This window comes from Aquimarina discodermiae (assembly GCF_040786235.1).
Taxonomy (GTDB): Bacteria; Bacteroidota; Bacteroidia; order Flavobacteriales; family Flavobacteriaceae; genus Aquimarina.
Genome location: NZ_JBFMKP010000037.1, coordinates 1 through 48,281, shown reverse-complemented (window position 1 = coordinate 48,281; position 48,281 = coordinate 1). Strand labels below are relative to the sequence as shown.

Sequence of the window (48,281 nt, the reverse complement as noted above, 5' to 3'; positions counted from 1 at the left end):
TAGATTTAACCGAAGAAATCACAGAGTATCAATACTCGATAAAATAGTAGAGCGATGTGTAATGCATCAGCCTGTTACTATCAAACAAGTAAAAACCATTGCGAACTAAATGGGTAACCCTAAAAAATAATAAAAAATAACACAATTATTATTGGTTGTTAGGTAAATAATTCGTTAATTTGCACCCTGTTTTGAAATAACACCAAAATTAAGAAGAGATGTCAAGAGTTTGCGAGCTTACAGGTAAAAAAGCAATGGTGGGGAATAATGTTTCTCATGCAATGAATAAAACAAAACGTAAATTCAATGCGAATTTAATTAAAAAACGTTTTTATATTCCAGAAGAAGATCGTTGGGTAACACTTAAAGTGTCTACATCTGCGTTAAAAAATATAAATAAAAACGGAATCTCTGCTGTTTTAAAAGAAGCAAGAGCAAAAGGTTTTTTAAGTAAATAATCTCCTTTTAAAAGATACATAATAATGGCAAAGAAAGGCAACAGAGTACAGGTAATATTAGAATGTACAGAGCATAAAGCTTCTGGTAAACCGGGTACATCAAGATATATTACAACAAAGAACAAAAAGAATACTCCGGATAGAATAGAGATTAAGAAATTTAATCCTATTCTTAAGAAGATGACTGTTCATAAAGAAATAAAATAATTAGACATGGCAAAGAAATCAGTAGCATCGTTACAGACAGGATCAAAAAGATTAACAAAAGCCATCAAAATGGTTAAATCTCCAAAAACAGGAGCATATACTTTTGTTGAATCTATTATGGCACCAGAAGCAGTAAACGACTTTTTAAAGAAAAAGTAGTTTTTCTTATATAAAATTTAAAAAGTAGCCGTTTCAATTCTATTGGAATGGCTCTTTCTTTTTATATTTAACCAATACAATTTCTGTTGTAAGTTTTTTAATTTTTTAGTATATCGAATAATACAGATGGGGATTTTTAAAAAAATATTTTCTTCAGAGAAAAAAGAAACACTTGATAAAGGGTTAGAGAAGTCTAAGGCAAGTTTCTTTACAAAATTAAGTAAAGCAGTAGCCGGTAAGTCTAAAGTAGATGACAATGTACTTGATGACCTGGAAGAAATATTGGTTACCAGTGATGTTGGAGTGAAAACAACAATTCGAATTATAGAGCGAATTGAAAATCGAGTAGCAAAAGACAAATATCTTGGTACAGATGAGCTAAATCAAATCTTACGAGAAGAAATAGCAGGATTACTTTCAGAAACAAATACAGGTGAAGCTACAGACTTTGAGGTGCCTTCAAGCAAAAAACCGTATGTTTTGATGGTAGTAGGAGTGAATGGGGTTGGTAAGACCACTACCATAGGTAAATTAGCTCATCAATTTAAGAATAAAGGATTAAAAGTGGTATTGGGAGCTGCTGATACTTTTAGAGCTGCAGCGATTGATCAATTACAGGTTTGGGCGGATAGAGTAGATGTTCCTATTGTAAAACAGGATATGGGAAGTGACCCAGCTTCTGTAGCATTCGATACTTTGCAATCTGGAGTTAATCAGGATGCCGATGTTATTATTATTGATACGGCAGGTAGGTTGCATAATAAAGTTAATTTGATGAACGAATTAACCAAAGTAAAGCGGGTTATGCAAAAAGTAATTCCTGATGCTCCTCATGATGTATTGTTAGTTTTGGATGGTTCTACGGGTCAAAATGCTTTTGAACAAGCTAAACAATTTACCGCTGCAACAGAGGTTACCTCTTTGGCAGTTACAAAGTTAGATGGTACTGCAAAAGGCGGTGTGGTTATCGGAATTAGTGATCAATTTAAGATTCCTGTAAAATATATAGGTGTAGGAGAAGGAATAGAGGATTTACAAGTATTTAATAAATACGAGTTTGTAGATTCCTTCTTTAAATAAGATACCAGTAAGGATCAAAAGTTCATTACTGAACTTCTTATTATTGTTTGTTATATCTTTCAAAGTTTATTCTAGAGTTATTTTTTAACTTTTCTTATAAATAGAAGAGTATTATATCTATACTTAGGTTAATCCTTGTATCTTTGCACACCCTTATCCAAAAGATATGAGAACAAAGACATTAAAGAAGAATAAAATCAATGTTGTTACATTAGGTTGTAGCAAAAATGTATATGATAGTGAAGTCCTCATGGGACAATTACGTGCCAATAACAAAGAGGTAGTTCATGAAGAAGAAGGGAACATCGTTGTTATAAATACATGTGGTTTTATTGCTAATGCTAAAGAAGAATCTGTAAATACTATCTTAGAGTATGTGCATAAGAAAGAAGAAGGAGAAGTAGATAAGGTTTTTGTTACCGGTTGCTTATCAGAACGATACAAGCCTGATTTGGAAGAAGAAATTCCTGATGTGGATCAGTATTTCGGAACGACCGAGTTGCCAGGTCTTTTAAAAGCGTTGGGAGCAGATTATAAGCATGAATTGATAGGAGAAAGATTAACAACCACTCCCAAAAATTATGCATATCTTAAAATAGCCGAAGGATGTGATCGGCCATGTTCCTTTTGTGCAATACCTTTAATGAGGGGAAAACATAAGTCTACCCCGATAGAAGAATTAGTCGTCGAAGCAGAAAAATTAGCAGCGGATGGAGTTAAAGAGCTGGTTTTGATAGCACAAGATCTTACCTATTATGGCTTAGACCTCTATAAAGAAAGAAAACTTGCCGATTTGCTTAAGGAATTGGTTAAAGTAGAAGGAATAGAATGGATTCGATTACACTACGCGTTTCCTACTGGTTTTCCTATGGAAGTGCTTAAGGTAATGAAAGAAGAGCCTAAAGTATGTAATTATATTGATATCCCATTACAACATATTGCAGACCCTGTATTAAAATCGATGCGTCGGGGAACTACCAAAGCAAAAACTACAAAGCTTTTAAAAGAGTTTAGAGAGGCGGTTCCCGAAATGGCCATTAGAACAACCTTAATAGTAGGATACCCAGGAGAAACACAAGAAGATTTTGAGACTTTAAGAGATTGGGTCAAAGAAATGCGCTTCGAACGTTTAGGGTGCTTTACATATTCTCATGAAGAAAATACACATGCCTTTAGCCTAGAAGACGATGTTCCTGAAGAAGTAAAGATGGAACGCGCTAATAAGATTATGGAAATTCAATCACAAATTTCATGGGAGTTAAATCAGCAAAAAATAGGGCAAGAATTTAGAATTGTTGTAGACCGTAAAGAAGGAAATTATTTTATTGGCCGTACAGAGTTTGATTCTCCAGATGTAGATAATGAAGTTCTAATAGATGCTTCTAAATATTATCTAAAAACAGGAGATTTTGCAACCGTAAAGATTTATGAGGCAGAAGATTTTGATTTGTATGGTGAAGTGATTTAGCAATTTTTTACTCAATTGGTGGACAGTTGAATTATTGTTCTTAAAAATCATCACAGAATTTTTAAGTTTTTTTTGTAAAAAACATCTAGGCACTTCTTTTAGATGCTTTATTGCTAAAGATTAATGTATTCGAACAAGTTTTTAGAATCGAAAGCTAATTCATTTGTTTTTTTAGGAATACTTGGTTTACATTTGCTACAGAAAAAAGTAAGTAATTTTAGGTTAGTATCTAGTATGTTACATTAAGATATTTCCTATAAAACACACCCTAAAATAATATAGTAATGAAAAAAATGCTTTTGCTAATAATTGTAGCTATTGCTTGTATTTCTTGTAGTAAAGAAGATGAAATAAAGAATCCAGACCCTTTTATTGATGGTATGAACCTTAATCTTTCGAGTTCTGGTTTTGTTGAAGAAGCATTAGCTTATAAATTAGATCTTTATAAGTCTAAAGAAGATTGGCAAAGTAAAAAAAATGTACTGTTTAGTAAAACAATTAAGTTTGGAGAGAATGTAAAGATACCAGCTGGTGTTATTGATGGAGAAAAAAGATATTTTATAGAATTGGAGAGCCAGGATGGAAGGTTTACGAATTGGTCTCCTGATAATGTAGAGTTACCAGCGTATTTTGAAGATCCTCAAAATAGAACCACCATAAATGAATTACCAGGATTGTATGTAGAAGTTGTTATGTTTGAAAAAATATATACAATGATGCCTGGGGTTTATGAATTTGTGAGTGCGACACCTATATTTGATGAGAATGTCGAAAAAGCCTGGGAGGGAATAGAACCAATGACAATCGAGTTTAAACGGGATTTCACTGTTGTAATCACAGATATGGTAAATGGAAAGCAAGAAATAGAACAAACCAGTATGCTGAAATATGAAGAGTTACCAGAAACTTTTAAAGATGAGAAGTATTCGATACCTTCAAGCCATATTTTTAAAGATAAAGATATTTTTAACCCTGTAGGAGGAGGATTAGGATATTTTGGTTCATTTTTGCAAGGTAATTTTTATGTAGATAGAGGGTTGCGACAAATAGATTATAAGTTGAAACAAGATTAACTAGATAAGAGAATCATAAAAACACTTTAGGATATTTAGTTGAAACTAATTATAAAAAGCCGTAAGGTGGGTTTAAATAACAAAAGCTCCAAAATCAAACTTGATTTTGGAGCTTTTTTTTAAAATTTAAGAGTTTTATTGGATTATGAAACGTTTGCTATGATTTTTGGTTTGTAAGGTATATATACCTGATTCTAAATTTTTAAGATTAATTTGGATAGTAAATGTTCCTTGCTGAATAGTTTGTCCAAGCGTGTTAATAATTGTATATCTTTTGATTTCTAGTGTGTTTGTTTGTATGTTTAGATAGCCATTGGTAACTGGGTTTGGATGTATGATCAAGCGATTTTCTTCAGGAAGTTGTTTTTCACTTTGTGTTGCAAAAAGAGAATTTCTTGAGTTGGTACCACACGCACCTAGATTCGTCCAACCGGTAGCAGTTCTTTCATATAGATTTCCTTGATAGGTTACTTTGTCGCCAGTTTGATACGTTTGTGAAGAACTCCACGCTGCTATACCTTCACAAATATCATTTGTTCCTGTGCCACCCGCTTGTATGGTTACCGTATAATCTTCTACCTCTCCAAAATTGAATGATCCACAAGGAGATGGTGCTGTATTGTAACGCATAATGACTCTCATTCTGGTAGCTCCATTAGTTGCTGTATTGGGGACTGTAAATGATCCGCTTACCGATGCGTTTTGAGTACGAGACTGTGTCCATACTTGTTCTCCGGCATCTTCAAAATCACCATTCTGATTGTAATCTATCCATGCACCATATGCTTCATTGAACGTTGAACCGGTCCAGGTTGGAGTAACGGTAATAGTATTGGATACCCCTTTAGATAAGCTGGTAGAGATAGAGGTATGGTCGGTATAGCCATTTCCAACTACAGAAGAATTATTTATTGACCCTAATTGAACCCTGCCAATATACTCTTCAGATGCGTCGTTACCTTGAGCTGAACAATAGTTTAATTGAGTGGTTGTAGTGGTAAAGTTGATAGAGTTACTATAGTTAGAAGTACTGCCATCAGAACATTTACTTCTTACTTGTGCCTCATAGACTGTAGCAGCTGTTAATCCTGTGATTGTACTCGATGTATTATTTACAGAAATTGTAGTCCAATTACTGGTTCCTGTTTGGCGATATCTAAGATCATAGGTGGCTTCAGATACATTATCCCAGATTATATTGGCAGAACTGGTGTTTACTCCAGAAGGTGTTATTCCGGTAGGTACAGTAGCAGTACATATCGAAGTATTGTTTGTCACACCGGTTACGATCAAAGAAAATTTTTGACTACCTCCTGTTAAAGTTCCTTTGTGAGTAACAGTAATGGTATAGGTTCCTGATGCATTTATAACATCAATTCTTTCAAATGGATCGACGTTATTGTCGCCAGTACCATTTGTCGTAATGCTAGTCAGTTTGTGTGGTTGATACGTTGTATTTCCTTTAGTTATTCTAAGGTCAAGGTCATTTACAAGTATAGAGTTTTTTGAGTTTAAAGCAGTTACTACGGTTCCAGGCCTGTCTGTCCATGAAATAGAGGCTAGTAACGGAGAGGTTCCATCAGAATCAACAGTAATAATATAGTTTTGGTTATTGTTAAGGGTTAACTCTTCAATTTTTGAAGAATTGTCTTTGTTGGTTATGGTTTCGGCTGCGAATTTACCATTCAATAGCCCCCATCCGGTGGCAGCATCTGGTCCCGGGGTTTCCATATCATCAGCAGTGTGAAGAGCTAAGCCTTTTAGTGTAGCCGCCTTCATGAAATTTCCATTTAAGTTATTGTAATGTTGCTGTAATAATAATAGGGTTCCAGCTACGTTGGGAGAAGCCATAGATGTACCCGACATATAGATGTAATTGTCGTCACTTGTTTCTCCTGTTGAGAGTAGAATTGCACCATTACCAGCAATATCTGGTTTAATGCGATATTCATCTGAAGGACCTCGACTACTTCCTTTCCAGATAGAAACAGAATTTAATGACCCATCATTATCGATTGTTGCATCTAAGGCATTAGCCACAACCAAATTATTTTTGACAAGAGCTTTTCCTTTTAGTTGATCATAGGATGAGTTTCCATCTAGTGGTTGTGCATTATACGTAGTGATTTGTCCGTCGTTCCCAGCACCAACTACCATGAGATAAAATGGGGCATTAAACATAATCTCATCCCATTTTTTCGACTCTTCAATATAGGCACCGAACCATTGATCTGGTATTCGACTACCGGCAAGGCTATAGGAGTGATTAGAGATTAACATTCCATTGGCAGCCTCAGCGGCTACTTCGGCAATATCATCTGTCCATTTATACCCTTTGACTCTTGCTTGGGGAGCCATTCCTTTTGCGCTAGGATTAACACCAGATGCAGCGATGATTCCAGAAACATGAGCGGCATGGTCGTTTAATTGTATTCCTCCCGTTTCTGTATTAGCGTCTTCTATACTTACTCTATTGGTTGCTCCAGGCCCATCGTATTCTTGATGTGTTATTCTGGCATGTCCAGCATCCCATACATGAGCTATCATGTTTTGCCCATTTAAATTTAGTCCCAAAGCCCCTCCCGAATGAAGGTAATTAGTTCTTGTTGATTTGGCGGCATCGGTATTAAGTGTAGTAAAATAAATGGGTTCTTTATTTGGACCTAATCTTTGAAGTTCAGAATATCCTCCATTAGAAGATTTAATTTTAATTTTCCATCCGTTTTTTTTTGCTGCGTCAAATGCTTCTTTTCTTTGAATTTGGGATTTTTCATAGCTTTCTTTTTGCAACTTTATAAGTTTTGCTTGTTTATTTTGAAGTATGATTCTTGATTTTTGAACTGGTGTTTGCCCAAAAGTGAGAAAATGAAAAAATAAAAGTAAAAAAAGAACAAAAGAGTTTGAATTCTGTAGGTTGCTTAACAGCTTACCCGATAGTAATATCAGGGGCGCATAATTGTTTTTCATAATTGTTGAGTTGAGTTTGTATTAAATTTTGATTATCAGTTAAATAATCATTGATAAAGTTGTTTAAATAATCTCGATTATCCTTTAAGAAAACGTTAAAGAAATTTGTTTTAACAAAACCATAATAAAATAATCGATTAAAAGCATGGTTTGTTGTATTTAATCTGATAACCTAAGTTTGGTTGCTACACATTTGTAGGACAACTAATCACATTTTACGATTAGGTCCAGCTAATACTTAGATTAACCTAAATACATACCTCTTAACTTGACCTGTCCTAAGTTTATCGAAGGGCTTGAGGAGACAGACAAAGAGCGAATTAAAAACTGTGAATTTTTTTAATAGCAAATCTCTTTGCACTACTTGCGGAATAATCCTCACATCAATAATTGGCTTTACATCATTTGTGGAACAATTTTCATGTCAACAATTACAACAATTTTTCGCTAGATTGATGGTAGCTATTGTTCTGTTTTATAAAGAAAATATATAGTATAAAAAGAATGTGATTATATGCGAAATTTTTATTTGAAAATTGTATACTATAAAAGTTAGTACTCAAAACTTGTTTTAAAATAACTTCAACTCATCTAAATTTAACTCTAATTAACCGGAAAACCTTTATCCTTCATTAAAGCTTCAATTTTAGCATCACGTCCTCTAAATTTTTGATAGGCTTCTGCAGGATCCATAGCATTACGTGGTGCAAAGAGGTATTTTACTAATTTTGCAGATACATCTTTATCATAAAACCCGTCAGGCGCTTCTGCAAATGCTTCAGCAGCGTCAGAAGTAAGCACATCTGCCCACATATATCCATAATATGCTGTAGCATAACCTTCGCCAGAGAACACGTGTCCAAAATGAGGTGTACGATGCCTCATTACTAATTCTCTAGGCATTTTTAAAGAATCAAGTGTTTCTTTTTCAAAAGTATCCATATTGATGTTTGCTGGATCTGCCAGGTGTAGTTTCATATCTATTAATGCCGAAGCAAGGTATTCTGTAGTAGCAAATCCCTGATTAAAAGTAGCAGCTTTTTTTATTTTTTCGACAAGTTCCTTTGGTATCGGTTTTCCTGTTTTATAATGAACCAAATAATTGTTGATAACCTTGTCTGTAGAGAGCCAACGTTCTAATAGTTGTGATTGAAATTCGGTATAATCACGTACACCGCCATTAAGAGTAGGGTACCTTACTTCTGAAGAAAGGAAATGTAACGCATGGCCAAATTCATGAAAAAATGTGGTAGCGTCATCCCATGAAATAAGAGTTGCTTCTCCTGGAGCTGGTTTTACAAAATTAGAATTGTTGGATGCCAACACCGTTTTTTTACCATCAAATGTTGTGTGACCTCTATAGGTGTTTGCCCAAGCTCCTGATCGTTTTCCCGTTCTGGAAAATGGATCCAGATACCACAAGCCGATATGCTCGGCAGTAGTTTTGTGTGTTACTTCCCAAACTTTTACATCTTCGTGAAATACGGGTACAGTACCTTGTTTGATTGGAGTAAAAGCATAATCAAATAATTCTCCAGCAACAAAGAACATAGCTTCTCTCAACTTGTCTAATTGTAAGTAGTTTTTAACTTCGTCAGAGTCCAAATCGTATTTTTGTTTTCGTACTTTTTCTGCATAGTATCGATAATCCCATGGCTCAATGGTTAGGTTATCTCCATTGGTGTTTGCAATATTTTGCATGTCTGTTACCTCTTCTTTCACGCGTGCAATAGCGGCAGGCCATACTGCATTCATTAACTTTAGAGCGTTTTCTGGGTTTTTGGCCATACGATTTTGTAAACGCCAATTAGCAAAATTATCATACCCTAGCAACGAGACACGTTCTTTTCTTAATTTTAAAATTTCTATAATAATTTGATTATTATCCTTATCATCTCCGTTATCACCTCTTGAATAATAGGTAGTCCATACTTTTTTACGCAATTCTCGTTCATCAGAATAAGTTAAAAAAGGATTCATTGAAGATCTTGTATTAGTGATGGCATATTTTCCTTCTTGCCCTCTTTCTTTTGCAGCTGTGGCATATGCTTTTATTAATGATTCTGATAAACCGCTTAATTGCTCCTTGGTAAGGTAAGTGACGTATTCTTCTTCATCTGCCAAAACATTGTTAGAGAAACGAGTGTAAAGTTCTGATAATTCTTTATTTATTTTGGCGTAACGTTTCTTTTTCTCAGAGTTTAGTTCTGCACCATTCATAGCAAAAGATTCATATGTTAATAGGGTAACACGTTGTTGATCTGGTGCTAGAGGAGTTGTTAATGAGTTGTTGTATACTGTTTTTATACGTTGAAAAAGTTGTTCGTTTTGAGATATTTTAGAAGTAAACTCTGATATTTTAGGAGCCATTTCTTTTTGAATTTCTCTAAACTCTGGTGAGGACATATTACTGCTTAGAATCCCGTAGTAAGCAAAAACTCTATTTAAATCTTTTCCTGATTTTTCTAGTGCAACCATTGTGTTTTCAAAAGTAGGAGATGCCGAGTTACTTGTAATCTCATCTATTTCAGCAAGTTTGAGTTTCATTCCTTTTTCTAATGCGGGTTTTACATCAGAAATACTCATCTTATCAAAAGCAGGAATACCACCATAAGGCCCCGTCCATTCTAATAATAAAATATTGGAGGTCTTGAGTGGCTCTGTATTGGTTTTCACGATTTCTTTTTTTTGATTGCAACTAATATAAAGTAGAACAACGGATAAAGTTATCACTTTAAAAATTAGTTTTGGTTGTGAGTGAATCATGATCATTAATTTTTTAATTTCTAAATATTGTTGTTGGTTAGAAATATAGCGTTTACAAAGAATAGTTTTCCATTCTCCCAAAAGGACCTAAAAAGCGGATTGTCTACCATATAAATTACACTTCCATTCCCCATGTTTACTTCACCAAATACGAGTGAATTGTTTAAGCCTTTTAATGCATTTTTTCCAGCAAAACCGGATACATTCTGTTGTTTCTCGATATATGCTATATTGTACCCATGTGTCAAAAATTTAAAAGAATCATTTCCTAGTTTTAGACTAAAATAAGTATCCTTATAGCCGAAAGCCATAGGATGAGAAGCATCAATTTTGGTTTTAAATATACTTCCGGTTATAAGATCTTTTACGCTTTCGCGTTCCCTTTGATCATAAGGAATAAGGTTGCCAATAGAATCATTTTCCTTCGTTTCAACAGTGTTTTTACTAAGATCGAATCCTTTTTTATCAAGAAAAGTATTAACAGCATTCGAGATAGCAATTATTTTTCCTCCATTACGAATCCATTTTTGTAATGATCTTAAAGTTTCTTCATCAATGTAGTTTGTGTAATCTCCATTAGGAAGAATAAGTACATCAAAATTAGTAAGATCAGTTCTTTTAAAGTAGTCAGTGTCTATGGATACAATTGGGAATTTAAGTTGTTGTTCAAAAAAGTGCCATATTTCACCATAACTTAATGAAGATGTATAGTTACCTTTTAGTACAGCAATTCTCTTATTTTGTATCAATTTTACTTCTGGAGACCCAAAATCGATTCCGTTGTTAGAAAAACTTGTAGTAGCGATATGTAATTTTCTATGATGTTTATTGGCAATATCCACAACTGTTTTGTTGTAACTAGGGTCGTTTCGATTATCACTTTTGGTAATGATTAAGCTACCTTTTTTAAAAAGCTTAGAATTGTTGCTAAAATCCTTTTCACTATATCGAACTTTGATTTTGTGTTTTAAGAGGTCAGCCATAAATGCCGCATCATTTATACTAGTCCATTTGGCAATATATCCTGCTCCTTCTGGATTAGTCTCGTTTTCTAATAAAACAGCTTCTTTTTTATAGTCATAAGGAACCAATGAAGTTGACGCAATAGCGTCTAAACCATAAGTATGTGGAATTCCCCAAGCAGTAATATCATAAGTAAGAGGATCGGTTAATTTGGTGTTGGGTTCAAAAAGAACTTTTACCATATTGCCTTTGGGTTGGTTGGTGTTTACAACAAGTGCGCCGTATGAATTAATACTCCCCTGTTTATTTGTTTTAAAATTAAAACCTGATATTTTTTGAGTTTTTGTAAAACCATACTCTATACCATGTAAGTCTAATAGGTTAGCTAGCGCATTAATTTTGTCGGCTTCCCCATTAAGAACATAACTTTTATATTTTAGATTTGGGTTGATAAAGAACTTTTTAAATTCAGAATTTAATTTCTTAGCATTTTTTGAAGATATTTCGACAGTAGAAAGGCCTGTGGTGGTATGATGTAAAACACGATCTTTTAAAGTTAATACAAAACCTTCATTAGTTTTGATACCTAGTCCGGCTCTGCCATGTCCTGCTTGCTCGTAAGTCATTCCGATAGCTCCCATAAATGTAGGGTATGTATCTCCATAACTTGGGTATAGTAGATCAAAGCGTTCTCTGGTAAAAAACAACCATCCTTCTTTATCAAAATAACGAGCATGATTTTTGCCTATTTGTGTTTGGAATTCTCGTTGCCACGAAGTGATAATTTCATGAAATGGCTCTGCTGCAGGAGCAAAATAATAAGGTTCATTAATGCCTTGTTCATGAAAATCAACATGGATATGAGGCATCCAGTGATTATAAATTTTAATACGTTCTCTGGATTCGACCTGGGTTGCCCATGCCCAATCGCGATTCAGGTCAAATAAATAATGATTAGGCCTTCCTCCTGGCCATGGTTCGTGATGCTCTGTTGCAGATGGAATAACTTGAAAAGGAGTTGCCTTAACCTGGTTGTACCAATTTGCATACCGATCCCTACCATCTGGATTCATACAAGGATCAATAATCACAATAGTATTGGTAAGCCACTCTTTTTTTTGGGTTATTAACTCATAAATTGTTTGCATGGCAGCCTCTGTACTAGAAGCTTCATTACCATGTACATTATAGCTTAGCCATACAATAGCAGTTTCGGGAGAAGCAATACCTTCTTCTATTCCGATGTTTTTTAAATTGTTTAACCGTATGGTTTCGATATTCTTTATATTATCTTCAGAAGATACAATAGCATAGGTTAGGGGTCTTCGTTCATTTGTTTTTCCATAGGTTTGATAAGTAACCATGTTAGAATTTTTAGCTACATGATTAAAATACTCTACCACATCGGCATGTCTTGTGTATTGCTCTCCAATATCATATCCTAAAAATTCTGAAGGCGAGCGAAGTTTATTTTGAGAAAAGCTTAAAAATGTGGTAATTAAAAAAAGTAACGATAAATGTTTTTTCATAGAATGAAGCAAGGATTGAAATTTAATAACGACTCATTTTTATATATTTTGAAAATGAGCAGACGTAAAATACCGAGTTAAATTTAGGATATTATCTGTATTAACTAAAATTTAGGATTTTGAATTGCAATCTGCCGTATATTTATCGATCAAAAAAAGATACTATATGCCTACTGACCGTATTCAGTTTAGAGATACAAATTACTTTTCACCTCTTATCTGTGATTATTTAGATCAAAAGAATGAACTACAATCTTTTTATAACCGATTTCCGACGTTAGAGAACTTTTTTGATCAAATCGAAGAAAAAAAAGCATCATTTTCAAAAGAACATAGAAACATACTTTTTGAAGCATTAATAAATCAATATAATGATTGTGCACTTTCTGAAGCTACAGGTACTCATATCGAACTTTTAAAAGATGAGAATACGTTTACGATCGTTACAGGGCATCAGTTAAACCTTTTTGCAGGGCCCTTATATTTTTTATATAAAATTATATCAACGATCAATCTTACAAAGACTTTAAAAGAAAAATATCCCGAATATAATTTTGTTCCTGTTTATTGGATGGCAACAGAAGATCATGATTTTGATGAGATTAATTATTTTAATCTTTATGGTAAAAAAGTACAGTGGAATCGTGTTGACGGTGGTGCTGTTGGAAAATTTGATACCAATGGTCTTGATAAAGTATTTGAAGCGTTTGCGTCTGAAATTGGGAATGGAAAAAATGCAGACCAACTGAAACAATTGTTTAGAGAATGCTATATTGAAAGCGCAAATTTGGCCTCTGCGACCAGAAAACTTGCTAATAAATTATTTGGAGAATATGGTTTGGTGATTGTTGATGGGGATGATCCTATGTTAAAAAAGCTATTTATTCCTTTCGCAGAAAAAGAATTGCGAGAGAAAGTATCGTATAATCAAGTAATAAAAACTTCTAAACAAATAGAGGAAGCCGGATATAAGGTTCAGGTAAATCCAAGAGAAATAAATTTGTTTTATATAACAGAGGGTGTACGAGAGCGGATTATAGAAAAAGAAGGAAGCTATTTTGTTAATAATACAGAAATAGTATGGAGTCAAAATGAAATCATGTCGTATTTGGCAGAAGCTCCAGAAAGATTTAGCCCTAATGTAATGATGCGTCCTTTGTACCAAGAAGTGATATTGCCAAACTTGTGTTATATAGGAGGTGGAGGAGAACTGGCATATTGGTTAGAGTTAAAAAAATATTTTGAGGAGGTAGAAGTGCCTTTTCCAATGTTGTTATTGCGCAACTCTGTATTGATTCAGACTCAGAAACAAACCGAAAAAATAAAAAAACTGAATATTACCAATAAAGAGTTGTTTTTAAAACAGCATGAGCTAATTAATAGAAAAGTACGTAAGATCTCGAATATTAATATTGATTTTGGTTTACAAAAAAAACATCTTAAAGAGCAATTTGAGGCAATGTATGAGTTGGCAAAACAAACCGATGAAACATTTTTTAATGCGGTAAAGGCTCAAGAGGTTAAACAGCTTAAAGGACTTGGTAATTTAGAAAAACGACTACTAAAAGCTCAAAAACGAAAACTAAAAGATCATGTACAGCGAGTAACTACTATTCAAAATGAATTATTTCCAAATTACAGTTTACAAGAGCGAAATAAGAATTTTTCAGAATTTTATTTAGAATACGGAGAAAACTTAATACCGATATTGTTAGAGTGTCTTGACCCATTGAAAGGAATGTTTCTAATATTGAAAACATAACAGGAACATCGGTTTTAAATATGAATGTAGCCTAAATATTTTTACTTATACCAATTCTTTTTTTATCCAATTCGGATCTTTAATCCATTTGGTGCTTTTTATCCAGCTTCCTTTAGCTTCATATTTTCTTTTGTAAGGATCGGTATGGTTCTTAATAAAATCGATAATAGATATTGTTAACCCTTCTTCCTTTTTTATTAAGGAGGTATCGGTAGAGTCTTGAAGAAAAATATGCAGAGGTTTTTTTTGTGTTGTATCGGTTAAGTGTATTCTCACAGGTTGAATTTTGTATTCTGTATTACTTGCAAAACATTGTATGTTAGAAATAAGGGCTATAACGAGTACGGTTTTAAGAATAGAATTTTTCATGATATGTTGGTTTTAAGAGGTTTATGGTGTAAAATTACAGTGATTGTATTGGTAAGAAGGATTTTTGTCGACGAAACGCAAAAAAGTATCGATTAGTTGTTAATTGCTTAAGATAGAGTGTTTTGTGTTTTTGTGAATAAGCAATTAGAGAAGTTTGTTATAGAAGAGATTAAAATGAAAATCACTCGATTGATATTTTAGAAAAAGAAGTAAAGCTTTTTAATTATAAATAGGATGTAAATAAATAAGTAAAAATTATCTCTTTTTAGATTTCAGGGTTATCAATTTAATTTTATTTTTGCCTATGCAAAACAACGTACTTATTTTAGATTTTGGGTCACAGTATACCCAGCTTATTGCAAGAAGAGTTAGAGAGCTAAATACCTATTGCGAAATACACCCGTATAATAAATTACCAGAAAACATATCAGACTTTAAAGCTGTTATCCTTTCGGGGTCTCCATTTTCTGTAAGAGCAGAAGATGCACCGCATCCTGATTTGTCAGAGATAAGAGGTAAAAAGCCACTTTTGGCAGTTTGTTATGGAGCACAATATCTGGCACATTTTAGTGGGGGAGAAGTAGCTCCATCGAATACGAGAGAATATGGTCGTGCAAATTTATCCTTTGTAAAAGAAGGAGAGCTGTTTTTTGATACGATATCAAAAGACTCACAAGTATGGATGAGTCATAGTGATACAATTAAGAAATTACCAACAGGTGCCATTAGATTGGCAAGTACAGGTGATGTTGAAAATGCAGCATATAAAATAGAAGATGAAGAGACTTATGCAATTCAATTTCATCCAGAAGTATATCACTCTACGGACGGAAAGAAATTATTAGAAAATTTTCTAATTAAAATTGCAGGAATTCAACCAGATTGGACTCCAGATTCTTTTGTAGATGCAACTGTAGCAGATCTTAAAGGAAAGCTAGGAGATGATAAAGTAGTATTAGGACTAAGTGGAGGAGTTGACTCTACTGTGGCTGCTATATTACTTCATAAGGCTATCGGGAAGAATTTGTACTGTATTTTTGTAAACAATGGATTACTTCGTAAAGATGAGTTTTCTTCTGTGCTAAAACAATATGAGGGCATGGGGCTTAATGTTAAGGGAGTAGATGCTTCGGCACGCTTTTTGGACGCTCTTGCAGGAGAAAGTGATCCAGAAGGAAAACGAAAAATTATTGGAAAAATATTTATCGAGGTATTTGATGATGAAGCTAATAAAATTGAAGGCGTAAAATGGTTAGGACAAGGTACAATTTATCCAGATGTGATAGAATCTATATCTGTAAACGGGCCTTCTGTAACTATTAAGTCACATCACAATGTTGGAGGGTTGCCGGATTTTATGAAATTAGAAGTAGTAGAACCATTACGAATGTTGTTTAAAGATGAGGTGCGTAGAGTAGGAGCTTCTATGGGGATTGACCCAGAATTATTAGGAAGACATCCTTTTCCTGGCCCAGGACTAGCTATTAGAATTTTAGGGGATATTACTCGTGAGAAAGTAGCTGTTTTGCAGGAAGTAGATGCTATATTTATTAATGGGTTAAAAGAAGCTGGACTTTATAACAAGGTGTGGCAAGCAGGGGCGATCCTATTGCCAGTACAAAGTGTTGGTGTAATGGGTGATGAACGTACTTATGAAAATTGTGTGGCACTTAGAGCAGTAGAAAGTACCGATGGAATGACCGCAGATTGGGTAAATCTCCCTTATGAGTTTCTGCAAAAAACCTCGAATGCAATAATAAATAGGGTAAAAGGCGTTAATAGAGTAGTATATGATATTAGTTCTAAGCCTCCTGCAACAATAGAATGGGAATAAATTAAAACACTTATTTTTTGTAGATAGGTAGTAAAAAATAAACCAAAGAAGTAAATGAAAAAGTTATTGTTAGTCTTTCTGATATTCTTCACTGCAAGTGTGACTTTTGCTCAACAGTATAAAAGTCATAAGGTGGTGAAAGGTGAAAATGTATATAGAATTGCTAAACGGTATAATACTACCGTAGAAGCTATATATAAAATTAATCCTACAGCAAAGGATGGTGTTTCTGAAGGAGAAATATTAGCAATACCTATAGTAAATAATCAGGAGTATAATACCCATATAGTAGAAAAAGGAGATACGGTTTATAGTCTTTCAAAGAAATATAATGTTACTACAGAGACAATTTACCTTCTTAATCCTGAGGCAGAAAAAGGACTTAACATAGGTCAAGTTCTTAATGTTGGGAAAATAAGGCAAAAAGATCAAGTTGCTATCGATGAAACTACTGATGCTGGAAAGGATAAGGTACTTGAAGATTTAAAAGTAGTACCTAAAGAACCTAAGATTATTCGTTTTATTTCTCATAAGGTAAAAAGAAAGGAAACATTGTATGGGATATCAAAGTTTTATAAAATTACGGTAGAGGATATCAAAAGAAATAATAAGAGATTGTACTCAGAGCAGATTAAAAAGAAGGATATTATTAGGATACCAGTGTATGCCGATGAACCTGTGGAAACTGTTACTGTTATAAAAGATAGCGTGGATTCGAGATTATCAACCACTACCAAGTATATTATAAAACCCAAAGACACCAAATATGGTATTGCCAGAAGACACGGTATTACTACTACAGAGTTAGAGCAACTCAATCCTAATATGAATCCTAATTTTCCTATAGGTAGTGAGATTGTTGTTCCAACCACTGTTTTTGTTTCGTTCGAAGAAGCTATTAAGCCTGGATTCGAATTGTATGAAGTTAAGCCCAAGGAAACTATTTTTCGTATTTTAAATCGTACTGGTATTTCTTCGGATTCATTATTTAAAATGAATCCTTATTTAAGAGATGGTTTAAAAGCGGGAATGGTGATTACTATTCCAAAAGATACTTTGGGGATACCATCAGAACTAAGTAAAGGGAAGTATGTTGATTTAAGAAAGAGTCTTTATAATTTCACTCCAAAAAAGATAGCGGTAATGTTACCATTTTGTTTAGATACTTTAAAGGTTGAAGCAATAAAGGAAACAGGAGAATATCTTAAAAATAAGAAAAACCTTAGGATTGTTTTAGATTTGTATAGTGGGATTTTAATTGCTGTAGATTCTGCAAAAGCAAATGGAGTAACAACAGATCTTACCGTTTACGATACGCAAAAGAGTAATAATAAAGAGTATATAACAGAATTGATAAACGAAAACAATTTTGACGAGACGGATGTTGTAATAGGTCCACTGTATCAAACGAATGCAGAAGTAGTTGCGGCAGAATTAAAAAAATATAATACGGCAGTATTTTCGCCAGCATCAAGAAGAGAGTTAAGTATGTATGATAACTTTTTTCAAACGAACCCTTCTAATGAAATGCTTCAAGAAAAAATAATATCCTTTGTAGAAAAAGATTCTACAGATAAGAATATTGTGATTATTGTGCAAAAAGGGAAAAAGCATGAGAAGATAAAGGAAAAATTAATAACCAAATTTCCTGAGGCCAAGATAGCTAAAATTGAAGAAGGTAATTATGTGTATGAAGTGAGATTAGCAAAGGTTTTAGATAAAAATAAACCAAATTGGGTTTTTCTTGAATCTGATGATGTAGCTATGATCGCTAATGTAATCCCTTTGCTTAATGCCAAGGCAGAGAGCCATAAGATTACTTTATTTACTACAGATAAAAATGGTGCTTTTGATGATGATAATATAAAAAATAATCACTTATCAAAATTACATTTACACTATCCATCGGTAGATAAGGAGTTTGATGCCGAAGAAGATGAAGATGGTAATAGTATAGTGAATGAAGAAACAAGTGCATTTGAAAAGAAGTATAAAAAAGAGTATGGTATATATCCAAATAATTGGGCTGTAAGAGGGTTCGATATTACGTACGATATTTTAATGCGATTGGGGACTGCCGATGACATATATCACGGTTCTTCTTTTGAAAGAACGACAGAGTATGTTGGAAACAAATTTAATTATTCGAAAAAAGAGCTTGGGGGTTATTATAATAAAGCAACTTATTTGATAAAATTCGAAGACGATTTAAAATTAACAGTAATCGAGGATTAAAGTTTTTTGAGACTGTTAATGAAGGTTTTGTAATTAGGTAAGACTATTTTTTTAAAATTTAAAGTGATTTTTATAGTTTTTTTCAAAAAGATGTAAATATTATAGATATCAATCAATTAAAAAAGATAAAATTTGTATATATTTGGATTTGTAATATTTTTCTCATTTTTTATAAGTTGATATTTTTTCTTGGCATTATAATTGAAGTAGAGAAAATACGAGGAAAACAAACATAAATTTGATTAGGTTATATTCAAAAAAATGTATATTTTAATTGATGTAATTTTATTAAATATTTAAGCAAGACTATTTTTAAAGAGCACGCACAATATTTGCCCCATATTGTCTCCTTGGCGCCTCAAAAATAGGTTAATACAACTTTTATTGGGCATAATTGTTTGCAATTATGAGTAAGTTTTTTACTATTATTTTATTTTTATTTTTTGCTGGCAATAATGGTTATGTAGGTAAATTCTCTTATACAGAGAGAAGTGAATTGGAATGGTCTGATTTTAGGGGAAGACCTAATGTGAAAAGTAACTTTGATGCTAGTGTAAATACCGGGATTACCTATCAGTGGTCGTATGGTAAGGATAAAGGAAGTATTGAATTAAATTATCAGGTAGATAGCTTTTGCTACCCGTCATTATCTTGGGTGAAAAAGGGACAAATGTCGGATGAATTACTTTCACATGAGCAATTACATTTTGATATCTCTGAGTTACATGCTAGGATCATGAGAAAAAGATTAAAGGATTATGTAGCTGGGAAAAACATTCGTAGAGATCTTAATAAAATGTATAAGTTGGTAGAAAGAATGCGAGTAAATATGCAAGAACGTTATGATGAAGAAACCGATCACTCCAGAAACAAAGAAGCACAAAAAAAGTGGGAGAAAAAAGTAGAAACGTTGATGTGGTATTACCGCGACTACGCTAATAAGCCCTCTTCTTAGTCTTCTTGTCACATGCAAATATTACCTAACAAAGATTTTCTAGTCAAATTAGCACATGCAAAAATGCCTTACGGTAAATATAAGGATAGATATCTTATAGATTTACCTGAGCCTTATGTGGTTTGGTATCATAATAAAGGTTTTCCTAAGGGAAAACTAGGTGATCAACTTCAAACTATTTACGAATTAAAAATAAATGGCCTAGAGTATTTGGTCAAAAATATAAGAAATATGTAAGATTGAGGTATGTCCCTCTAGTCTTTCAATAAAAAAACCGTTCAAATATGAACGGTTTTTTTTTGATATTTATTTGTCTATTACCTATATAGGTAAATGGTTTGATTTTATGCTTTTACTTTTTTTGGTTTTGCAGTTAAATCTATATCTACCTGATTTTTTGTAAGATCCTCGAATGTTTCTCTTTTACGAATTAAATGAGCTTCTCCGTTATGCCAAAGCACTTCTGCTGGGCGATAACGTGAATTGTAATTGCTGGCCATAGAAAAACAATAAGCTCCGGCATTTTTAAAAGCAACAATGTCACCTTCATTGATTTCAGAAATTCTTCTATTAGTGGCAAATGTATCAGTTTCACAAATATATCCTACCACAGAGTAAAAACGTTCTTTTCCTTTAGGGTTGGAAATGTTTATAATATCATGGTGCGAGTTGTAGAACATAGGGCGTATTAGGTGGTTAAAACCAGTATCGATTCCTGCAAATACCATAGATGTAGTTTGCTTTACTACATTCACATTAGCAAGAAAATACCCTGCTTCACTTACCAAAAATTTACCAGGTTCAAAACCAAGTGTAAGTTCTTTACCGTATTCTTTACAAAAGCTATTAAAACGCTTTGTTAGCTTTTCTCCAAATTCTTCAATATTGGTTTCTATGTCACCTGCTTTATAAGGTACTTTAAAGCCACTTCCAAAATCTATAAAATCAAGATTTTTAAAATTCTTGGCAGTCTCAAAAAGTATTTCACTGGCATGTAAGAATACTTCAACATCAAGAATATCACTTCCTGTATGCATGTGAACACCATTAATATGCATACCGGTATTTTCGACAATTCTTAAAATATGCGGTATCTGGTGTATGGATATTCCAAACTTACTGTCAATGTGCCCCACAGAAATTTTACGATTTCCTCCAGCCATTACATGTGGATTGATACGGATACATACAGGTACTTTTGGATGCTTCGTGCCAAATTGTTCTAAGATAGAAAGGTTGTCTATATTGATTTGTACTCCTAGTGCAGAAACTTCTTCGATTTCTTCTAAAGAAACCCCATTAGGAGTAAATACAATATCAGAAGGTTTAACTCCTGCTTTAATCCCTAGTTTTACCTCTTGTATAGAAACTGTGTCAAGACCAGCACCAAATGAATTTATTAACTTTAAAATAGCAAGATTTGATAATGCCTTAACTGCATAATTTAACTTTAACCGTTTTACCTGTTTAAAAGCATTTGTAAGACGATTGTATTGTGAACTAATTTTTGAAGAGTCGTATACATATACCGGACTCCCAAATTCTCTTGCAATTGCTAATAAATTTTCATTTTCCATTTTGGTATAAATTTAAGCGTACGAAATTATCAATAAAATTAGAAATATTAATAGGTTCATGAGAAAAAAAAGATAAGAATGATATTTTGTTTTTTTAACGTGCGTTTAAGAGGATAAATTTCATGAATTAGTATTTTTAATAAAAAAAATATGATTCCTCTTTTTCCTTTACAAACAGTAGTTTATCCAGGAGAACAATTGCCCTTGCATATTTTTGAAAAAAGATATCAGGAATTAATACAAGATAGTCAAGGAGGGGGTACTTTTGGGATTCCTACGGTAATTGACAAAAAATTAGAATATGGTACAGAGGTAAAACTTATTAAAGTTGCTAAGCAATACCCTAATGGAGAGAGTGATGTCGTATGCGAAGGGTTACGAGTTTTCAAAATTAAAAACTTTTATAAGCAATTTCCGGGTAAGCTTTATGCAGGTGCAGATGTCGAATTTATAGAAAATGAAAGCGATGGTACGGTTGGTTTGCAAGAAGAATTACTTACTAAGATTGCTGTTTTGTATTTAGAATTAACGATTGATTCTCCCCCTGTTTTTAAAATACCTTTTATAAGTTATCAGGTGGCACATAAGGTGGCACTCACATTACGCCAGGAGTACCATTTGCTAAAACTTCGAAATGAACTAGAGCGTTTAAAGTATTTAATAGAACACATTAAGATTACCATTCCTGTGGTAAGAGAAATGAATAGAGCAAAAAAAATGATTAAGATGAATGGTCATTTTAGGAATTTTGACCCACTGGATTACAAAGATTTTCAGATGTAAAAGTGTTATAAAAAGCTGTTTTCTTGTAGAATTATCAGGGATTAATAGAGGTATTGTTTTTTACTAAAAAAGATTGGCACAGTAACTTCACTTTTTATATTTTTGGAACTCCTATTAAAAAAGGTAAAATAAAAGAACATTATGAATTTACACGAGTATCAGGGTAAAGAAATATTAAGCAGCTTTGGCGTACGTATTCAGCGTGGTATTGTTGCACAAAATGCAAACGAAGCTGTAGCTGCAGCAAAACAACTTACAGCAGAAACCGGTACAGGATGGCATGTGATTAAAGCACAAGTTCATGCTGGTGGACGAGGAAAAGGTGGAGGTGTTAAGCTGGCTAAAAACCTTCAGGAAGTAGAAGAGATAGCAGGAAATATCATAGGAATGAACTTAATTACTCCTCAGACATCTGCAGAAGGAAAGAAAGTTCATCAGGTATTGGTGGCAGAGGATGTGTATTATCCTGGTGATAGTGAACCAGATGAATTTTATATGTCTGTATTGTTAAACCGTGCTTCTGGTCGTAATATGATCATGTATTCTACAGAAGGAGGAATGGATATTGAAACCGTTGCAGAAGAAACACCTCATTTAATTTTTACAGAAGAAGTAGATCCTTCAGTAGGTTTACTTCCTTTTCAAGCTAGAAGAGTCGCATTTAATCTTGGTTTAAGCGGGGGTGCATTTAAAGAAATGACAAAATTTGTAATGGCTTTATATACAGCTTATGTGAAGTCTGATGCATCTTTGTTTGAAATCAACCCTGTTCTTAAGACAAGTGATGATAAAATCATGGCAGTAGATGCTAAGGTAACCTTAGATGAAAATGCATTATATCGTCATAAGAATTATGTTGATATGCGTGATATTCGAGAAGAAAATGAAATAGAAGTTGAAGCAAAAGAAGTAGGGCTTAACTATGTTGATCTAGACGGAAACGTTGGGTGTATGGTAAATGGAGCAGGTCTTGCAATGGCTACAATGGATTTGATTAAGCAAGCAGGAGGAGAGCCAGCAAACTTCCTTGACGTTGGTGGTACTGCAGATGCAAAACGTGTAGAAACAGCTTTTAGAATTATTTTGAAAGATCCTAATGTAAAAGCGATTTTGATAAATATCTTTGGAGGTATTGTTCGTTGTGATAGAGTTGCACAAGGTGTGGTAGATGCTTATAAGAATATGGGAGATGCTATTAACGTACCAATTATTGTTCGTCTACAAGGAACAAATGCAGATATTGCAAAAGAATTGATCGATAATAGTGGTCTGGATGTGCAAAGTGCTGTAGAATTTCAAGAGGCAGCAGATAAAGTACAAAACGTGTTAGCATAGTTTTGTATTCAATCTAAATAATATATTTTAGAAGCGATCTTTTTCAAGATCGCTTCTTTTTTTAGAGATAATTGGATGGAAAGAAGAATCGAAAAAATAGTTCAAAAATTAGATATGAAACCACATCCTGAAGGTGGTTTTTTTAAAGAAACTTATAGAAGCAAGGGTGTTATTCCTAAAGAAGCACTAAGCGATGAATTTGGAGCACAGCGTAACTTTTGTACAGCTATTTATTTTTTACTTACCGCTGATAATTTTTCTGCATTTCATAGAATTAAGCAAGACGAAATATGGCATTTTTATGAAGGAAATGCTATAGATATCCATGTGATAGATGTACACGGGGTATATGAAAAACATGTCGTAGGGATGGATATTGATAATGGTGAATTTCCACAATTAGTAGTACCTGCAGGTGCTTGGTTTGCATCTGGTTTGTCAAAACAAAATGGATACGCATTAGTAGGGTGTACGGTGGCTCCCGGTTTTGATTTTGCTGATTTCGAACTAGCAGAAAGAAAAGACTTAATTCAACAATTTCCAAAACATAAAGATGTAATTACCCAGTTTACAAGAAATTAACATAAGAGCTGAGGGCGGCTTTTTTAAGAGATTTCTGTATTAATTACATTTAGTTAGTTTGTTAATCTGTGTTAAATATTCCTTTTTAGTGTAACAAATTTGAATAATCAATGGTCTTATAAGTATAAATCAATAAAAACGAATAGATCATGAAAAAATTGAATGTATTACTTTTGGCAGTTGCCTTTGCAGTAGGTAGTATCGCAAGTGCGGGTACTAATCCAACAAAAATAGAAAATGCTCTCAATAAAGAGATTAAAACATTATTAAAGAAACCATCTTTTAAAATTGAAAAAGAATTAATTGCTTATGTAACATTTACTTTAAATAGTAAAGGTGAAATTGTAGTGTTATCTGTTGATTCTAAAAGTGAAACCCTAGATACTTTTATTAAGAGTCGATTAAATTATAAAAAAGTAGGAGCACAATATGACTTTGAAGCTAAAGTATTTAGGATGCCTGTGCGTATCGTAGAAGAATAAAATTGTAAAACATATGAATACCTAAAAAGCTTCGGAAGTCATCAGCCGGGGCTTTTTTTATTTACCGATAATATAATTAATGCTTACAGTTGCCAGATCAGAGCTTGGGAATTTAGAGAAATAATTTGGATCGCTCTGAAGTCCCACTTCTTTAAGGATTTTTATAAAAGATGCTATTTCAAGAATATATTGATCAGAAAAACCATGTGTCGCATCATATGCGGTAGCCGCCGTCTTACCGATATTTTGCGAGGTCAATTCTGGAGAAATGGTATGAAGCTCTATAACAATTAAGCCAAATTTAATGATATACGGTTTCCACTTTTTAAAATGATCTTTTAAATTACGTTCTACATCATCATTCGATAATCTTTTGCCTCTATACGCGAATGCACCAGAAGAAAGACTAGGAGAATCAATTAGAGAAGTTGGGTTGCTCCATACTCTATTGTGATCAAGAAATGTTCTCACCGATAATAAATCACTTAATTCTATGGCATAATTCTCTTTTAAATCTTTTTGTAATAAATCAGGATCGCTAATATCTCCCCAAATTACTTTTGCCCAGATATCAGCTTGTATTAGGTTTGCTCTAGTAACTTTTAAAGCGGCTTTGTTAAAATCGGCACCTACCAAAAATAAAGGGTGGTCATCCAGATGCTTGCCTCTTAAAGTTTTTGATGCGATCACTTCAAAAAGGTGAATTAGAAAAGCACCATTACCACATCCCATATCCAAAATTCCTTTAGGTTGTTCATCAATGGGTTTGTTAAATAGGTTAATAATGATTTCGTCAATTTTTTTGAAATAGGTTGCGTGTGCACCACCACTTCCCCAAACATTCATTTCTCTGTCAACATGTATTTCTTTATCTAGGTTAGACTCCCATAAAACCTTTGGGTTGCCAAAAAGTAATTCATCTATTTGTCTAAACATAGGTATGTAGGAAACCGTTACGCCATAAGCAGACGCTCTCTTGGCAAAAAACAACCCTTTTTTGGTAAAAGTATAGTTGCTTTTTGATTTGCTAAACCATCCCAGAGAACTTAAAAATGTTAGAATCGTGTCAAAACTTTCTGGATGTTTATGATATTCATCTGCACTAAAAGAAGCTTCCATAAAATATTTATGAAACATGCCTCCCATACCCAAATGCACAGTCGTAGGGCCAACCAATATTCCTTCAATATGTTTAAGGATTTGGTGTTGAATTTTTTTTATGGATGTATCTTTATCAAAAACAATATCAAACTTATTCTGATGTTTTTTGAAAAGTTTTTCTAGTTTATGAAAAGGCTCTAGTGCAAATTTTCGAGGGTGAAATTTTCCAGAATATTCTAATAGATCAACAACATCTTTGTACAATTTAAAATGTTCGAAAGCAGGTTTTGAAAGAGAATTTGTTTTTATGATTACATTACCATCTTGTGTATGGTAGTCTAACCAACCTTGTGCACTTATAACTCTTAACGCAACATTTAAATATCCTTCATTGGCTTTTAAATTAGATGCAATAGTAGAAATTGATAATTCATCACGGTTATCTAGTAAGTACTCTGTGACCTTGTTTTTGAATAAAGAATAGGCTATTGGCGCAACAGCAATACCATCAAGGTGACAAAAAATCTCTTTCCTAAATACTTGTTTCTCAGAGTTGGTTAACATAAAAGAATGGTTTGGTTATATGTCTATAAGTACAGTATAACCAAATTAAGCATTTATGTTTGAAGTTAAAAGTGTTAATTCGTATTCTTTGGTTTATTGGGAGTGTCATTTTTTGGAGGTAAAGGGCCTCTTAGGTGTATGATCAACCCGTTTAAAAAATTACGGAGAATTTGATCTCCACAGACCATGTATTTTGGATGGTTTTCATTTCTAAAAATAGCTCCTAATTCACTTTTGGTAACTTTAAAATCAACTAAAGCACAAATTTTTACAATATCGTCATCACGTAATTTATGAGCGACTCTTAGTTTTTTGAAAATATCATTGTTTGTTAAACCCATGTTGCAAATGTATGTTTTTATAAAGATATAATAGGTAAAGCAGAACCCAAGTTTTAGAGTATTTGTTTGGTTGAAATTTATTATTTTCGGCCAAAAGTAAATAAAGAATATGTATAGTAAAGAGGAAAAATTGAGTTTGTTGTCAGAGATGATACAGTTTGCCAAGGTAGATAATAAACTTAAAGATCAAGAGTATGGTTTTATTTTGGCGGTAGCATCACAGTTAAATATTACCGAAACAGAGGTAAATGCATTGGTTGATACAGAAGTAGAGAAAAAGAACTTACAGCCAGAGTCACAGCGAATTCTTCAGTTTCATAGATTGGTTTTGTTGATGAATATTGATCAAGAGGTATCTCCTCTAGAGGTTGATGCGATCAAAGATTTAGGTCTTCAAATGGGGTTACGACCAGAGGCAATCAATACTGTTTTAAGCGAGATGCATAAATACCCAAATAAAGTGATCCCTCCCAAAGAACTTATTTCTATTTTTTCTCGCTTTTACAATTAATTTATTGGTTTGTAAAAGGTAAGGGTTATATGCATAGTATGCATGATGAAATATGAAAAGATGATTTAGTGCTAGAAATAGATAGTTGCCGAAGATAATTGTTTTTGATCGATTTTTTATTTTTTTGTTTTAAGTATTTGATTAAAAGTTGGTTATAATCGATTATCTTTATTGTAAGATTGTTAAGAAGTCAGTTTTAAGAAGTCAAATAGTAATGATTACTTGTTGTTGTTTAACCTTAAAACCTATTTATGAATCCTTTTTACAAGATTTTTGTTATTGACATTAAAGCTTTAAAACAATTTGTGAGAGAGCTTCCTTCGGCTTGTGGACGTGCAATTCGAAGATGATTAATGATCTTTTAGGACAAATTGTTATTATTATAAAGTTTAAAGAGTGGCTTGTTAGAGTTACTTTTTAAACTTTTTTTATGCAGTAATGGCTGGTAAAATACAGGAAAAATGCCATCATGACATGTTTTTGATATAGTTTAGTGACAAAAAGTCTTAAAAAATGCATTGGAACTCTAATTGCTATATACTCATTGAATTTGAAAATTAAATTAATTACAAAAACATAATACAATGAGTTTAGTAAAAAGAACCAACAGATTACCCTTTCTTTTTGATGATTTTTTAACTACCGATTGGTTAGGAGGAATTACAGAAACTAATAAAATTAACACCAATATTCCTGCTGTTAATATAGAAGAAACCGATGAGGGTTTTGTTCTAGAACTGGCTGCACCGGGGCTTTCTAAAGATAAGTTCGATTTAGAGTTAGATAATGATGTATTGGTTATATCGTCAGAAACCTCTTCTGTAAATGAAGATAAAGAGAATCGTAAATATACTAGAAAAGAGTTTAGTTATGATTCCTTCAAAAGAACTTTTGCAGTACCAGAAACTGTAAATGGGAATGATATAAGTGCATCATACGAGAACGGAATATTAACTATAAACCTTCCTAAAAAAGAAGAAGCAAAAATACAACCTAAAAGATTGATAGATATAGTATAGTTTGATTTGATATTTAGTTAGTTAATGTGAAAGAGGTTGTTTATAAAAATTTATAGATGACTTCTTTCTTTTTTATAGAGGAGTAATCATTAATTTTCTTTTTATTCTTTCAGTAAAATAGTAAACTAGTAGTATATTAGGTATCCAAGCTAACCAGGCTACCAGTCTATAAGCAATAGTGAAATCTTCAAGAAAAAGTATGAGTAAGGGTAGCCATATTCTAAGAGTAACGGCAGAAAAACAAGCGGCATAGCTGTAATGCATAGCTACTTGATGCTGTATTATCAAACCTTTTTTTACATATAAAAAGGCATTTAGCGTGGTGTAAATCCAGAGTATGCCCAGAGAAATAAACCCAAGAGATGAGATGATACCACCAGTAGCAAAACAACCAATATATATCCCAGAAACCCCACTTATAAGAACAGCAATTATATAAACCTTTCCTGTTGTTCTATGTAATTTTGGTCGAGTAGCTCTTATTTTTTCATGAAATTGAACCCAACCGATTAATAAAGCAACTCCCCCAAGAAATATATGAGAGTAAAAAGCGATATTCCAGATAAAATTACTTAACAATTCACGATCTTTAGACCCTAATAAACCAAATGTTCGATCTATAAAAAGGTAGATAAGAGGGTATATCCCTATTAGAAAGCTTAAGAAAGCTACCACTATAAATAGTATCCTTTTTGTCATTTTATAATTATAGGTCCAACCATTTTTTAAAATTAGAAGTTCGTTCTCTTGAAACAATAATTTGTTCGTCATCCATTGGTTTTAATTTTAGCAATAGTCTGCTATTAAAATAACTATGGATTTCTGTTACCGCATGTACCGAAACCATAAACTTTCTGTTAATCCTAAAAAAATGAACTGGGTTAAGAATATCTTCTAATTGATCTATGGTATATTCTATTGGATAATGTTTGCCAGAATGTGAGTGCAGAAAAATACTACCTTCATGAGATTTAAAATAGGCAATACTGTCTACATCAAACGTGTTAAACTGATTACCGATTTTTATCATAAACCGTCTTTTGTATTCTTTTGTAAACAGACCTTTAATATGCTCAAATTTATCTTCATTTAATGATTTGCTACTAGTAATGTTGTTTTTTCGATATTTGGTCAATGCATTTTCTAAATCTTTTTTATCGATTGGTTTTAGTAAATAATCTAATCCATTGTATTTAAAACCTCGTATAGCATATTCATTGTAGGCAGTGGTAAAAATAATAGGAGGGTGATCTTCTAATGAATCTATGATATCGAATCCATATCCATCATTTAATTGAATGTCTAGAAATATTAAATCAGGTTGCGGGTTGTTTTTAAACCAGCGCACTCCGCTTTCTACAGAGGTAATCTGAGCGGTTATTTCTATTTCGGGAGCCAGTTCTTCTATGAGATTAGCTAAACGCCTAGAGGCTATACTTTCATCTTCAACAATTACAGCGGTCATTTTTACGAAACTTTTATTATAGTAACTTCTTTTATGTTTTTAGGTAATAAAGGGATGGTAACTTTAAAATGCTCATTTTTTGTTTCCACATTAATTTCTTGATTTGTATAAAAGGAATACCTGTTTCTAATATTTTTAAGCCCTAATTTGGTTGATTCTTCTTTCTGTTCTCTTATTCTTAGATTGTTTTGAATGGTAATACTTTTTTCTTCAATAGAAATGACACTAATTTCTAATGGTTTTTCTTTAGAATAATAATTGTGCTTAAGTGCGTTTTCTACAAGCATTTGTAATGATAATGTTGGGATTAAGTATTCTTTTGGGTCAATAGAAATATGTGTAGTAATGCTCAAAGCTCCTTCATGTCTAATAGTCATCATAAATATAAACGAATCCAAAAAGTTTAATTCTTTTTCAAGACTTACCAGATCTTCTTCACGATTATCTAGAATATATCTGTAACATGTAGCAAGTCGAGAAACAAAATCCGAAGCTAAATCACGATCCTCATACATGAGAGAGGTAAGTGTATTTAAACTGTTAAATAGAAAATGTGGACTGATTTGATTTTTTAAAGACTTGTATTTAGAAGTCATTACTTCTTTTTTAAGTCTATCCATAGCATTGTCCATTTCTTTTTTCTGTTGTAAAGAATAATAAAAAAGATTAAAAAGAATAACAGCAAACCCTAATAACATTGCTCGTAGAAAATCTACACGAAATGACAACCAAGAAGGCTCTTCGTCAAGAAAAATTCCGAATAAATCATTCAACTTAAAAACGCCAATATAGTAGATGAATGCAATTATAGGTGTTAAGATGGCTATATTAATGGCAATGATTTTAAGCCCATTACTTTGGTCTAAATTTTTATTGGTAGATCTGGTTACTTTTTTAATTAACCAATTGTTGGTTTCTAACGTTGTTAAAAAAAGAAAAAAAGCTGTGATGTAGTGAAATTTACCTTCACCGCTAAATTCAAATATGCTTTCAGTTTCATGAATCGTAGATTTCACAAGAAAGTAAACCAAGTTAGTGATAAGAAAACAAAATCCAATTTTTTTTATAGTAGCTTTTGATATCATATATAGTATATAATAATGCTGTTGTAAGCAATGTGAGTAAATATACGTAACTCTTGTGCAAATATGACTTAGGATACTTTTCAATTGTCAAATTAGAAGCTGAATTGCAATAAATATTCGTTGGCTTGTAAATGATATAGTTAATATGATTTTATGTTATTTAAGTGGTTTTTTGACACGTTAAAGGTTTAAATACCAATTCATGAATTTTCTTTTTTCATATGCGAAAATAAATTACAGATTTGATGAAAATCAATAATCGTATTATGAAAAATGTAGCATTAATATTTACGCTTTTATTTGGCTTTGTAATAAATGCCCAAAATGGAGTAATTAAAGGATTGGTAATAGATAAGCAATCAGAAACTCCTCTTGTAGGTGCAACTATAGAATTGTTAGAAACAGAACAGGCAAAAGGAGTAATTACCGATATCGATGGTTATTTTACATTAAGCAATGTACCAGTAGGGCGTCGTGCTATACGAGTAAGTTTTATTGGGTTTGAGTCGATAACATTACCCAATATTGTGGTTACCTCTGGTAAAGATGCTGTTGTTAATGTTGCAATTATCGAATCCTTTGGTCAACTGGATGAAATAATTATTACTTCAAAAACTAGTAAAGCAGAGGCAATTAATAAACTTACTTCTGTATCTGCAAGGCAATTTGGGGTAGAAGAAGTAACTCGATTTTCGGGAGGAAGAAGTGATGTTGGCCGTTTGGCAGCAAATTTTGCCGGAGTTTCGGCACCTGATGATAGTAGAAATGATATTGTGGTACGAGGTAATTCTCCTGTAGGGTTATTATGGAGACTAGAAGGGGTTCCTATTCCTAGCCCAAATCATTTCTCTACCGCCGGAACCACAGGAAGCCCAGTTTCAGCACTGAATCCAAATCTGTTAAAAAATTCTGATTTTATAACCTCTGCATTCCCGTCAGAATATGGTAATGCACTTGGAGGGGTGTTTGATTTAGGGTTTAGAAAAGGAAACAAGGATGATTATGAATTTTCTGCACAAGTAGGTACATTTAGTGGTGTAGAAGCAATGGCAGAAGGGCCACTTGGAAAAAATAAAGGCTCTTTTCTGGTGGCAGGAAGATATTCATTAATTGGTTTATTGGGATCAGGTGCAGGAGGTACATCGGCTACTCCTAATTACTATGATATCTCGTATAATATAGATTTTGGAAAGGGTAAACTGGGTAGTTTTTCATTGTTTGGGATCAATGGTACTTCTGATATAGAATTCTTAGGAGATGATATAGACGAAGATGATTTGTTTGCTGCAGAAGATGAAAACTCGTATGCCGATTCTGGTTTTGGAGTTCTTGGGCTGAAACATCAAATTAATATCGGTTCTTCTTCTTTTCTTAGAACAATTGTTGCGGGATCGTTTACAGGTAATGAATTTAAAACAGACCGTTTTATCGATAAGGATACCCCCCAGGAACGTATGCTTAATTATACAGAAATAGATAATGTAGAAGACCGTTTAACATTTTCGACACTTTTTAATTCTAAATTAAGTAGCAAAAGTACTATACGAACAGGAGTTTTGGTAGAAAGATTTAACGTAGAATCTGTACTAAGAGATAGGGATGAACAATCTGATAATGATGGTGACGGAGATCCTGATCTTTATACTTTTATCGATATAGATGAAAGTTTAAATATTGTACAACCTTATATACAAGGGCAGTTTAGATTAACAGAAAAATTAACACTAAATGCAGGGGTACACGGTCAATATAGTTCTTTGAATGAGCAGTTTGTGCTAGAGCCCAGAGCGGGACTTACATATAAAGTAGGTAATGCACACCGTTTTAGTTTTGGATATGGACTGCATCATCAGCCCATTTCTTTACCATTATTATTTTTGAATGAAGAAATTAACGGAGAATCGGTTCAGACTAATAGAGATTTGGATTTTATGAGAAGCAATCACTACGTTTTAGGGTATGATGTAAGAATAAGTAAAGGTTGGAGAGGAAAGGTAGAAGTGTATTACCAGGATATTGATAATGCAGCTGTAGAGTCGTTTTCTTCCAGTTATTCTTCTCTGACAGAAGGAGCAGATTTTGGGTTCGGAAATGATCGAGTGTCATTGGTTAATGAAGGAACAGGGTTTAACCAAGGAATTGAGTTAACCTTGGAGAAGTTTTTCAGCGATGGATATTATGGATTACTAACCACCTCATTATTCGAGAGTAAATATGAAGGAAGTGACGGGATAGAACGTAATACCCCATTTAATAATGGATATGTAGTAAATATGTTAGCAGGAAAAGAATTTACTATCGGAAAGTCAAAGAAAGATGTGTTGTTTTTTGATACCAAGCTAACAGTATCTGGAGGCAAATATTTTACTCCTATTAATCTTGAAGCATCTCAGGCGGCTGGATTTGAAGTTTTAAGAGAGGATATCGCTTTTAGTGAACAACAGGATGATTATTTTAGATGGGATGTAAAAGTTGGATATAAAATTAATAGTAAGACAAAAAAACACTCACATCAATTTTACATAGACCTTCAGAATCTAACAAATAACGAGAATGTTTTTACCCGTCGATATAACCGTTTAACAAACCAAATCGATCAGGTAAATCAAATAGGATTTTTTCCTGATTTTGGATATCGATTTCAGTTTTAGGTAACCATTGTTTTTGGTTTATTTTGAAGTTTGATAAGCTCTATAATGGTGATTCTTAGGGGACGTGTTTTTTTGATAATACCATGGTTTTATTAGCAGTGATTTCAATTGTAAAAATCGAAGTATCATAGTTGATAGCAGCAAAATTACCAAGGGCAGTTTGGCTTTTGGTGGTGTTTGTCATATTGCCAGTTACGTTAACAGGAGGAGTAGAAAATAATTCACCCGGATTTTCTCCTTCAATATTTATATTTCTAAACTCTCGTAATATATCTACATTGGTTAGGTATTGATAGGTGTTGGCATTTACATGGGTAAGTTGTACTAATAAAATGTCAAAAGCTTTATTTATTTCGGGTTCTAGAAATGTATCTTTGTTTCCGTCAAAAAGAATATCATTTATTACAATTTCGTCACTATCGATAGGGTTGAAATCTATAAAATAGACGATACTTAGGTAATAAAAATTACGTTCATTTTCTACATCATCAAAGATAATACGAGGAATGTTATTAACGATTTCTATACTTTTGATAGGGACTATTTCTTTAAGTGTTTCTGGTATAGATTTAAAAGAATCTTCGTTAGGGATAGAAACCTCTATCCAATATTGATTTCCTACAATTGGATCGATTATATCAATACTCTCGTATGCTCCATTTGATTCACTAAAATTATTAGTTACTACAGAAGTATTTCCATTTTTATCTTTTGTGTATAAAGTTACTTTGGCGTTGGTAACGAAATCAGGTGTATTACTATCTATAGGAACGGATCTCTGGATACGAAGTGTTGCCTTCTTTTCTACGGCATTTACGCCTCCTGTAATAAATATCTGGGGTACAAACTCAACCTCAGAAGTAACTTCTCTGGTACAGTTCATAAGTAAACCAGAGCACAGTAACAGAAATGTATTTAAAAAAAATATTTTTTTCATAACTAAAATTTGAAATTATAGGTGAAAAATGGAATTGGTGCTCCAATTGTAGAAAACCTAAATGTTTTAAACTCCCCATCGTTAAAACTGTTGTATTGTGAAAAGGTATTTTTCCTGCCATAAATATTATAAATACCAAAAGACCAGCTGTTTTGCCATTTTTTGTCTTTTCTATTGGGAGTGTAAGAAAATGAAAGATCCATTCTGTGAGTTTCTGGAAGCCTGTGTTGGTTTCTGTTAGAATAGGTGAGAAATGGAATATTGCCTACAAATATTTTTCCTGTGGGAACAGTAATTGGTCTACCTGTTTGGTAGGTGAAAAAGAGGGTGACATCCCATTTTTTTCCAAGTTTGTAACTTGTTGTGGTATTAATAATGTGTGGTTTGTCATAATTAGAAGGGTAGTAGGTGCTATTATTAAGGTTTTCAGAACTAAAAGGGCTGGTTGTTTTTCTTTTGGCAACAGAATAGGTGTAGTTAATATTTCCTGTTAGTTTTCCTTGATTTTTATAGATACTAAATTCGGTACCATATGCAAAACCTTTTGCTGGTAATAGTTGAGTTTCCAAGTTGTTATTTACAAATAAATCTGCTCCGTTTTTATATTCTAGTAGGTTGTTAAATGTTTTGTAATAGCTTTCTATTAAGAAATCAAAAGTTTTGTTGTTAGTCGTAAACTTATAGCCTGTGGAAAATTGGTTGACGATAAGGGGCTCAATATGTTTTCCAGATGGTCTCCAGATATCATAGGGTAGTGTAGCAGTAGTGTTAGAAATTAAATGCAAATATTGTAGTAATCTGTTATACCCAATTTTAAAAGTGTGTCTTTTAGTAAAATCATATTTTAAGGATACTCTAGGTTCTAAACCTGCATAATTTTTTATTACTTTTCCCTCTGCATACGTTATGGTTTCTGTGATAGAGTTTTCGGTTTTTGGAAGATCCGAAGCATAATTAGGAACACTATTTGGACCTAAATTTGCAAACCAGGAGTATCGAAGCCCGGCGTTTAACAAAAGGTGTTTCCATTTTTTTTCATATTCGAAATACGGAGCAATTTCGAGTCCTCTTTCAATATTCAAACTAAAGTTATTTTTTCCTTCTTCGTGAACCTCTACATTTCCCGGTGTAAATTTATGATAGGTGTTATGTGCTCCAAACCTAATTGTGGTATTGGTATTTTGATACCAGGTAAAATCAGGTTTTATAATCCAGTTTTCTATAGAAGATTTCCAATCATAATTAGATCCTAGAGAATTTAAAAAGCTAACTCCCATGAAATTTTGAGATGAAAGTTCATAGTTATATTTACTATATATACCTGAAATATTCATAAATAAGTTATTTGATATGATGTTATTCCATCGTATGGTACCAGTTGTATTTCTCCATTTTAGACCAACTCTTTCTTCTTCCTCTTGATTTGTTGGGTCGAGAGGGTCAAAAAAAGTTTCATAATTTAATTCCATTATGTCAGATCCAAAGTAACCAGAAACATAAATTTTGTTTTTATTATTAATAGACCAGTTTAGTTTAACACTTAAATCATCAAAATCTAGTTTCGAATTTTTAAAATCTTCGTTACTTAATAGAGGTAATAAGAGTCCGAAATATGATTTTCTTCCAGAAGCAAGAAAACTTATTTTGTCTTTTTTTAAAGGACCTTCTATGGTTAGTCTAGAAAATAACATTCCTATTCCTCCTTCAACCTGCCAGACTTTTGTGCTTCCTTCTCTAAGCCTAACATCCACTACAGAAGAAGCTCTTCCTCCATATCGTGATGGAATTCCTTCCTTGTATAGCTTAATGTCTTTAATAGCATCGTTATTAAAAATTGAAAAAAAACCAAATATATGTGATGAATTATAGATGGGAGCCTCGTCTAGTAATATTAAGTTTTGATCAATATTTCCACCTCTTACATTAAATCCAGAGGCTCCTTCGCCAACAGTATTTAGCCCTGGTTGTGTCAAAAAAGCTCTGGTCACATCTGCTTCTCCCAATAAAGATGGTAATTTTTTAATAGCTTCACGTTTTAAGTTGGTTACTCCAAGAAAGTTTTGATTTTTTTGTTCATTGTTTTTAGAAGAAATAATTACAATTTCATCTAATGTATTTACTTCTGGATAGAGTTCTATATCCAAAGTAAGAGCTTCTGTTAAGTCGATTTCTATTTCTAGTAGATCAAATCCAATATGCGAAAACTGTAAAACATATTTTTTTTGCGGGAGTGTTAATGAATAGTATCCATATTCATTAGAAACCGCTCCCGAGTTTTTACCCTTTACCAAAATACTAGCGCCAATAAGTGTTTCTCCTGTAATTGCATTTTTTATGATACCATTAATAGAATACTTTATGTTTCCTGTTGAAGGGGCAGAGCTATTTTTGTTAGATAAAACAATACGTTTGTTTTTTAATTGATAGCGAATAGTAGTGTCATCAAACAAATTGGACAGTACTATGGCAATTTCTGCTTCAGAAACAGCAATACTATAATTTTGATATTCATCAATTTCATCATTATTGTAGATAAAGTTGTAAGATGTTTGTGCTTCAATATCTCTTATTATTGTATATAAAGGAGCATTATCTACATTTAATGATATTGTACTTTGAGATAAAGCAGGAATTGTTATGAATATTATCAATACGACATGATAATAATGTTTTTGAGATAACCTCATTAAGAAAACCAGTTTTTTGTCATTTTCTAGACATGTCTATGCTAAAAAATGGTATAATTTTATATTTTTAGAGTTCAAAAAATTAGTACTGATTTTGTTGATCTGGTATTAATTAGGCACCTATGTGGAGAAATGGCAGTTTCTCCACATTTTTTATTGAATTATAAACTCGTTATTTGATGGTGTCTTGTATGTAAAGGATTTGGTTAATTGAAGTACTTCTAAAATTTCAGAAATAGGAGTACCTTTATCAAAAGTACCTGTAAACTTATAGTTTGATATTTTTTCATTTTCAAAGTGTATTGTTACGTTATATTGGTTAGAGAGATCTGAAGCAATCTCGGTAAAAGACTTATTTCTAAATTGTATTTTACCTGATTTCCAACCTACGACATTTTCTATAAAATCTACTTTTTCCTTAACTACTTTTTTGCCTTTTTGAGAAAAGGTAACTTTATCGTTAGGAATCATGGTCACCTTGTTGTTGAAATGTGTATCTGACGATACTTCTACTTTTCCGGTTAATAGAACTGTTTCTGTATATTTATTTTTTTGATATGCTTTTATATTAAAACTTGTACCCAATGCCATTACTCTAATATGATCTGGTGTATCTACTGTAAAAGGTACTTCTTTATTTTTAGCGACTTCAAAAAAACCTTCTCCTTCCAGATACAGAGTTCTTGGGGCATCTTTATCATAAGTTAACTTACTTGAAGAGTTTAACCATATAGTAGATCCATCAGGTAAATCTATTTGTTTGTGTTCTCCATATGCAGTTTGTATGGTGACAGTATCATTATTAAGGTAGAAAATATAGGTGGCAGAAACAAAAAGTAATGCAAATATAGCTGCGTATTTAAGAATTGATTTCCAATTGTTGTTTTGAGAAGAAGTATTGCTGTGGTCTTCTAATGCTTCAAAAAATCGCTGTTTAGCCAGATTCGTATCTACAGGCTCTTGCTTTTGGTATGGGTTTTTACCGGTAATAAGATACGTGCTTTCTATTTGCTTAAAAAGGGAATCATCATAATGGTCTGATTGCATCCATTCCTCAACTCTTTCTATAACATCATGATCGGACTGTTTAGAAACATATGCCCAAATATCGGTTTCTGTTATTTGACTATTTTTCATTACCACTATTTTGTATATATGACGAATATCATTGGGTGTACCCTATATTATAAATAATTTTTTAATTGCTCTCGAAAAATAGACAATGCCTTTGATATATGCAGTTCTACCGTTTTTATTGAAATATTTTTCTGAGAGGCGATCTCTTTATAGCTTAGTCCCTGTTCTCTTGATAATCTAAATATTTCAAGTGTCTTTTGATTCATGGACGCATAGATGTTTTGAATTTGTTCAGACAATTCCCACTCATGATTCATTTCTTGTTGAGAATCTCGATTGAGTGCGTATAAATTTAGATGCTTGTTTTTCGTGTTGTTTTTACGATGATGATCTATTATTTTATTCTTTAAAACAGTTATAAGATAAGATTCTATAGATCTCTCTACCTTGCTAATCGAATCGATTTTTTGCCATAATTTTATAAAAGATTCTTGTACTAGCTCTTCTGCTATTTCTTTTTCTCTAAGAACTTTATATGCATAATTATAAAGCCTTCGATAATGTCTGTCATATAAAACTGAAAATCGTTCTTTTTTTTTACGTGATAGCATTAGCAGTATATTTTGCTTTTTATGTATGTAATTGGTGTGTAACTAAAAACTTCTTTAATTATTCAGTAGGGGGCTTAAATAATATGCTTTATGGTGCTGCTAAAGGTACTATTATTTTTTTATTCGACCGTATATTAATGCTTTTGGGCATGTATTTTGTCTTGAAGCATTTTTATTTCATCACGCAAACGGGCAGCAGTCATAAAGTCGAGCTCTTTGGCAGCTTTTTCCATTTCTTTGCGAACATTACGTACACGTGCTTCTAATTGCTCCTTGGTAAAATATGCAGTTTCTTCCTCTGCAGCTTGTAACGTAGGAGCTACTTCAAAAGCATAAGATTCTGTCTTTTTACCAGAAAGAGCACTATCTAAAGATTTTTTGATAGCAGTAGGAGTAATACCATGTTTTGTGTTGTATGCTATTTGTTTTTCTCGACGATATTCTGTAGCGTCAATTGTTTTTTGCATACTATCGGTAATTTTATCGGCATACATTATTGCTTTTCCATTTACATTTCTAGCAGCTCTCCCTACCGTTTGTACTAATGACCTTTGGTTTCTTAAAAAACCCTCTTTATCTGCATCCAAAATTGCAACTAACGATACTTCTGGTAGATCCAAACCTTCACGTAATAGATTTACACCTATTAATACGTCAAAAAGACCTTTTCTTAAATCTTGCATTATTTCTACTCTTTCCAAAGTATCTACATCACTATGTATATAACGACATCTGATATCAATTCTAGTCAAATATTTGGTGAGTTCTTCTGCCATTCTTTTGGTTAATGTTGTCACCAAAATACGTTCATCTACTTCGATTCGTTGTTGTATTTCTTCAATCAAATCATCAATTTGATTTAAACTTGGGCGTACTTCTATGATGGGATCCAGTAAACCAGTGGGGCGAATAATTTGCTCTACAAATATGCCTTCACTTTTTTGTAATTCGTAGTCGGCAGGAGTAGCGCTAATGTAGATCACTTGATTTTGCAACGCTTCAAGTTCTTCAAATTTTAAAGGTCTGTTATCCATTGCAGCAGGAAGTCGAAAACCATATTCGACCAGATTTTCTTTTCTGGATCGGTCTCCTCCATACATCGCATGTGTTTGCGGTACGGTAACATGACTTTCATCAATAATCATTAGATAATCGTCAGGAAAATAGTCTAGTAAACAGAAAGGTCTGGTACCTGGGTTTCTTCCATCAAGATATCGTGAATAATTTTCGATCCCAGAGCAGTACCCCAACTCTTTGATCATTTCTAAATCAAAATTTGTACGTTCTTCCAGGCGTTTTGCTTCCAGAGGTTTTCCTATTTCCTTAAAATACTCAACTTGTTTTCCTAAATCCAGTGCTATTTGATCAATTGCAGTATTTAGTATTTCTGGCGAGGTTACAAACATATTTGCGGGATAGATGGTTAACCTATCGTATTTCTCTATCACTTGATTGGTTTGTACATCAAAAGCTTCTATTTCTTCGATTTCATCACCAAAAAAATGAATTCTAAAAGCATCATCTGCATAACTCGGAAAAATATCGACTGTATCTCCTTTTATTCTAAAATTACCATGTTTAAATTCTGCTTCTGTTCTTGAGTATAAACTTTGTACCAGACGATGCAATAACGAAGTTCTTGATACTTCTTCTCCCGTTTGGATTGAAATCACATTTTTTTGAAACTCGATAGGGTTTCCGATACCATATAGGCAAGATACAGAGGCAACTACCAAAACATCTCTTCTTCCCGACAAAAGTGATGAAGTAGCACTTAATCTAAGCTTTTCAATTTCGTCATTAATAGATAAATCTTTTTCTATGTAGGTGCCCGAAGTTGGTATGTAAGCTTCTGGCTGATAGTAATCATAATAAGAAACAAAGTACTCTATTGCATTGTTAGGAAAAAACTGTTTAAACTCAGAATATAACTGTGCTGCAAGTGTTTTGTTATGTGCTAATACGATCGTAGGTCGTTGAGTTTTCTCAACAACATTAGCCACTGTAAACGTTTTTCCAGAACCAGTTACACCCAGCAAGGTTTGGTATTTTTCGTCAGATGCTATTCCATTAACAAGTTGTTTGATAGCTCCAGGCTGATCCCCGGTGGGTTTAAATTCGGATTCCAGTACGAATTTCATAATACTCTTCTTTTTCACAATAAAGATACCAAATACCGCGAATAGAATTAGCGAATAAGAGAGAAACTTCCGGTAAGGATTCTACCATCTTCTAATTCAGAACGAAACCAGTATTGGTTTGCAGGTAAAATTTGCCCGTTATAGGTGCCATCCCATCCAGAATCTCCTACTTTTAGCTGAACAAGCAGTTTTCCGTAACGATCAAAAATATAAAGAGTCGAACTTGGCATTATTTCATTTGATACCCCTATGATGTTCCATGAATCATGAAAACCATCACCGTTAGGAGTAAAATATTTTGGGAAACCTATCACCGAAATTTCTTTTGTGGTAACAGGTAAACAACCGTTTTTATCTCGAACATAAATGGTATGAAACCCTGGAGGCACATTGGTTAGGGTAGGGTCATCTTGATATGAACCAATAACACCATCTATGGCTATGGCATATTCGTAATTACCTAATCCATCAGCCATAATAGTTACGGTATTGTTATCACGAGCATCTTTGATAACTGTTGAAGTAATTGTCGCACTACCCGAATCAATAACATTTACTGTTCTGGTTTTAGAGCATCCGGTTCGTATATCGGTTACTGCAACGGTATAAGTTCCTGATTGACCAACAAAAATGGTTTGACTAGTTTCATTTGTAGACCATAGAAAAGTAAAATCGTTTGAGTTACTGCCAAATTGTAAACCACTGTCGATTTGGATATTGGTTTGGTTTTGACAAAAAAAGACTTCGTCTTCTGTGTTAATTTCGGGTAAAGGGTTAAGAAATAATTGCACTTGATTGATACCAAAACATTGATTTAGGTTTTCTACCCTTGCAAATACGATATCTTGTCCTTGTGTTAAAGCAGTAGTATTGGTTATTGAAGTTATAGGGTTAGATTCACTCAATGCATCTTCTATAGATTGGTAATAGCTTACTACCAAATTAGGAGTGGGTATACCATTTAGTATCTGAGGGTCAGCTAATGAAAGATCAAATTGTCGAAATCCATCCTCTATGCCATCATCATCACATAATGTTAGAATAGCATCATTTGCAGATGTAACACTAACTTCCAGATCTAAGGTAGAAATTCTAAAACATCCAGTAGTGTCATTGATGACACGAACAAATAATTGCTGATTTACCATATTGTTTTGATAAACGATTGTGTTTGATATAGAAGGTGTTCCTGCATTTGCAGATGCCATATCTTCAAAAAACAATACTGTTCTGTTAGTTGTGCCTCCCGTGATCTGATCATTCGCTTGGTTAAGATTAAAAAGGGTGATACCGTCTGTTGGATCCATATATTCATCACATTGTACCAAAGAAACTGCGTTTGCAGTTGGCAAAGAATCTACTTCTAGATTAAATTGCGTAATACTTATAGTATTGACACAGGGTTCTGAAGGAGCATATTGCGCTCTAACAAAAATAGCCTGAGGGTTTGTCGTATTTGTGAAAGGAGTATTTTTATCTATGGCGTTAGCACCAGTATTTGCATCTGGTAATGAAGTGTGATAAGTTAATATATGATTTGTAGGACTTAATCCATTAAGGATTTCATTGTCTTTATCTCTCAATAAAAAAGAAACAAATCCATTACTGTCATCACCGTCATTGGCATTATCACAAATCGTAAATGGGGTTGGAGTAGTTATTTGTGGTCCTGGAATGGTTATCAATGTAAAGGTATCTGTAATAAAGCAACCAGTAATTGTATTTTCTATACGTACATGAATGGTTTCATTATTTTGAGTACTCAAATAGGGACTGCTAAGAGGTGCATTATCAATACTGGCATCTTCCTCTGTAGTATGATATGATATTACAGTATTGGTTTGTGTTCCTAATATTGCTGCAGTGTTGCTATCTAGATTAAAATTTGTGACTCCATCATTGGCGTCTCCAACAATATCACATTCTGTAAGATCGAGGTTTGTGGTTGTGCCAGCTGTATTTATAGGACTATCGGGTAATAATGCTGTCCCGGTAAATTCGATATCAAATCCTCCATTCTGGGAAAAATTATCAACCAAAATAATATATTCTTCTCCGGCAAGAGCATCTATAGATCTAACAAAACCGTTTCCTAGAATTCCTGGGCCTTCGGATAGATCTGTTTCTGTATCTCTAAGACCTGTTAGAGTTGATACTCCTGCTGAAATAGGATTTGTAGACGAACATCTAATAGAGTTTCCTAAAGTAGCACATGAAACGTTAGGGCCATATACTGCAAAATCATAATCTTCGCTAGAGCTAGAAGATTCTGGGGTTATCGTAAATGCAAGGGTTCCTGATTGTACAATATTTACTCGCAACCATAAGCTTTGGCTTTCAGGAACAACAAAGCATGCAGGTGAATTACTACCTATTGGAGCGAAATCATTAGCTCCTATACCATTAGAGTTTAATTCTAGATTAGTATTTCCACAAACAGTAATAGAGTTAACACAGTCAGTAGGCTCATTTTGAGAATAACCAACAAAAAATAGGGAGAAAGCAAATAAAATTAAACGTATTTTTCTTTTCATTTGAGGCATTTTTTGCCGGCAAGATATTAAATAATAAATAATTAAATAGAAAACTACTTTATACACCTTATCTGTGACAATATATGTGTTATCCTTGTTCTTATAAATTTACCATAACGACCATTGATAAAAAAGAAAGCATCAGATACTACGATCGAATGCTTTTGAAACTTAGCCTAAATGTGTTACAAGTCTCTCTTTTTTAATATTTTGTAGGATAGAAAGATGAAAATAGCTGTCCAGATAAGAACTATTAAAATTTCATACCAATGTACTGCGTAGTCTTTTTGAAAAGATTCTCCTAGCTGGCTGGCAGCAGATTTAATGAAATTTAATCTGCTAAAAGGCTCGCCAATTAAGTTAGACATGGATTCTAGAGGAAAGAACTGAACAATAGTATCAGCTACCTTCGTTCCTTTAAAAATTTTAAACTTTAGTACAGCATATGTAATGTTTTCCAGCACCCACCAAATGAATAAAAATCCTAGTGCAAAAGCTGATCGTTTTACCAATATTCCAAGAAATATACAGAAAGAGAAAAAACCAAGAAGTTTGGTGAAATAAGCGATAATATATTCGAGATCAGTAATTATGATCGAAAACTCACTGTAATCAGAAAAGGTTAATCCCAAAATCAACGATACCAGTAGTAAAAACAGTGTAGATATTAATGAAAAAGCAACTACGGTAAGAAATTTTGATGCTATAAATTCCTTTTTACTAAGACCATCAATAAGGTTTTGTTTTAAGGTTCTATGACTATACTCATTGGCCATCATTGAGACAATGATAATTGCCAAAAATAACTTTGCCCAGGCAGCGATATAAGAATTGAAATGCCATATATATGGAAAATTAAAAATTCCCTGATCAGCAATTCTAAAATGAATTCCTGCAAAATTGAATTCTATAGAAGCAATCAGTGCAATAAACGTAATTAGAACAAAATAGGTGATAATAATTACTTTAGAAGCTTTATTGTGTCTTAATTTTTGAAATTCTATATTTAGTAATCTTAACATTCTATTAGTTTAAGTTGTTAGTTAGTTGTAAGAATTGTTCTTCCAGACTTTCTTTTCGTTTTACCAAATGGGTTAGCGTAATTCCGTCTTTACTCAGTTGTTTATTAAGGCTTTCTGCATCCAGTTCATGTGCTAAAAAAGCAATGATTTTGCCGTCTTCTTCTTTAAATCGATCAAACTTATCATGTTTAGAAATCCATTCTTTTAGAATTGTATTTTCATTGCTATTCAATTCAAAAAAACCATGACTTGCATTCATTTCATCAACTCTTCCCGAGTAAAGTTTGGCTCCTTTTCTAAGAATCACCACATGACTACATACTTTTTCTACTTCATCAAGTAGGTGAGAAGCAAGTAAGATAGTGGTACCTTGTTTGGCAATTTTTTTAATGATTTCTCTAATTTGATGAATTCCCTGCGGGTCAAGACCATTGGTAGGTTCATCCAGGATGAGTATTTCTGGGTCATTGAGTAACGCTGATGCGATAGCTAATCGCTGCTTCATTCCTAAAGAGAAGGTATTAAACTTACTATCTTTTCTATCTAATAACCCCACGATTTCAAGCTTTTCTTCTATTTTAGAGGTTGAAACTTCTTTGATTTGACACACAAGTTTTAAGTTTTGTACTGCGGTCATATAGGGATAAAAATTAGGACGTTCTATAATTGCTCCTACTTTTTTAAGAGCTTCGTGGGTGGAGATATTACCATCAAACCATGTGAACTCTCCTGATGTTTTATTGACTACGTTAAGCACAATTCCTAAAGTGGTAGATTTGCCACTTCCGTTAGGACCCAGAATACCATAAACATTTCCTTTTTTTATAGTAAAAGATAGATTACTAACTGCAGTGAGTGCTCCAAATTTTTTAGACAAGTTGTTTAAGGTAAGAATATTTTCCAATTCGTTTGTTTTTGGAGGTTATATAGTTAAGAGACGATAAATCCGGTTTTTTGTTACATCCTATTTTAAACTATTGTTGGATTTAAATCGTATTGTTTGGTTAGATTTTCTAGCAAAAAACTAGTTTAAGCAGGAATACAAGCGAATTCTATGATAATCCTAATCTTCGCATTTTTGAAATTTGTAAATTGCCTTTTTTACCTGAAGTTGCTATGGACGAAAAGTTAATGTCGAAAAAAAAACCTACGTACCCTATTGGAGATATGTTGGATAAGTATTTGAAAGAATGTAACCGTAAAATTAAGATTCCGGTATTTTATGATGACCTCTTAAGATTTGCTGGCTCTGTGGTAGTTTATGATAATAATGATCAGGATACTTTATGGGTTCGAGTGTATTATGAAGAACATGAGCGCCCAGAAATAGAGTCAAGTCTTAAAAAAGTGTACATTATACTTCACTCTGATGGAAATTTTGATGCAATAGAATTTCTTAATATTGATGCCATTGATTATTGTACTTTTGGTAACTCTAAACCATTTAGGATAAAGATTAGAAATATTCTTAATGATAATTATACGTATATCTATGTAAAAAAAGCAGATGCATCTCGAATTTATGGATTAGAGTTAGAACATTTGTTTTCACCCAATAGAATTAATTTTTTGGTGTATAAAAACACCTTAATAGAAGAGCATATTGCAGGAATCCCTGGGGATGTATTTATCAAGGATTTTTTACCTGATTTAAGTGATCAGGCCAAGGCGCAAATCGCTAAAGAGTTTGTGAAATTTAATGAACGATGTCAGATGCGTTTATTAGGGGATATGCGATCTTATAATTATGTGATTATCCCAATTCATGATTTTGATCATGTAGAGTATAAGATACGGCCTATCGATTTTGATCAACAATGTTTTGAAGGAAAATTAAAAGTGTATCAACCGCAATTTTTTAAGGAAAATTATAAGATGGTTAAAGTGGTTACCGATAGATTGCAACCAAGTTCTATAGAACAATATAAGAAAGAAGAACGCTCAATATTAGCCAAGCGTATAATGACAACCAGATCACGATATGAAAATCTTGTGGCTTGCATGTGCGAAGATCGAATTACTACACAAGAGAATTTAAATGAACTTCGGGAGCATCTGTATAATTTTACGTTAGACTTAAAATTTCGACGTAGCCAGTCGATGGGTGAGATTCTAAAAACGGCCATGGAGTTTGTAAGACGTAATTATGAAAATATAAATATGAAGAGACTTCTTGATGGAGATTGAAAAAAAATAGACAAAATTTATTGAACACCGTCAGATTATAAATTAAGTATTCAAAAATATATTGGATATGTATTTTGTCCATGCCCAAGTATCTACTGGTTCCTTTTCCAAAATACTTTTTCACAGGAATAAGTTAAATTTATTCCTGTGAAAAAGTAATAAAAAACGAATATTACATCAAGTAGCATGAATTCTATTTAAATACGCAAAATAAGGTTAAAATCTACTTTTAATTGAGTTTCTGATTTATCACTATATTCCAGATTTTATCTATGGTATCACCAATTTCAATAAAATCATCACTCATATTTGTAACAAAATAATATCCTCTATTCTTTACCGGATCAAAGGCACACATAGTGATCACTCCTGGATCACCACCTGTGTGTCCAATTACACCATTCTCATTAATATCCCAAAAAAGACCCTTATACATGTTTTGTTCTTCATTATTTTTAGCCTGAGTACGAAACATTTCTTTATAAGAATGTGATGATAATAAAGTGCCGCTCCCTTTAAAGCCTTTCATCATTTCCATTAGGTATTTACTAAAATCTGAAGGGCTGGTTATCAATCCACCATCTGCTTTTGTTACCAATGAGTATTGAGGTACGACAAATTCTTTATCATAATATAACTCAGCAAAATTTTTCATATTTACATCATCAAAACCCCAACCTGTTGCATTCATTTGTAAAGGTTCGAAAATATGTGTGTTGGTAAACTCTTCGTATGTAACCCCAGTTGCACATTCTACCACAAATGCAGCTAATGTTGCAGCAATATTGCTGTATTGATATCTTCCTCCTGGAACATCTTCAGTAAAATTATCCATGGTATACCAATCACCAGATGTAGACAATATATTTTTTAAAAAAGCAGATTCATCTATTTTTACATTGGTTTTTACAAATCCCATAATAGGTTGAATATCTGTTGGATATAGTGATGTGTCTACCTCGTCTGGGTTTTCGAATACGTAACTTCTGAAATACATTTCACCATCAATAATACCTGATGTATGTGTGGCTAAATGTCTAATAGTAATTTTTTTATCTGGATGATGCGGACTGACAACGGTAAAAGGTAAATATGAATTGATGTCGGTATCCAGATCAAGTTTACCAATTTCTACAGCTTTCATTATTGCCAATCCGATTAGAGTTTTTGATATAGATGCAATATTCTGAATTGTGTGACTTCCGTATTTTTCATTTTTAACTATAGATTCATATCCAAAAGAGTTTTGATATATGACCTTGTTGCTATTTACTACTGTAACAGAAAATCCCGCCAGTTCTGAATCTTTTAAAGCTGCTTCTAATTTTAAACTAAGAGCATTGTTGTTTGTATTAATATTGTTATCATCGTCATTACACGCTATTATAAAAAATAACACTAGTATGAAGGTTATAATTTTTTTCATTTCATTATAGTTTTATACATTCTTTAAAAAATAATAAAAGGCCACTTTATTCTTCAATGATATCATTATCAAAGACAAGGGAAAGTTAAGAGGATTGCATTTGTTCGAATTTTTAACAAATATTTGTAATATGAAAAAGTTTATACTAACCCAGATGATGGGTGAGTAGTTCGGATTAAAATAACATCTTTATGAGCGTTTTTTATGTAAAAATCATTTATTGGTCACAAAACTGGTTTAAAACCCTGCACTTTAGTGCAGTTACTTTAGTACTATAAAAATCTATATTTTAGATTTATGGAATCAAAATATAGAAAAAGCTCACATACAGTTAGTAG

General features: G+C 32.9%; 38 protein-coding genes. 19 read left to right on the top strand and 19 right to left on the bottom strand.

Annotated elements, in window-relative coordinates:
* Positions 1 to 218: 218 nt before the first annotated feature.
* The 6 genes from rpmB to ABW636_RS19820 all read left to right on the top strand — a co-directional run bounded on the left by rpmB (position 219) and on the right by ABW636_RS19820 (position 4,445).
* Positions 219 to 458 carry a 50S ribosomal protein L28 gene (gene rpmB, locus ABW636_RS19845; protein WP_367591830.1) on the top strand — a complete coding sequence of 80 codons (240 nt, stop codon included), beginning with the start codon at positions 219 to 221 and terminating at the stop codon, positions 456 to 458.
* Positions 459 to 482: 24 nt separating this feature from the next.
* Positions 483 to 665, top strand: coding sequence for a 50S ribosomal protein L33 (gene rpmG, locus ABW636_RS19840; protein WP_062059694.1), 183 nt, complete (start codon positions 483 to 485; stop codon positions 663 to 665).
* A 6-nt stretch (positions 666 to 671) separates the two neighbouring features.
* Positions 672 to 824: a DUF4295 domain-containing protein gene (locus ABW636_RS19835; protein WP_101449883.1), complete on the top strand. Its 153-nt coding sequence runs from the start codon at positions 672 to 674 to the stop codon at positions 822 to 824.
* 126 nt (positions 825 to 950) lie between these two features.
* The gene (gene ftsY, locus ABW636_RS19830; protein ID WP_367591829.1) at positions 951 to 1,904 is read left to right on the top strand and encodes a signal recognition particle-docking protein FtsY; all 954 of its coding nucleotides are present in this window, start codon (positions 951 to 953) and stop codon (positions 1,902 to 1,904) included.
* A 166-nt stretch (positions 1,905 to 2,070) separates the two neighbouring features.
* Positions 2,071 to 3,372, top strand: coding sequence for a 30S ribosomal protein S12 methylthiotransferase RimO (gene rimO / locus ABW636_RS19825; protein WP_367591828.1), 1,302 nt, complete (start codon positions 2,071 to 2,073; stop codon positions 3,370 to 3,372).
* Positions 3,373 to 3,656: 284 nt separating this feature from the next.
* The gene (locus ABW636_RS19820) at positions 3,657 to 4,445 is read left to right on the top strand and encodes a hypothetical protein (protein ID WP_367591827.1); all 789 of its coding nucleotides are present in this window, start codon (positions 3,657 to 3,659) and stop codon (positions 4,443 to 4,445) included.
* 135 nt (positions 4,446 to 4,580) lie between these two features.
* Here ABW636_RS19820 and ABW636_RS19815 read toward each other — a convergent pair whose 3' ends face one another.
* From ABW636_RS19815 to ABW636_RS19805, 3 genes are all read right to left on the bottom strand, one after another.
* Complete coding sequence (locus tag ABW636_RS19815; RefSeq protein ID WP_367591826.1) at positions 4,581 to 7,235, bottom strand: S8 family serine peptidase; 2,655 nt, start codon at positions 7,233 to 7,235, stop codon at positions 4,581 to 4,583.
* A gap of 780 nt (positions 7,236 to 8,015) precedes the next feature.
* The gene (locus tag ABW636_RS19810; protein ID WP_367591825.1) at positions 8,016 to 10,178 is read right to left on the bottom strand and encodes a M3 family metallopeptidase; all 2,163 of its coding nucleotides are present in this window, start codon (positions 10,176 to 10,178) and stop codon (positions 8,016 to 8,018) included.
* Positions 10,179 to 10,198: 20 nt separating this feature from the next.
* Entirely contained in the window at positions 10,199 to 12,670 is a 2,472-nt protein-coding gene (locus ABW636_RS19805) for a M14 family metallopeptidase (protein WP_367591824.1), read from the bottom strand.
* Positions 12,671 to 12,836: 166 nt separating this feature from the next.
* Between ABW636_RS19805 and bshC the strand changes: the two genes are divergently transcribed.
* Positions 12,837 to 14,432 carry a bacillithiol biosynthesis cysteine-adding enzyme BshC gene (gene bshC / locus ABW636_RS19800; protein ID WP_367591823.1) on the top strand — a complete coding sequence of 532 codons (1,596 nt, stop codon included), beginning with the start codon at positions 12,837 to 12,839 and terminating at the stop codon, positions 14,430 to 14,432.
* A 45-nt stretch (positions 14,433 to 14,477) separates the two neighbouring features.
* On the opposite strand, the gene ABW636_RS19795 is transcribed toward bshC, so the two are convergent.
* Complete coding sequence (locus ABW636_RS19795; RefSeq protein WP_367591822.1) at positions 14,478 to 14,801, bottom strand: hypothetical protein; 324 nt, start codon at positions 14,799 to 14,801, stop codon at positions 14,478 to 14,480.
* Between the two features lie 304 nt (positions 14,802 to 15,105).
* On the opposite strand from ABW636_RS19795, the gene guaA reads away from it, so the two are divergent.
* From guaA to ABW636_RS19775, 4 genes are all read left to right on the top strand, one after another.
* Complete coding sequence (guaA, locus tag ABW636_RS19790) at positions 15,106 to 16,635, top strand: glutamine-hydrolyzing GMP synthase (RefSeq protein ID WP_367591821.1); 1,530 nt, start codon at positions 15,106 to 15,108, stop codon at positions 16,633 to 16,635.
* 54 nt (positions 16,636 to 16,689) lie between these two features.
* Positions 16,690 to 18,870 (top strand): LysM peptidoglycan-binding domain-containing protein, encoded by a 2,181-nt coding sequence (locus tag ABW636_RS19785; RefSeq protein WP_367591820.1) that lies wholly within the window; start codon positions 16,690 to 16,692, stop codon positions 18,868 to 18,870.
* A 406-nt stretch (positions 18,871 to 19,276) separates the two neighbouring features.
* Complete coding sequence (locus ABW636_RS19780; protein WP_367591819.1) at positions 19,277 to 19,825, top strand: DUF922 domain-containing protein; 549 nt, start codon at positions 19,277 to 19,279, stop codon at positions 19,823 to 19,825.
* Between the two features lie 12 nt (positions 19,826 to 19,837).
* The gene (locus ABW636_RS19775; RefSeq protein ID WP_367591818.1) at positions 19,838 to 20,062 is read left to right on the top strand and encodes a DUF3820 family protein; all 225 of its coding nucleotides are present in this window, start codon (positions 19,838 to 19,840) and stop codon (positions 20,060 to 20,062) included.
* Positions 20,063 to 20,169: 107 nt separating this feature from the next.
* On the opposite strand, the gene lysA is transcribed toward ABW636_RS19775, so the two are convergent.
* Positions 20,170 to 21,402 (bottom strand): diaminopimelate decarboxylase, encoded by a 1,233-nt coding sequence (lysA, locus tag ABW636_RS19770; protein ID WP_367591817.1) that lies wholly within the window; start codon positions 21,400 to 21,402, stop codon positions 20,170 to 20,172.
* 150 nt (positions 21,403 to 21,552) lie between these two features.
* Between lysA and ABW636_RS19765 the strand changes: the two genes are divergently transcribed.
* The 4 genes from ABW636_RS19765 (at position 21,553) to ABW636_RS19750 (ending at position 24,584) form a co-directional block, all read left to right on the top strand.
* The gene (locus ABW636_RS19765) at positions 21,553 to 22,185 is read left to right on the top strand and encodes an LON peptidase substrate-binding domain-containing protein (protein WP_367591816.1); all 633 of its coding nucleotides are present in this window, start codon (positions 21,553 to 21,555) and stop codon (positions 22,183 to 22,185) included.
* Positions 22,186 to 22,326: 141 nt separating this feature from the next.
* Entirely contained in the window at positions 22,327 to 23,520 is a 1,194-nt protein-coding gene (gene sucC / locus ABW636_RS19760; protein ID WP_367591815.1) for an ADP-forming succinate--CoA ligase subunit beta, read from the top strand.
* A 75-nt stretch (positions 23,521 to 23,595) separates the two neighbouring features.
* A complete protein-coding gene (locus ABW636_RS19755; protein WP_367591814.1) occupies positions 23,596 to 24,102 on the top strand; it encodes a cupin domain-containing protein in 507 nt (168 codons plus the stop codon).
* 149 nt (positions 24,103 to 24,251) lie between these two features.
* Positions 24,252 to 24,584, top strand: coding sequence for a hypothetical protein (locus ABW636_RS19750; RefSeq protein WP_367591813.1), 333 nt, complete (start codon positions 24,252 to 24,254; stop codon positions 24,582 to 24,584).
* A gap of 57 nt (positions 24,585 to 24,641) precedes the next feature.
* Here ABW636_RS19750 and ABW636_RS19745 read toward each other — a convergent pair whose 3' ends face one another.
* Positions 24,642 to 26,249 carry a class I SAM-dependent methyltransferase gene (locus ABW636_RS19745; protein ID WP_367591812.1) on the bottom strand — a complete coding sequence of 536 codons (1,608 nt, stop codon included), beginning with the start codon at positions 26,247 to 26,249 and terminating at the stop codon, positions 24,642 to 24,644.
* A gap of 74 nt (positions 26,250 to 26,323) precedes the next feature.
* Positions 26,324 to 26,590 carry a DUF1456 family protein gene (locus tag ABW636_RS19740; RefSeq protein WP_367591811.1) on the bottom strand — a complete coding sequence of 89 codons (267 nt, stop codon included), beginning with the start codon at positions 26,588 to 26,590 and terminating at the stop codon, positions 26,324 to 26,326.
* 109 nt (positions 26,591 to 26,699) lie between these two features.
* Between ABW636_RS19740 and ABW636_RS19735 the strand changes: the two genes are divergently transcribed.
* Together ABW636_RS19735 and ABW636_RS19730 are read left to right on the top strand one after the other, a co-directional pair.
* Positions 26,700 to 27,101: a TerB family tellurite resistance protein gene (locus ABW636_RS19735; RefSeq protein ID WP_367591810.1), complete on the top strand. Its 402-nt coding sequence runs from the start codon at positions 26,700 to 26,702 to the stop codon at positions 27,099 to 27,101.
* 584 nt (positions 27,102 to 27,685) lie between these two features.
* Positions 27,686 to 28,120 carry an Hsp20/alpha crystallin family protein gene (locus tag ABW636_RS19730; protein ID WP_367591809.1) on the top strand — a complete coding sequence of 145 codons (435 nt, stop codon included), beginning with the start codon at positions 27,686 to 27,688 and terminating at the stop codon, positions 28,118 to 28,120.
* Between the two features lie 72 nt (positions 28,121 to 28,192).
* On the opposite strand, the gene ABW636_RS19725 is transcribed toward ABW636_RS19730, so the two are convergent.
* The 3 genes from ABW636_RS19725 to ABW636_RS19715 are packed head-to-tail and all read right to left on the bottom strand — an operon-like array spanning position 28,193 to position 30,601.
* The gene (locus ABW636_RS19725) at positions 28,193 to 28,819 is read right to left on the bottom strand and encodes a DUF2306 domain-containing protein (RefSeq protein WP_367591808.1); all 627 of its coding nucleotides are present in this window, start codon (positions 28,817 to 28,819) and stop codon (positions 28,193 to 28,195) included.
* A 7-nt stretch (positions 28,820 to 28,826) separates the two neighbouring features.
* Entirely contained in the window at positions 28,827 to 29,585 is a 759-nt protein-coding gene (locus ABW636_RS19720; protein ID WP_367591807.1) for a LytR/AlgR family response regulator transcription factor, read from the bottom strand.
* A gap of 2 nt (positions 29,586 to 29,587) precedes the next feature.
* Positions 29,588 to 30,601, bottom strand: coding sequence for a sensor histidine kinase (locus ABW636_RS19715; RefSeq protein ID WP_367591806.1), 1,014 nt, complete (start codon positions 30,599 to 30,601; stop codon positions 29,588 to 29,590).
* Between the two features lie 314 nt (positions 30,602 to 30,915).
* On the opposite strand from ABW636_RS19715, the gene ABW636_RS19710 reads away from it, so the two are divergent.
* On the top strand, positions 30,916 to 33,321 hold the full coding sequence (locus ABW636_RS19710) for a TonB-dependent receptor (protein WP_367591805.1): 2,406 nt from the start codon (positions 30,916 to 30,918) through the stop codon (positions 33,319 to 33,321).
* A 55-nt stretch (positions 33,322 to 33,376) separates the two neighbouring features.
* Here the strand turns inward: ABW636_RS19710 and ABW636_RS19705 are convergent, their stop codons facing one another.
* From ABW636_RS19705 to ABW636_RS19670, 8 genes are all read right to left on the bottom strand, one after another.
* A complete protein-coding gene (locus ABW636_RS19705; RefSeq protein ID WP_367591804.1) occupies positions 33,377 to 34,258 on the bottom strand; it encodes a DUF4249 domain-containing protein in 882 nt (293 codons plus the stop codon).
* Between the two features lie 2 nt (positions 34,259 to 34,260).
* Complete coding sequence (locus ABW636_RS19700) at positions 34,261 to 36,945, bottom strand: TonB-dependent receptor (protein ID WP_367591803.1); 2,685 nt, start codon at positions 36,943 to 36,945, stop codon at positions 34,261 to 34,263.
* A 153-nt stretch (positions 36,946 to 37,098) separates the two neighbouring features.
* Positions 37,099 to 38,082 (bottom strand): FecR family protein, encoded by a 984-nt coding sequence (locus ABW636_RS19695; RefSeq protein WP_367591802.1) that lies wholly within the window; start codon positions 38,080 to 38,082, stop codon positions 37,099 to 37,101.
* 47 nt (positions 38,083 to 38,129) lie between these two features.
* Positions 38,130 to 38,633: a sigma-70 family RNA polymerase sigma factor gene (locus tag ABW636_RS19690; protein WP_367591801.1), complete on the bottom strand. Its 504-nt coding sequence runs from the start codon at positions 38,631 to 38,633 to the stop codon at positions 38,130 to 38,132.
* A gap of 134 nt (positions 38,634 to 38,767) precedes the next feature.
* Positions 38,768 to 40,774 (bottom strand): excinuclease ABC subunit UvrB, encoded by a 2,007-nt coding sequence (gene uvrB / locus ABW636_RS19685; protein WP_367591800.1) that lies wholly within the window; start codon positions 40,772 to 40,774, stop codon positions 38,768 to 38,770.
* Between the two features lie 47 nt (positions 40,775 to 40,821).
* Entirely contained in the window at positions 40,822 to 43,308 is a 2,487-nt protein-coding gene (locus ABW636_RS19680) for a T9SS type B sorting domain-containing protein (protein WP_367591799.1), read from the bottom strand.
* Between the two features lie 185 nt (positions 43,309 to 43,493).
* On the bottom strand, positions 43,494 to 44,330 hold the full coding sequence (locus tag ABW636_RS19675; RefSeq protein WP_367591798.1) for an ABC transporter permease: 837 nt from the start codon (positions 44,328 to 44,330) through the stop codon (positions 43,494 to 43,496).
* A 4-nt stretch (positions 44,331 to 44,334) separates the two neighbouring features.
* Complete coding sequence (locus tag ABW636_RS19670) at positions 44,335 to 45,234, bottom strand: ABC transporter ATP-binding protein (protein WP_367591796.1); 900 nt, start codon at positions 45,232 to 45,234, stop codon at positions 44,335 to 44,337.
* A 212-nt stretch (positions 45,235 to 45,446) separates the two neighbouring features.
* Between ABW636_RS19670 and ABW636_RS19665 the strand changes: the two genes are divergently transcribed.
* Entirely contained in the window at positions 45,447 to 46,517 is a 1,071-nt protein-coding gene (locus ABW636_RS19665) for a hypothetical protein (protein WP_367591795.1), read from the top strand.
* A 229-nt stretch (positions 46,518 to 46,746) separates the two neighbouring features.
* On the opposite strand, the gene ABW636_RS19660 is transcribed toward ABW636_RS19665, so the two are convergent.
* A complete protein-coding gene (locus ABW636_RS19660; protein WP_367591794.1) occupies positions 46,747 to 47,943 on the bottom strand; it encodes a serine hydrolase domain-containing protein in 1,197 nt (398 codons plus the stop codon).
* Positions 47,944 to 48,281 lie beyond the last annotated feature (338 nt).

Excerpts from the sequence above, each read along its gene's own strand:
- ABW636_RS19765 (WP_367591816.1), top strand. The coding sequence starts at position 21,553 with ATGATTCCTCTTTTTCCTTTACAAACAGTAGTTTATCCAGGAGAACAA.
- ABW636_RS19700 (WP_367591803.1), bottom strand. The coding sequence starts at position 36,945 with ATGAGGTTATCTCAAAAACATTATTATCATGTCGTATTGATAATATTC.
- ABW636_RS19795 (WP_367591822.1), bottom strand. The coding sequence starts at position 14,801 with ATGAAAAATTCTATTCTTAAAACCGTACTCGTTATAGCCCTTATTTCT.
- ABW636_RS19705 (WP_367591804.1), bottom strand. The coding sequence starts at position 34,258 with ATGAAAAAAATATTTTTTTTAAATACATTTCTGTTACTGTGCTCTGGT.
- ABW636_RS19695 (WP_367591802.1), bottom strand. The coding sequence starts at position 38,082 with ATGAAAAATAGTCAAATAACAGAAACCGATATTTGGGCATATGTTTCT.
- ABW636_RS19810 (WP_367591825.1), bottom strand. The coding sequence starts at position 10,178 with ATGATTCACTCACAACCAAAACTAATTTTTAAAGTGATAACTTTATCC.
- bshC (WP_367591823.1), top strand. The coding sequence starts at position 12,837 with ATGCCTACTGACCGTATTCAGTTTAGAGATACAAATTACTTTTCACCT.
- ABW636_RS19740 (WP_367591811.1), bottom strand. The coding sequence starts at position 26,590 with ATGGGTTTAACAAACAATGATATTTTCAAAAAACTAAGAGTCGCTCAT.
- ABW636_RS19835 (WP_101449883.1), top strand. The coding sequence starts at position 672 with ATGGCAAAGAAATCAGTAGCATCGTTACAGACAGGATCAAAAAGATTA.
- ABW636_RS19690 (WP_367591801.1), bottom strand. The coding sequence starts at position 38,633 with ATGCTATCACGTAAAAAAAAAGAACGATTTTCAGTTTTATATGACAGA.
- rimO (WP_367591828.1), top strand. The coding sequence starts at position 2,071 with ATGAGAACAAAGACATTAAAGAAGAATAAAATCAATGTTGTTACATTA.
- ABW636_RS19775 (WP_367591818.1), top strand. The coding sequence starts at position 19,838 with ATGCAAATATTACCTAACAAAGATTTTCTAGTCAAATTAGCACATGCA.
- ABW636_RS19660 (WP_367591794.1), bottom strand. The coding sequence starts at position 47,943 with ATGAAAAAAATTATAACCTTCATACTAGTGTTATTTTTTATAATAGCG.
- ABW636_RS19735 (WP_367591810.1), top strand. The coding sequence starts at position 26,700 with ATGTATAGTAAAGAGGAAAAATTGAGTTTGTTGTCAGAGATGATACAG.
- ABW636_RS19730 (WP_367591809.1), top strand. The coding sequence starts at position 27,686 with ATGAGTTTAGTAAAAAGAACCAACAGATTACCCTTTCTTTTTGATGAT.
- ABW636_RS19785 (WP_367591820.1), top strand. The coding sequence starts at position 16,690 with ATGAAAAAGTTATTGTTAGTCTTTCTGATATTCTTCACTGCAAGTGTG.
- ABW636_RS19745 (WP_367591812.1), bottom strand. The coding sequence starts at position 26,249 with ATGTTAACCAACTCTGAGAAACAAGTATTTAGGAAAGAGATTTTTTGT.
- guaA (WP_367591821.1), top strand. The coding sequence starts at position 15,106 with ATGCAAAACAACGTACTTATTTTAGATTTTGGGTCACAGTATACCCAG.
- rpmB (WP_367591830.1), top strand. The coding sequence starts at position 219 with ATGTCAAGAGTTTGCGAGCTTACAGGTAAAAAAGCAATGGTGGGGAAT.
- ABW636_RS19820 (WP_367591827.1), top strand. The coding sequence starts at position 3,657 with ATGAAAAAAATGCTTTTGCTAATAATTGTAGCTATTGCTTGTATTTCT.
- ABW636_RS19680 (WP_367591799.1), bottom strand. The coding sequence starts at position 43,308 with ATGAAAAGAAAAATACGTTTAATTTTATTTGCTTTCTCCCTATTTTTT.
- ftsY (WP_367591829.1), top strand. The coding sequence starts at position 951 with ATGGGGATTTTTAAAAAAATATTTTCTTCAGAGAAAAAAGAAACACTT.
- ABW636_RS19805 (WP_367591824.1), bottom strand. The coding sequence starts at position 12,670 with ATGAAAAAACATTTATCGTTACTTTTTTTAATTACCACATTTTTAAGC.
- uvrB (WP_367591800.1), bottom strand. The coding sequence starts at position 40,774 with ATGAAATTCGTACTGGAATCCGAATTTAAACCCACCGGGGATCAGCCT.
- ABW636_RS19780 (WP_367591819.1), top strand. The coding sequence starts at position 19,277 with ATGAGTAAGTTTTTTACTATTATTTTATTTTTATTTTTTGCTGGCAAT.
- ABW636_RS19710 (WP_367591805.1), top strand. The coding sequence starts at position 30,916 with ATGAAAATCAATAATCGTATTATGAAAAATGTAGCATTAATATTTACG.
- rpmG (WP_062059694.1), top strand. The coding sequence starts at position 483 with ATGGCAAAGAAAGGCAACAGAGTACAGGTAATATTAGAATGTACAGAG.
- ABW636_RS19750 (WP_367591813.1), top strand. The coding sequence starts at position 24,252 with ATGAAAAAATTGAATGTATTACTTTTGGCAGTTGCCTTTGCAGTAGGT.
- ABW636_RS19675 (WP_367591798.1), bottom strand. The coding sequence starts at position 44,330 with ATGTTAAGATTACTAAATATAGAATTTCAAAAATTAAGACACAATAAA.
- ABW636_RS19725 (WP_367591808.1), bottom strand. The coding sequence starts at position 28,819 with ATGACAAAAAGGATACTATTTATAGTGGTAGCTTTCTTAAGCTTTCTA.
- ABW636_RS19720 (WP_367591807.1), bottom strand. The coding sequence starts at position 29,585 with ATGACCGCTGTAATTGTTGAAGATGAAAGTATAGCCTCTAGGCGTTTA.
- ABW636_RS19755 (WP_367591814.1), top strand. The coding sequence starts at position 23,596 with ATGGAAAGAAGAATCGAAAAAATAGTTCAAAAATTAGATATGAAACCA.
- sucC (WP_367591815.1), top strand. The coding sequence starts at position 22,327 with ATGAATTTACACGAGTATCAGGGTAAAGAAATATTAAGCAGCTTTGGC.
- lysA (WP_367591817.1), bottom strand. The coding sequence starts at position 21,402 with ATGGAAAATGAAAATTTATTAGCAATTGCAAGAGAATTTGGGAGTCCG.
- ABW636_RS19665 (WP_367591795.1), top strand. The coding sequence starts at position 45,447 with ATGGACGAAAAGTTAATGTCGAAAAAAAAACCTACGTACCCTATTGGA.